The sequence below is a fragment of the Ochrobactrum vermis genome, from assembly GCF_002975205.1.
Taxonomy (GTDB): Bacteria; Pseudomonadota; Alphaproteobacteria; order Rhizobiales; family Rhizobiaceae; genus Brucella; species Brucella vermis.
On record NZ_PCOC01000001.1, the window covers coordinates 1538309 to 1593378 of the forward strand.

Sequence of the window (55070 nt, forward strand, 5' to 3'; positions counted from 1 at the left end):
ACGAATGCGAGCTTCAAGCCTGAAGAATGGCATTCTATCCAGAATTGCTAATCAACAGGCGACCACGTTAACGGCAAGACCGCCCTGACTGGTTTCCTTGTAGCGCTCGCTCATATCGTGACCAGTCTGGCGCATCGTCTCGATACAGGCGTCGAGCGGCACAAAATGCTTGCCATCGCCCTTTACGGCAAGTGACGCCGCTGTCACCGCCTTCACAGCACCAAGCGCATTGCGCTCGATACACGGCACCTGCACAAGCCCCGCAACCGGGTCGCAAGTCATGCCAAGATGATGTTCCAGTGCAATTTCAGCGGCATTTTCAATCTGCTCCGGCGAACCACCCAGAACAGCAGCAAGTCCGGCGGCAGCCATAGCCGATGCTGACCCCACTTCGCCCTGACAACCGACCTCGGCACCTGAAATCGATGCATTGTGCTTGACGATACCGCCAATAGCAGCAGACGTCAGAAGGAAATCGCGGATGCCTTTCTCATCGGCATCATCATGAAAATGCAGATAATAGCGCAGAACTGCCGGCACCACACCCGCAGCGCCATTCGTCGGCGCGGTCACAACCCTGCCACCGGAAGCATTTTCCTCATTGACGGCCATGGCATAGACAGACAGCCAGTCATTCGCAAGAAGCGGGTTGCTGCGATTGTTACGCCAATCGTCCTGAAGCTTATCATGAATCATCCGGGCGCGACGGCGAACACCCAAACCGCCGGGCATGACGCCATCACGGCTCAATCCGCGTTCGATACAGCCGCGCATGGCTCCCCAAATGCGATCAAGACCGCTATCCAGATCCTCGCGTGCCATATGCTTTTCTTCATTGGCCCGCTTCATTTCCGCAATTGACAGCCCGCTATCGTGAGCCATTTCAAGCATTTCGGCAGCACTGCGGAACGGAAACGGCACGTCAGCCTTGTCGTCCTGCTTCGCACCGCTGCGCTGCACGCGGCTCAGCTCTTCTTCGGTCACGACAAAGCCGCCACCGATTGAAAAATATGCCCGACGCAGCAGGAGGTTGTCATCAGCATCGAAAGCGGAAAAAGCCATACCGTTGGCATGTCCCGGCAAAGGCGTCTTCCGATCCAGTACAAGATCGACCTTCGGGTCGAAATGATAGGCTGGATGCCCGTCAGGATTCACCTTCTTCTCAGCAAAAACCCTCTCGACTTCAGCGTCCATGATATCAGGGTCGATCGTATCGGGCAGATAACCGCAGAGCCCCAGAATAACGGCCCGATCTGTCGCATGTCCAACGCCGGTATAAGCCAGCGAGCCATGCAGGCTTGCCTTCAAACGGTGAATTTTCGAATGCGCCGGCCTCGGCCAGTTTCCGCCGATAACTTCGTTGAGAAACATGCGCGCAGCCGTCATCGGGCCCATCGTATGCGAACTGGAAGGCCCAATGCCAATCTTGTAAAGATCGAAAACCGACAGAAACATTCCACACCTTCTACAGCCCGTCACGCGGCTGATTGATTCCTGATCGCAGCATCGCCCGCGATTTGCTCGATCGTCTATTTTAGACAAACTTCGGCAAAAAGTCGCTAACGCGCAAACTGCGCATCCCTATTAGATAATGTAGGAAAGGATCAACGCAAACGGAATGCCGAAATGCGGCATCAATTTTCCGGAATACGTAACTCCGTCTAACTTCTAAACGGAGAACAGATAGGCCATGAGAATGACAGCAGCGAGACCAACGACTGCCCAAAGCGTAACGCCCCAGCAGGATTTTTGAACGGTTTCGTCCATGGAGATTTTGGCAACCTTGTTGTGCAACTCTTTTACACAGCATTCTTCACAACGCTGTTACCAACCATATAGCTTCGTGATTACCAGAACGCAACGACGAAAAACGGCCGAATTGCGGCGACAGTTTTTCGAAGTCTAACACGCCATTCCAGAACCGATTATTTATCAATAAGTTACCGACAACTAACCTTAATAAAAGCTTTAAAGTGGCGGCAGAAATGCGGCATCAGGGTTGAGGCAGAAGCATATCTGTTTTTCCCGCCAACCAATAAGCGGTGAGCCCAACCCATTCACGCATGGCTACGCTGAACCGCGACAGCGCTTCATTTGGAGATTCAAGATAGAGGGCAAAACGTTCGCTGGCGCGCGTTTTATAATCTACAGGCCACGCAACAACATCGAAGTCCGCTTTGCGAAAACAACCAACGGATCGAGGCATATGATATGCCGAAGTGACCAGAAGCCAAGTTTCACCCGGCTTCGGCTGGGCCAATGCCTTCGAGAAAACCGCATTCTCCACAGTGTTGCGAGACTTGTTCTCATAAATATAGCGCTCGCCGGAAAAGCCGAGATCGATCAACATCTTCCGTGTGCTATCTGCTTCTTTGGCGGATTCTTCAAAAAAGGCACCGTCACCACCGGAGACAATGACTTTAGCGTTCGGATATAGCCTTGCCAGCCGCATTGCTTCAAAAATGCGGTCAGCAGCACTATTCAGCTCGAAACCTTTGCGCCCTGCATTGATCTCACCGTTCATATAGCCACCAAGCACGACTATTCCGTCCACGCGTTGCGGCATTTCATCGGGCTTTGCGAAACGGTCTTCCAATGGAGCAAGCAAGACAGCGCCCAGTGTCGTAAAGGCCGCAAAAAACAAAATGATCATCGACAACCCCAGCATACTCATACTGAATCGACGAAAGCCACGCCACATGGCGAGAAAAGCAAGCAGGACGAGAACGAAGATGATCGTGAGAGGTTGAAAAAACAGCCAAAAAATCTTCGAAAGACTATAAAACAACCAAGCTCTCCAATATGAGGCGCCCTGCCCGCATCTATGCCAGCACGAATCCGTGTGCGCCCGCATACTATAGTGTTGCAAAAGGCTGTGTTAGAGATTTGCCTGGAATCAAAACCGCCGGACATTGTTATCCAGCCGGAAGGAACCATGTCTAATATCACGACTCAGGGTACCGCAGCATCTTCCTCTCGTGTTCGCCTCGGGCGCATTGATATTGCACGTGGGATCGCGCTGATCGCTATGGCGATCTACCATTTCGGCTGGGACCTTGAGTTCTTCGGCTACATGGCTCCCGCCACGACCGCACAAGGGGGCTGGAAGCTTTTCGCTCGCTGTATCGCGTCAAGCTTCCTGTTTCTCGTCGGCTTCAGCCTAGTCCTAGCGCATGGCAACGGCATTCGCTGGAAGCCTATGGGGAAACGGCTTGCCCAGATCGTTGCCGCTGCTGCCGCGATTTCAGCCGTCACATGGTATATGTCGCCAGACAGCTTCATCTTCTTCGGCATCCTGCATCAAATCGCACTGGCAAGTGTGCTCGGTCTTCTTTTTGTACGCCTGCCCGCGCTTGTAACATTGGCCGTTGCGGCATTTGTCATCAGCGCTCCGCTCTATGCCCGCGCCGACATTTTCAACCATCCTGTATTGAGCTGGGTCGGTCTTTCAACCGTGATGCCGCGCTCGAATGATTACGTGCCGCTGTTTCCTTGGTTCGGGGCTGTTCTCATCGGCATAGCAGGTGCGCGCATTTTTCAGCGCTTCGGCTGGCTTCAACTATTGGCTGGTGGAATCAAACCACAGTTTCTGGAAAAGCCTCTGACATTCATAGGCAGGCACAGCCTGGCTTTCTATCTCATTCATCAGCCGGTGTTGATCGCACTGGTTTATGCGTTCTCGCAACTGATGCCGCCGGCACAGCCAGCGCCGCGTGAAGCTTTCACACAATCCTGCGTGGCCGCATGCTTGCAGAATGGCAGCGACCAGCTATGTCAGCAATTCTGCGGCTGCGTCGTGACCGAACTGGACAAGGCTAAACTGTTCGATGATGTCTTCAGCGGCAAGATCGACCAGGAGAACAACAGCACGGTCGAGGATATCGCACAGATATGCTCTCCGGTGCCCGACGCTCCGCAGAACTGATCAGGTATTGACGCCGAGTTCGGCAAGACGCTCGATGCAGGACTCTTCGATCTGATCGAGTTCGCCGAGCGTTTCATCAATATCGCGCCGCTTCTGACGAAGGTCTCCACGCTTTTCTTCGATGCGCTTCATGAGCAACTTCAACTGTCCGGTCTCGCCGGGCGGTTCACGATACATCTGGATGATCTCGTGAATTTCGGCGATGGAAAATCCGAGCCTCTTGCCCCGCAGAATCTGCTTCAGGAGATGACGGTCGGCAGGACGAAACAGCCGCGTGCGACCGCGTCTCACAGGGGCAATCAAGCCTTCATCTTCGTAGAAGCGCAAAGTACGAGTTGAAATACCGAACTCGCGTGTCAGCTCTGTAATCGTATAATATTCGCGCACCACAACATTCCTGCCTTGTATCGAGCGGACCGGACTCTAAACCGAATTAGTTTAGAGCCTAACGTTGTGGTCCTGCATTTACGTAAAAGTCAACATTAAACCGAACAAACTAAAATACACCTAGCTACAATCTGGTCAGAAACTGGGATGACCGGCTTCACGTATCAGCAGAAGCGATAATTGCTTTTCCTAGGAGCATTGGCCGGAGAACCCCGCATTTCCGTTAGTTTGCCGTTGATTACGACTTGCCATGATATTGCCGCTCATGCGTTATGAACTTGCGGAACCATTTACAAACGGCGATTCATGCGGCGCTCTATAAAATTTACTTTAATCGGACTTGTGATCATCGCAGTGATAGGTGCTGCACCTTTTGCCGTTGAACCAATCGTGGTCAAGATCGGGGAAGGCTCGATTCGTCAGCTCGCCAGAGACGGCAATTTCTGCAAGACAGACCAATGCGATGAGGGCATGAATTACGCATTAGGTTTTCTCGAAACCAATTATGGCCTGTCGCCTCACGACGTTAAATGGTGTATGGGCGTCGATGTTATTTCCCATTATGAGTTGCCATTCGGCAACCAGATTAAAACATCAATAACCGACCGTATGTACCAGCGTTGTGGCGATCCCAAACGAGACGAGCCACCTGGCGAATACACGGACGAATAAAGGCGCTCTCATGAAGCGATTTTTGCGCATTGGCGCCTGGATGATACTTCTGGCCATCCTTGCGGTAACGATCAGCCCGATAAAGTTCCGTCCGATAACAGGTGAACCTGCAGATCTGGAGCGCTTTGTTGCTTTCTTTCTGGTGGGGGCCTTATTTGCCCTCGCCTATCCTCGCCACTGGATGGGCGTGCTTCTGCTGACAGTCGGCTGCGCTGCACTTTTTGAATTAATGCAACGTCTCGCGCCAGGACGTCACGGTGAATTCATAGACTTTGTTTTCAAGGCTGCCGGAGCCATACTGGGCATCGCAGTCGGCTACAGCCTCAGCCTTATCCGCCCTTTTCGGCAGCAAAACTGATCAGGCTGCGGGAATAGTCTGCAGTCGATCCCGTGCCGTTTCCCGCATGAATTCCAGATGGATGGAACGCAATAATGCCGCCAGATCATCATTGGCAGCAGCAAACCGGCCACCCCCGACAGCCTCACACATAAGAGCCGATATTTCCGCAGCGTCCATCCGCTTTCGACCGGCAGCAACGGCCCGCCAGGCTTCTATGGCGACAATCAAGGGCGTGTGCGTGGCATCGCTCAATCCGGCAGAGCGTAGCAATGCTGCAAGAGCTGCCGGGCGACCGCCCGAAATAATCGCGCAAATCCGGGCATCATCAAGATCAGAAAGTGCGCCGATCAGGCTCGCAAAGAAGTCTATACGCCCCCCGGCAACGGCGCGGATAACGAAACTGGTCGTTATCTCGCCTCGAAGGCGCAGATGCTCAACCAGCGCCGGCAGCTCTTCATGCGAACAGTTTTCTGCCAGATGCATTGATGCACGGGTGGTTGCGTCGCCTATGACCTTATTGGCGCGGCGTTCACCCAGAAGCAACTTCACCAGCAGGAGAGATTGCAGGACTTCGCCTACCTTCACTGCCAAAAGATGACGACATTCGGCTGGCAGATGCGGATGGGCCAGCAGAGCCTCCCGCACGAGAGCGTCATGCCCACAGCGCTCACTCATGCGTCGAAATGAAACCGAAGCGATACGGGCGCAACTGTTAAACAGCATTTCAGCGACTGCCTCACTGTCTCCAATTTCTGCAATTGCTGCAGCGACTGCGAGCGAAACATGAGGACGTGCTGCAACAAGAACCTGCATCGACGGGGCGCCATACGCCACACGATCAATCAGATCGGCATCACTGAGAAGCGTCGAACGCGCAAGAATATATCCTGCTACTTCCGGCTGATCAGCAGCAAGCATTGTTATAATATGCAGAGGCGAATTCACACTGGTCGAAAGCACGTCAGCCATCGCCATGCGAACCTTTGGAGAAGGGTCATCGAGCAGGAGCGTCAAAGCAGCTTCCGCTTGTGCACGAACATGACCCGGCTGACGCTGGTCAATACATTGCCGAGCCAACTGGGCTGCACGGACAACGCGCGTAGCTACCGGCTCACAGCCCCCGACAAGCACATCTTGTTCGATATACATTCTGGCCCCGCTCCAGATCGTTCTTGTATTCGAAAAAGTTAAATTAAAATGGTTTACGAGCGGTTTATCATGTTTGTTAACCGCATTGTCGCAGCATGGAACCGAACGCGTTTTCACTCGTTTTATCGTTATCAATTCAACGGAGACTTCAAATGGCCGACGAAAAGATCACGAACGACATCCAGCAGGCTCTCGAAAAGCAGATCGCCGATATGCGCACCGAACTGAAGCGTCTCTCAAAATCGCTGGCATCAAATTCCAGCGAATTAAGGGAACGTGCGGAAGATGCCATGGATGATGCGTCCGGTCGTTTCCGTCATGCCGCTCAAGCCGTGCGTGAACGCGGTCAGGTGGTTGCCGAAACCGTTCGCGATAATCCGGGCACGGCCACGACGCTTTTCGGAACTGCGGGGATCCTTGGCATTCTTATCGGCGTAGCCATCGGTTGCGCCATTTCCGACCGACGCTAAACAGCAAGAATCTTCCGGAATTTATGCCCGCGCTCGATGCGCGGGCTTTTGTTTACGCTCTTTACGAGAAAGGCAGGGTCTGCTAGCTCCCCGTCACTGGCAATTTGCCACCGGTCGCAGCCTACCCGGACAAAACAAGGACAAGCGTGATAATGCGCTACAAGACTGCACCGTGGCTTTAAACAAAGGCACGCAAATGTCTGAAAAGACGATATATTCCGACCTAAAGCAGCTAGGCTCCAACGCTTCAATACCGCAAACTCCGGAAGATGCCATCCTTGAACGGGTTGCAAATCCTCAAGCTGGCACACCTTACTGTGTTCGCTTCACAGCGCCTGAATTCACTTCGCTCTGCCCGATGACAGGGCAACCTGATTTCGCGCATCTGGTGATCGATTATGTCCCCGGTCAATGGCTGGTGGAAAGCAAATCCCTAAAACTGTTCCTGTTTTCCTTCCGCAATCACGGGGCATTCCATGAAGATTGCACCGTAACCATCGGCAAGCGTCTCGTAGAGCTGTTGAAGCCGGAATGGCTCAGGATCGGTGGTTATTGGTATCCGCGTGGCGGCATTCCCATCGACGTTTTCTTCCAGACTGGAGCAACGCCGCAAAATGTCTGGATACCGGAACAAGGCGTACCTAACTATCGTGGCAGGGGTTGATCGGCGTGTAGCGGTTGCCGCTGAAGATTGTGATCCCTATTATAGAAACGGACAACATGGCGCCTGAAAGGATCCCCATGAAACACGTCGCTATTCTGATTTCTCTGGCCGTTCTTGCCGGATGCGGGGGGGCCAGCAAGGCAGCCATGGACACTGGCAAGAGCTTCGACCGATTCGCCTGCATGTCACGCAATTTCAAGGGTGAACCGCCCTGCCCGCAGCCGGAAGCTACAAACCAATCTGCACAATAAAACCAGGGGAGGTCTGTCATGGCTATCGAACCCAAAAACGTTCTCGATTTCTGGTTCTCGCCGAAGATGCGGGAAAACTGGTTCAGCAAAAGCGACGAGATCGACGCAGAAATTCGCGAGAAGTTTTTAGCGGCTTATGAAGATGCTCGTGCCGACAAGCTCGAACACTGGAAACAGCAGCCGGAAAACGCGCTTGCGCTCACCATTTTGTTCGATCAGTTTCCGCGCAACATGTTCCGCGGGTCGCCACGTTCCTTCGAAAGCGACGGGCTTGCCCGCGATGTGGCTGCACAGGCGCTTGATCATGATTTCGACCGGAAGTTATCGCCTGAGCAACGCCAATTCTTCTATCTGCCGTTCATGCATAGCGAGCATCTGAGCGACCAGAAACGCTGTGTCGATCTCTACGAAAGACTCGGTGACGAGTTTTCGCTCGGCTTTGCACGTCAGCATCACGATATCATCGAACGCTTTGGACGCTTCCCCCATCGCAACACGGTGCTTGGGCGCGACACGACACACGAAGAAGCCGATTTTCTCAAGGAACACGCTGGCTTCTGACTTTACAGCAACCGATAAGGCAAAATTCCGCGGCGGTCGTGATCGACCGCCAACCGGCTTTTAAGCGGCGGAACGGCACGCTGCACGCATTCAGCACGCTCGCAAATGCGGCACGAAACACCTATCGGGTCGAAGGCAGAGCGCACCGCGATGTCGAGCCCATCCGCATAGACAAAATCCTGCGCATAGGCCACCTCGCAGCCAAGGGCGATGGCATAGCGCCGCTGGGGCGCGTTGAAGCCCCCCTCGCTCTTGGTCAGTTCTGTTGCAATGCATAGGTAACGTGCACCGTCCGGCGTTTCGGCAAGCTGTCGGATGATTCGTCCGGGCATTTCGAAAGCCTGATGCACATTCCACAGCGGACAGGCGGCGCCGTAACGCGCAAATTGTAACTTGGCGGCGCTGTGTCGCTTTGTGATGTTTCCAGCCCTGTCTATGCGGGCAAAAAATACAGGCACACCGCGCTGGCCGGAACGCTGCAACGTGCTGAGACGGTGTGCGATCTGTTCCAGACTGGCACCGAAACGCGATGCCAACAGTTCGAGATCGTGGCGCAACTCCTTCGCAGATGAAAGAAATGTCTGGTAGGGCAGCATCAGCGCGCCCGCGAAATAATTGCGCAAGCCAATCTTGCAAATTTCAACAGCCTCGGCAGACCGAAAATCTGCCCGACGGGCAATCGTGCTTACCAGTTCTTCCATCTCCAGTTCGGCAATCTGGAACGCGATCTGGAAATTCCGGGTTGAAGCGGGTGAATAGGGATTGAGATACAGCACCCGTGCAGCCGGATCGAACCGACGCAGGACTGCTTCTTCCGGTCCAGCCCGTGCAATATGTACCCGGTGATGCTCCTCCATATATTGCGGCAAGGCCACACCAACGTCTCGACCTGGTATATTCAGCTCGGTAGCCAGCTTTTCTGCCGCAATATCAATCTCATGGACGTAATTGTCGATAAAATGAAAAAAGTCGCGGACTTCCTCATAGGGCGCAGGCTCGGCGGTGGAAGGAGCACGACCAAGCTGATTGTCCAGACTTGCCAGCTGTTCACTGTTGCGGCGATAGGCCTGATGGCAGGCAATCAACGCATGCGCCAATCCCGGCGCATTTTGCGTAATGAGCTTCAGTTCCTGCAAGTTCGGCTTGTAATTATCGAAGACGGGATCAGCCAGCGCTTCGGAAACAGCTGAAAGCAACCGATCGTCATCACCCAGTGAAATCGCACCTATATCGATCTGATAGTTTTCAGCCAGCGCCAGCAAGACGGCTGCGGAAACCGGCCGCTGATTGTTCTCGATCTGGTTGAGATAACTCGTTGAGATACCGAGGCGTTCAGCAAAGCCCGACTGGGTTGCCTTATGCTGCTCGCGTATTTCGCGGATCTTTCTGCCTATATAAAGTTTTCTGGGTGCCATTTTTGCAAATTCGCATTTCGCTATTTGCAAATTTATATCTTACACAATCGCACCTTTTCAAGCTTTTCCAGAACGTCTTCGGATTTTAAGCAGGAAGGAGAAAAAGACTATCTTTTCAGTTTCATAACTCGCCTTCCAAAGGCCGCCCAAAAGTGGGGACTTTATGCAGGAACTTCTTGAACAGCTCGAAGCCCGCCGTGCGGAAGCCCGCATTGGCGGCGGTCAGCGCCGTATCGATGCCCAGCATGCGAAGGGCAAGCTTACTGCCCGCGAAAGGATCGAAGTGCTTCTCGACGAAGGATCGTTCGAGGAGTTCGACATGTATGTCACTCATCGCTGCACCGATTTCGGCATGGAAAAGCAGAAAGTCGCCGGCGATGGTGTAGTAACGGGCTGGGGCACGATCAACGGCCGTCAGGTCTATGTGTTCAGCCAGGATTTCACTGTCCTGGGCGGCTCGCTGTCCGAAACGCACGCGCAGAAAATCTGCAAGATCATGGATATGGCCATGAAGAACGGCGCGCCTGTCATTGGCCTCAATGATTCCGGCGGCGCCCGCATTCAGGAAGGCGTCGCTTCGCTCGCGGGCTATGCCGACGTATTCAAGCGCAATGCCGATGCTTCCGGCGTCATCCCGCAGATTTCCGTCATCATGGGCCCCTGCGCGGGTGGTGCGGTCTATTCTCCCGCCATGACTGACTTCATCTTCATGGTGCGAGATAGCTCCTATATGTTCGTGACGGGACCCGACGTGGTGAAAACCGTCACTAACGAAATTGTCACCGCTGAAGAACTGGGCGGCGCGTCGACTCACACCAGAAAATCATCGGTCGCCGACGGCGCTTATGAGAACGATATTGAAGCGCTGGAACAGGTCCGCATCCTGTTCGACTTCCTGCCGCTCAACAATCGCGAAAAGCCACCTGTACGCCCGGTATTCGATGATCCGGCGCGACTTGAAATGCGGCTCGACACGCTGATCCCGGATAGCGCCACCAAGCCCTACGACATGAAGGAGCTGATTCACGCGCTGGCAGATGAAAGCGATTTCTTTGAAATTCAGGAATCGTTTGCGAAAAACATCATCACCGGCTTCATCCGTATGGATGGACAGACCATCGGTGTCGTTGCAAACCAACCCATGGTGCTGGCAGGCTGCCTCGACATCGATTCATCACGCAAGGCGGCGCGTTTCGTGCGTTTCTGCGATGCTTTCTCAATCCCGCTCCTGACCCTTGTGGACGTTCCGGGCTTCCTGCCAGGCACGGCGCAGGAATATGGCGGCGTCATCAAGCACGGCGCCAAGCTGCTCTTCGCCTATAGTCAGGCGACTGTTCCGATGGTCACGCTCATCACGCGCAAGGCCTATGGCGGCGCTTATGACGTGATGGCCTCCAAGCATATCGGCGCGGATATCAATTACGCATGGCCGACGGCGGAAATCGCCGTGATGGGTGCCAAAGGCGCAACGGAAATTCTCTATCGTTCCGAACTGGGCGACGCTGAAAAAATTGCCGGACGCACGAAGGAATATGAGGAGCGCTTTGCCAATCCTTTCGTGGCTGCGGAACGTGGTTTCATCGACGAAGTCATCATGCCGCATTCCTCGCGCCGCCGCATTGCCCGCGCTTTTGCCAGCCTGCGCAACAAGCAGCAAAGCACTCCGTGGAAAAAACACGACACCATTCCGTTGTGATCTGAATTCATTTGAGTAGACGCACATGATCAAGAAAATTCTCATTGCCAATCGCGGCGAGATCGCATGCCGGGTCATCAAAACGGCGAAGAAAATGGGCATCGCAACGGTTGCTGTTTATTCTGATGCCGACCGCAACGCCCTGCATGTCAAAATGGCCGACGAAGCAGTCCATATCGGACCAGCGCCGTCCAATCAGTCCTATATCGTCATCGACAAGATTCTGGCTGCGATCAAGGAAACCGGTGCCGATGCAGTGCATCCCGGCTATGGCTTTCTATCGGAAAACCCGCGTTTTGCCGAAGCACTGAAGGCCGCCAATATCACCTTCATCGGCCCGCCGGTGAACGCAATTGACGCCATGGGCGACAAGATCACCTCCAAGAAACTGGCAGCGGAAGCGGGCGTTTCCACCGTGCCCGGCCATATGGACCTGATTGAAAATGCCGACGAAGCCGTGAAAATCGCCAGCATGATCGGCTATCCGGTCATGATCAAGGCATCGGCTGGTGGTGGTGGCAAAGGCATGCGTATCGCTTGGAACGACGAGGAAGCCCGCGAAGGCTTTCAATTGTCGCGCAACGAAGCCAAAGCCTCCTTCGGCGATGACCGCATCTTCATTGAAAAATTCGTCACCCAGCCACGCCACATTGAAATTCAGGTACTGGGCGACCAACATGGCAACGTTGTCTATCTTGGCGAACGCGAATGCTCCATCCAGCGCCGAAACCAGAAGGTGATTGAGGAAGCGCCCTCACCTTTCCTCGATGAAGCGACCCGCAAGGCCATGGGCGAGCAGGCCGTCGCGCTTGCCAAGGCGGTTGGATATTATTCTGCCGGTACGGTTGAGTTCATTGTCGATGGCAGCCGCAATTTCTATTTCCTCGAAATGAATACGCGCTTGCAGGTAGAGCATCCGGTGACGGAGCTCATCACCGGTATCGACCTCGTGGAAGAAATGATCCGCGTTGCATCCGGCGAGAAGCTCCGTTTCGGCCAGACCGACGTGAAACTCAACGGCTGGGCCATGGAAAGCCGTCTCTATGCGGAGGACCCATACCGTAATTTCCTGCCCTCAATCGGCAGGTTGACCCGTTATCGCCCACCGGTCGAAGGCCGTAATTCGGATGGCACAATCGTACGCAACGACACCGGCGTGTTCGAAGGCGGCGAAATTTCGATGTATTATGATCCGATGATCGCAAAACTCTGCACCTGGGGACCGGACCGCGCCAGTGCCGTCAACGCAATGGGAGATGCCCTGGATGCATTCGAGGTTGAAGGCATTGGCCACAACCTGCCCTTCCTGTCAGCGGTAATGGATCATCCGCGCTTCCGCGAGGGTGCACTTACCACTGCATTCATTGCCGAAGAATATCCGGACGGCTTTGCCGGTGTGCCGGTTTCGGAAGATGATGCGCGGGTTCTTGCTGCGGTTGCCGCCCAGATCAATCTTGCGGTCGAACAGCGCAACATGCAGATTTCGGGACGAATTTCCAGCGAACAGCAATCTGTAGCAACCGACTGGGTGGCAACACTCGGCGGGTCCACTGTGCCGGTCCGCATTGCGGAAGGCGAAGGCGGAACGACAATCAATTTCATGGATGGTGGCAGTCTGCCTGTTGCCAGCGACTGGCATCCCGGTGGCCATCTGGGCTCGTTTACCGTTGGAGGCAAGCCCATTGCCATCAAGGTTTCACGCTCCGGCACTGGCTGGCGTTTGCGCTGGCGTGGCATGGATGTGGTCGCTCATGTGCGCAAGCCGCGCATTGCTGAACTGGCAAAGCTGATGCCGGTCAAGCTGCCTCCAGACACGTCGAAAATGTTGCTCTGCCCGATGCCGGGTGTCATCACCTCGATTCTGGCCGAGGAAGGCGCTACGGTAGAAGCCGGGCAGCCGCTTGCAACGGTCGAAGCCATGAAGATGGAAAACGTGTTGCGCGCCGAACGCCGCGCTACCGTCAAGCGCATTGCCGTCAAGGCCGGAGAAAGCCTTGCCGTGGATGAACTGATCATGGAATTCGAATGACCTTCGGCACAGTGCTTCGCACCGGCTCTGGGTAAGGATATTATGGGATGGAGAATAAGCCAATGACGCAGAAAACCCGTGCGGATTGGGAAGCGTTGGCCGAAAAGGAACTGAAACGACCGGCGGACAGCCTTGTCTGGCATACGCCGGAAGGCATCGACGTGAAGCCGCTCTACACGGCGAACGACCTGCAAAATGTCGGCCATCTCGACAGCCTGCCCGGCTTTGACCCGTTCGTGCGCGGGCCGCGGGCGACCATGTATGCGGGGCGTCCATGGACAATCCGACAGTATGCCGGATTTTCGACGGCTGAAGAGTCTAACGCATTCTATCGCAAGGCGTTGATAGCCGGCCAGCAAGGCGTTTCGGTTGCCTTCGACCTTGCTACCCATCGCGGCTATGACAGCGACCATCCTCGCGTCGAAGGCGACGTGGGCAAGGCTGGTGTTGCCATTGATTCCGTCGAGGACATGAAGATCCTTTTCGACGGTATCCCGCTTGAAAAAGTATCCGTCTCCATGACCATGAATGGCGCAGTGATCCCGATCCTCGCCAATTTCATCGTCGCGGGCGAAGAACAGGGCGTATCGCGCGATCTGCTTTCCGGTACCATCCAGAACGATATTCTCAAGGAGTTCATGGTCCGCAACACCTATATTTATCCGCCGGAACCTTCCATGCGGATCATTGCGGACATCATCGCCTATACCGCGACGGAAATGCCGAAGTTCAACTCGATTTCCATTTCCGGCTACCACATGCAGGAAGCCGGTGCGACGCTGGTGCAGGAACTGGCCTTTACGCTGGCCGATGGGCGCGAATATGTGCGTGCCGCGCTGCAAAAGGGCCTGAACGTTGACGACTTCGCCGGTCGCCTGTCGTTCTTCTTCGCCATCGGCATGAATTTCTTCATGGAAATCGCCAAACTACGCGCTGCGCGCCTGCTCTGGACGCGGATCATGAAGGAGTTTGAGCCAAAAAAGCCCGGTTCGCTGATGCTGCGCACGCATTGCCAGACTTCAGGCGTATCGCTTCAGGAACAGGACCCCTACAATAATATCGTCCGCACCGCGTTCGAGGCCATGTCAGCAGCGTTGGGCGGTACCCAGTCACTGCACACCAACTCCTTCGATGAAGCCATTGCCTTGCCGACAGAGTTTTCAGCTCGTATCGCCCGCAATACGCAGCTCATCCTCCAGAACGAAACAGGCGTGACCAAAGTGGTCGATCCGCTGGCAGGTTCTTATTACATTGAAAGCCTGACCAATGAACTGGCGGAAAAAGCCTGGGCATTGATCGAGGAGGTGGAAGAGCTGGGCGGCATGACCAAGGCCGTAGAAAGCGGCTTGCCGAAGCGTTTGATCGAAGAAGCCGCCACCAAACGGCAGGCTGCAGTTGATAAGGGCGAAGAAGTCATCGTTGGCGTCAACAAATTCCGCCTCGAACAGGAAGATGAAATCGACATTCTGGAGATCGACAATACCGCCGTTCGCCAGTCGCAGATTGCACGTCTCAACCGCATCAAGGAAACGCGCAACAAGGCAAAAGTTGAAGCAGCACTCAAAGAACTGGAAAAGGTAGCCAGGACCGGTGAAGGCAACCTTCTCGCCGCAGCCGTTGAAGCGTCCCGTGCCCGCGCCACTGTTGGCGAAATTTCCGACGCCATGCGCCACACGTTCGGAGATCATGCTGCGGTTCCGAAAGTCGTCAAGAAGGTCTACGGTACGGCCTACAAGGACGAGCCAGAGTATCAGACGCTGGTTGACCGCCTCGGCGACTTCTCGAAGCAGATCGGCGAAACGCCGAAAGTGATGGTGGCAAAGCTCGGCCAGGACGGACATGACCGCGGTGCCAAAATCATCGCTTCAGCATTTGGCGACATCGGTTTTGAAGTATTGACCGGACCGCTGTTTCAGACTCCGGACGAAGCCGCCGATATGGCGATCAAATCCAAGGTGCATGTTCTCGGCGTCTCGTCACTTGCAGCCGGTCACAAAACGCTCCTGCCTCAGCTCGTCGACACCCTTCGCAAGAAGGGCGCGGAAAATATCATCGTCGTCTGCGGTGGCGTCGTTCCACGTCAGGATTATCAATATCTGTTCGATCATGGTGTGGCGGCAGTTTTTGGACCCGGCTCGAATGTGCTCGACTGCGCCCGCGCCGTGCTTGATTTAATGGAAGGCAAGCGCCGCAATCTTTGAATATTATCAATAAGATACACCTCATACAGGACTCATTTTCTGAACAACTTCAGAAGCCGGACGAACAGTCCGGCTTCTTGCTTGCAACCATCATTCAGTTTTTGGGCCCGGCAAAACCGGCTATCGTGGAACTGGTAACCGAGACCGGATCACTGGCCGGAAACGTGTCCTCCAAGCCCTCTTCGAGCTGACGCTCCAGCTCAGCCCGATCGCCAGCGCGGCGGGCGCTTGGGCGTGTCAGCAGGCTCTCAGGTTGAATACCACACTCCATACATGCAACACCGAGTGCATTGCCGAGCTTGATTGCGGCACGGCGTATCACTTCATCACGTGCCAGCTCCGCTGCTGTCTCGTTCTCAACCTTGACCGTAATCTTCTCTTCACCCTCGGTGACAAATTCTACCATATAGAGCTTGAATCCCCCGACCGAACTAATGCGGGTTTCGACAATCTCCATCGCTTCACCTCCGCGTTATCAATGAAGATCAAACGTTGACCAGCGCCTGTAAGTTCCACCAGCACGGGCAATTACGGAACCGCGCCCCTCCATCAAGCGTTTCGAGTCTGCTGTTTGGAGGTTGCCATGTCACAGTTCTTCACAAAGCTCAGCGAAAAAACTGCCGAACTTGCCGGTCATTATCTGGCATTCGTGCTGGCTACCTTGTCCATTATCATATGGGGGTTCAGCGGGCCGTTCTTCAACTTCTCGGATACATGGCAACTGGTGGTGAATACATCGACCACCATCATCACCTTCCTGATGGTGTTTCTGATCCAAAACGCACAGGATCGAGAAGCAAGCGCAACGCAGGCCAAACTTGATGAAATCCTGAACATCGTCTCAACGACCAAAAGCGAAACCATTGGCGCGGAACATCTGCCGCTCAACGAATTGAAGGCTATTTTGAAACGTCTCGAAGCGAAAAGTGGAAAAACTTCGACCGAAGAACCAGAATGAGCAGCACATCTTCCCAGTGTAGCGTTCAGGCCTATATCTCCTCTGGAGAGATCTTGTCGTTAGCAGAAAGGATGACCCATGGCCGTCACCAAAAAGCAGGAAGCCCGCGCTCTCAATGCCGACGAAAAAGAGCTGGTGGAAAAGTCGCACCATCCTTTTTTGCAAGACGTTCCCGACGAAGAGCTTGCCCATCTGGCAAAGCTGATCCGCGAACGCCGTAAGAAGGCAAAAGACCAGGCCCATCAGCGCAGACGTGAAATGCGCGGAAAGGGAGCTGCTCGCGGCACGTCACCGTCCAAGGCGGATGAAGGTTCACATCTGAAAGTTTCCGTACTGGCCATGGCTGTGCGCCGCATCAACACCGAAGTTGAGCGCCGCCGTCGTATGTCTGCCAGCGCCCAACTGATTGCCAACGCTCGAAAAGCGCTTGCAACCAAGGAGGCAAATGAAAAGAAAGGGAAGGATTTCAACACGCGCCATGCACTTAACGGCATGCGCAATATCCCGAACGAAAAATACGACAGCCTTGTCCGTCCGGCAGAACGTGGACGGCTGCGCAAGGCCGCAAGCGTCGCTCAGGCGAAGAAGGATACTCGTCAGAAGGAAGCCGGTTAGAGCATTTCCAGCGCCGTCTTTCGAACAGGCGGTGCGAAAGCCAGATCCAGACGCTTCAATTGTTCTTCGGAGAGCCGCAACTCTGCGGCTTTTCTGTTGTCCCGCACATGATGCAGGTTGGAGGATTTTGGAATCGCGATGACATTGCCGCCATGCATCGCCCAGGCAAGCGCGACAGAAGCTGGTGTTCCTCCCGTCTCGCTTGCAACTTCTGCCAGTTCGGAACTGCCCAGCAATCGACCCTGTTCAATGGGTGAGTAAGCCATCAGCGGAATTTTGCGCTCAACACACCATGGCATGAGATCGAATTCCGGCCCGCGTCGCGTCAGATTGTAGAGTATCTGGTTTGTAGAGACAGCTTTACCACCCGCTACACCGACCAACTCTTTCATGTCATCCGTATCGAAATTGCTGACACCCCAGCTGACAATTTTTCCGGTACGCTGCAGTTCTTGAAATGCAGCGACAGTCTCTTCGAGAGGGTATCGCCCACGCCAGTGCAGCAGATACAGATCGATACGATCAGAACGAAGGCGCTGCAGGCTTCTCTCACAGGCCTCGATTGTTCCTTGCCGCGACGCATTGTACGGCAATACCTTACTGACGATAAACACGTCGTCGCGACGGCCTGTAATGGCTTCGCCGACAACGTCTTCCGCCTCACCGTCAGCATACATTTCCGCTGTATCGATCAGCGTCATCCCCAGATCGATGCCGATCCTTAATGCTTCGATTTCATAGCGGCGTTGCGTGCTGTCCTCGCCCATATACCAGGTGCCTTGCCCGAGCGCTGGGACCGTCTGGCCCGAAGGCAAAGTGATCTGTGGTATGGTACCGGTCATTGCATCTTCCCCTATAAAATGATCATCGCCATGATCGCTACATAGCCGGGAAATTCAAGGCCTTGAGGACAGCGGCTCAAGCGAAATGCAGACCAAAACCCTGCATGAGCCTGCGGATGGCATAGTCTGGATTCTGGGATGTAATAACCGCCTGATCGTTGTGATGATGCAGTTCTTCATCGACGCGGCGCGGTTTCAGCAGTGAAACGGTGCGCCGGGCGATCGCTTCTGCAGGGTCAAGCCAGTCTACCGGCCAGGGTGCCAGGCGGCGAAACACATTGGCAAGAAACGGATAGTGCGTGCAGGCCAGAACGATGATGTCGGTACGACTGCCATCCTGCTCAATGAAACAGGGGGCAATCTGTTCGACGACCAGCGCCTCATCGATCTTCTCGCCGCGAATATGGGCTTCCGCTACCGCTGCCAGTTGGTCGGCACCGACGAGACGAACATGGCACTGGGAAGCGAAAGACTGAATGAGATCACGCGTATAGGCGCGACGGACTGTGCCCGGCGTAGCGAGCACGGAAACAAGGCCCGACGACGTTCTTTCGGCAGCGGGCTTGATCGCCGGTACCGTACCGACAAACGGAACCGAAGGATAAGCTTGCCGCAAATCGTCCAACACCAGCGTGGAGGCCGTATTGCAGGCGATGACCGCGATTTCCGGATCATAGGCAGTAATGAGCTTGCCGAACAATTCGACAATCCTCGCCCTCAGCGCATCCTCTTCCCATGCGCCATAGGGAAACCCGGCATCGTCGGCAACGTAGACGAAGCGACGGTCCGGCATAAGCACCCGCGCTTCACGCAAAACCGTCAGACCTCCGATACCGCTGTCGAAAACCAGAATGGGTCTTTCAGCGTCGATGGAGGGAATAGCGGAAAAGCTCGCAGCGGGTGCGTTTTTCATTCGTCCTTGTCCTTTGTTGCCGGGCTTTCGGTCACGGGTTTGCGCGCGCGTCCTTCCGGGGCTCCGGAACCTCGTGGCTTCTTTGGCGTGAATACATCAAGCGAGGTGACAACACCGCGCAGGAGCTTCAGCTCGGCAGAGGCAAAACCGGCACGCGTCAGGACAGCACGCAGATTGTTGACCATGATTTCCTTGCGGGCTTCAGGGCGGAAATACCCTCTAACATCAAGGGCTTCTTCGAGATGATTGAAAAGCCCCTGCAATTCCTGTTTCGGCGCCAGCTCAAGCTCCGGGCCGCGAAAAACGGTCTCCGTCTGCGTCTCAAGGCCCGACTTCATCCATTCATAGGACATGAGCAGAACTGCCTGTGCAATATTGAGCGAGGCAAATGCAGGATTGACCGGAAACGTCACCAGTTCATCGGCCAGACCAACTTCCTCGTTGCTGAGACCGAATCGTTCTCGGCCAAACAGAATGCCGGTCTTCTCTCCGGTCCTGAAACGGCGGCGTAGTTCACCACCCGCTTCTACAGCGCTGCGAACCTGCTTGAAACCGTCACGTTCACGTGCCGTTGTGGCATAGACGAAATTGAGATCGGCGATAGCAGAAGGCAGGTCGTCATAGACCACCGCATTGTCGATCACATGATCGGCCTTGCTGGCTGCTGCCCTCGCCTTCTCACTCGGAAATTCCTCGCGCGGATTGACCAGACGCAATTCTGCCAGTCCGAAATTCGCCATGGCGCGCGCTACCATGCCGATATTTTCCGGCAATTGCGGCTCTACCAGAACGATTGCCGGTCCTTCCGCGATAAAGGGGCGCTGTTTATCTGTTCCTGCCATGATCTCTTCCGCATTAGCTATCGTATCGTGGCATTTCCCTTACATAATTGACGCCAAATCGCAAAGATTCCCCTTACGTGTTTGCGGGAAAAGCCTGTGTAGTAGCCCGATAACACCTATTTGCCGCCCATTCATGCCAGACTATTTCCACCAGATACAGGATCAAGGGAGGAAACCATGTCCGGTAAGAAGATACTCATGCTTTGCGGCGACTTTGGTGAGGACTATGAAACCATGGTCCCATTCCAGACATTGCTGACCGTCGGTCACACGGTTCATGCCGTCTGCCCCGGCAAGAAAGCTGGCGATCATATCGCGACAGCCATTCACGACTTCGAAGGCCACCAGACCTATACGGAAAAGCCGGGCCATAACTTCGCTCTCAACGCGACATTCGCCGACGTAAAGCCGGAGAGCTATGACGCTCTGGTCATTCCAGGTGGCCGGGCGCCAGAATATCTGCGTCTCGACGACAAGGTTATCGCGATGGTGAAGCATTTCTTCGAAGCGAAAAAGCCTGTTGCAGCGGTCTGCCATGGTGCACAGTTGCTAGCTGCAGCGCGTGTTCTGGAAGGTCGCACCTGTTCAGCCTATCCGGCGTGCCGCCCAGAAGTTGAACTTGCCGGAGGCACATATGCCGATATCCCGGTCGATCAGGCTGTGACAGACGGAAACCTTGTCACGTCGCCCGCATGGCCTGCCCATCCGGCATGGCTGTCGCAGTTCCTCGCCGTTCTCGGTACCAGGATCACGCATAGCTGATCACAACGCCTTGCCTGTTTTCCAACATGGTTGCAGGCAAGGCAAAACTGCGCGAAATTGGTTTGGGAGAGCAACCCGGAGGAAATCATGTGCAGGCTGTTCATCGGTGCCGATCCTGAACTCTGGTCAAGTGTGACGCGTTCGCTGCGTATCGGCGGCGTCGTGACAAGCGTTCGGCTTGAAAATTTTTTCTGGTGGGCTCTGGAAGATATCGCTGTGCGCGATGACCTTACGGTCAGCCGCCTTATCGGCAAACTTTACGATGAATCCCGGAATGAGGGGCATGACCTCGACAATTTCGCGTCGTTTCTGCGGGTCTGCTGCGGGCGCTATCTTTCCCTTCAACTGAACGGTCTGGTTCCTACAGAAAGATCAACTGCCATCTCCACGCTGGATGCTGATGCCATTCTTGTCAGGGAGCAGGCAAACTATCGCCAGCGGCAATCCTCGTGGGAGCAATCCCGCGAAGACGATCACGCAGAGCATCGTGCGGCGTGATTGATCCGATCCAAAAGCCGTCTCGCGCTTTTCGTAAATCTATCCCGAAATTTTGACCATCTAAACGCTGTGTAGGCCAAAGAATAAGCCTCTTAAGCTTTGCCTTATCCGTCGCGAGTGCTATACGGGCGCGACGCATTGAAAAAGAGGCTTCATCCATGGCAAAAATCAAGGTTGCGAACCCGGTCGTCGAACTCGACGGCGACGAGATGACCCGCATTATCTGGCAGTTCATCAAGGACAAGCTTATCCATCCTTACCTCGACATCGATCTGAAATATTACGATCTGTCGGTCGAACACCGCGATGCTACCAATGACCAGGTTACCATTGATGCTGCAAATGCCATCAAGGAACACGGCGTCGGCGTAAAATGCGCAACCATTACGCCGGACGAAGCCCGCGTTGAAGAATTCAAGCTCAAGAAGATGTGGAAGTCGCCAAACGGCACCATCCGTAACATCCTCGGCGGCGTGATCTTCCGTGAGCCGATCATCTGCAAGAACGTTCCGCGCCTGGTTCCGGGCTGGACCCAGCCGATCATCGTTGGCCGTCATGCTTTTGGCGACCAGTACCGCGCGACCGATTTCAAGTTCCCCGGCAAGGGCACCCTGTCGATCAAGTTCGTCGGTGAAGATGGTGAAACCATTGAGCACGAAGTCTATCAGGCTCCTGCTGCTGGCGTGGCAATGGCCATGTACAACCTCGACGAATCGATCCGTGAATTTGCGCGCGCCTCGCTGAACTACGGCCTGCAGCGCAATTACCCGGTCTACCTCTCGACCAAAAACACCATTCTCAAGGCCTATGACGGTCGCTTCAAGGACATCTTCGAAGAAGTCTATCAGGCTGAATTCGCAGACAAGTTCAAGGAAGCCAAGATCTGGTACGAACATCGCCTGATCGACGACATGGTTGCTTCGGCGCTGAAGTGGTCTGGTGGCTACGTCTGGGCTTGTAAGAATTACGACGGCGACGTTCAGTCGGATATCGTGGCTCAGGGCTTCGGTTCGCTCGGCCTGATGACCTCCGTTCTGATGACGCCGGATGGCAAGACCGTTGAAGCTGAAGCTGCACACGGCACTGTGACCCGTCACTACCGCCAGCATCAGAAGGGCGAGGAAACCTCGACCAACTCAATCGCTTCGATTTTTGCGTGGACCCGCGGTCTCGCTCACCGCGCCAAGCTCGACGACAACACCGAGCTGAAGCGTTTTGCCGATACGCTGGAAAAGGTCTGCGTGGACACCGTCGAAAGCGGCTTCATGACCAAGGATCTGGCGCTGCTAATCGGCCCGGATCAGCCTTGGCTCTCGACCACTGGCTTCCTCGACAAAATCGACGAGAACCTTCAGAAGGCGATGGCCGCCTGATAAAACATTCGACCTTATCGTCGTTATAGAAAACCCGGCAGCATCGCTGCCGGGTTTTTTCATTTCTTTTTCAAGGGAAAAAGCGCATCCTGACACCCCTTACAGGGAGGATGAAATGGCTGAGTTGAAGCTCTATACCAACCCGATGTCGCGCGGACGCATTGCGCGCTGGATGCTGGAAGAGATCGGCAAACCCTATGATGTGGAAATACTGGATTTCGGCCCGCCGATGAAGGGCCCCGACTACTGCACAATCAACCCGATGGGAAAAGTTCCCGCTCTGCGTCACGGCGATGCGGTCGTAACAGAAGTGGCTGCGATCTGCGCCTATCTGGCAACAACATTTCCTGAAGCTGGCCTGGCACCGCATCCCAACGAGCGTGCGGATTTCTTCCGCTGGCTGTTCTTTACGTCTGGTCCTGTGGAAGCCGCTTTGTCCAATCATGCCCTCGGTTTTGAAATACCCACAGACAAGCAGGGAATGGTCGGCTACGGCAATTACGATACAGTGGTGAACACGTTGGAGAAAGCGGTTTCGCATCATCCTTACATCACCGGTGACCGCTTCACCGCCGCTGACGTCTATGTCGGTTCGCACATTGGTTGGGGCCTTCGTTTCGGCACTTTGCCCGCCAGAGGAGCATTTGTCGCTTATTGGGACCGACTAAAGGATCGCCCCGCGATGAAACGGGCCACAGAGTTGGACGAAGCAGCCGCTGCCGCCACACAGCATTAAAACTGGCTGTTTCAGATCATGCTATCTGGCCCGCCAGCTGAAATGCGCGCGAGAATGCCTGCACACCTTTGGGTGAGAAGGCAATGACGCGCCCCTCATCCCGGCGCGCCCAGCCTTTAGAAATGAAGTGGTTCAACAGCGCCGCGCCAAGCGCTCCGCCCAAATGGTTGCGGCGCTCACTCCAGTCAAGACAGTGACGGCAGACCGGGCGCTTGCCCTGCTCCAGAGTCGTCACATCCACACCAAGGCAACTGAAGAACGATTTACCTTTTTCTGTCAGCATCGGCTCACCATCATCGACGATCAGCCCAAGCCTATGTGAGGCATCAAGCATCTCCACGCCACGTTCACCGGCCAGATGGTCGTAACAGATACGCGCCTTGCGCAGCGCCTGATCTTTCGGGCCAGTCCGCACCCGCACAGCACCAGTGCGTTGCGCAAGCCCCATGAGGCCCTCCAGAACCTGGGCCACATCCGTTCCTGACAGCCGGAAATAACGATGCCGCCCCTGCTTCTCGGCGACCAGCAGCTTCGCTGCATCAAGCTTTGCAAGATGGCCGCTCGCTGTTTGGAGCGTCACGCCCGCAGCCGATGCAAGTTCACTGACCGTCAGAGCGCGACCATCCATCAATGCTGTGAGCATATTTGCCCGTGCGGGATCTCCAAGGAGTGCGGCAACGGAAGCTATGATCGGACCATCTTTCATACTTCGATGGTAACCGAACTATGGGAAGATTTCAATTGCTACATTGTCACCATCGAAGCCGTGCATTGAAGGAGACACGCATGATTACCTGTTTCATCCGCTATCAGATCGACCCGTTCAAAGCAGACGCCTTTGCAGAATATGCACGTAACTGGGGACAGGCCATTCCACGCTGCGGCGCTAACCTTATTGGTTATTTCGGGCCGCATGAAGGGTCATCGACGACAGCATACGGCGTCTACTCAATCGACAGTCTGGCCACATACGAAGCATACCGGGCGCGGCTTGCCGCCGACCCCATGGGCCGCACCAATTATGAATTTGCGCGTCGGGAGCAGTTCATCCGATCCGAGGACCGCATCTTCCTCAAATTGCAATCCGCACCGCATGGGGAGTTCATCCAGCCATGATTGCTGTCATATTTGAAGTCTGGCCCGCCGATGACGACAGGCGCGGGCAATATCTCGATATTGCCGCGAGCCTGCGCGAAGACCTTTCCAAGATTGACGGCTTTTTGTCGATCGAGCGGTTTCAGAGCCTGGCCGATCCGGACAAGCTACTCTCACTCTCTTTCTGGCGCGACGAAGAAGCCGTACGCGAATGGCGCAATTTGCCCTCGCATCGGTTGGCACAGGAGCAGGGTCGGAGCGGAGTTTTCGAAAACTATCGTTTACGTGTGGCCAGCGTCATGCGTGACTATGGCCTGGACGAACGTATAGAAGCCCCAGACGATAGCCGCGCAGCACATGCCGCATAAGAAAAAGCCGGGCAAAACCCGGCTTTTTTTTATTTCTGTGTTCGGTATTAACCGAGAAGAGCTTTTACGGCAGCGATTGCGTCAGCTGCCTTTCCACCATCCGGGCCACCAGCCTGCGCCATGTCCGGACGACCGCCACCGCCTGCGCCGCCAAGGGCTGCGGAAGCAGCGCGAACCAGATCAACCGCGCTGAAGCGACCGACCAGATCTTCAGTAACCGCAGCTACAGCGCTCGCCTTGTCATCTTCACCTACACCGATAAACAGCACAACACCGGAACCAACCTGCTTCTTGCCTTCATCGGCAAGCGGCTTCAGGTCACGCGGAGAAACGCCGGTCACGATCTTGCCAAGGAAATTGACACCGTTCACGGCCTCGACGGCACTGCCGCCATCGGCTGAACCACCGCCAAGCGCAAGCTTCTTGCGGGCATCGGCAAGTTCACGCTCCAGCTTCTTGCGTTCATCAAGCAGCACATTGACGCGTTCCAGCGCTTCAGACGGTGTCGTCTTCAGTGCACCGGCGATTGCTTTTACGCGTTCATCTTGTTCTTCGAGGTATAGACGCGCTGCCTCACCGGTCAACGCTTCCATACGACGAACGCCTGCTGCAACCGCGCCTTCCGAAACGATACGAACGAGACCGATATCGCCGGTCTGGCGCACGTGTGTGCCACCACAAAGCTCAACCGAATAAATCTTGCCTTCCTTTGGACCGTGCTTGGCGGTCCCCATGGAAACAACACGAACTTCATCGCCGTATTTTTCACCGAACAGTGCCATCGCGCCTTCGGCAATGGCATCATCCACGGCCATCAGACGCGTGCTGACTGGAGCGTTCTGCAAAATAATTTCGTTGGCGAGGCTTTCAACCTGCGCCAGCTCTTCAGCCGAAATCGGTTTCGGATGCGAAAAGTCGAAACGCAGACGATCCGGTGCAACGAGCGAGCCCTTCTGGGCTACATGGTTGCCGAGCGTTTCGCGCAGGGCTTCATGCAGAAGATGCGTCGCCGAGTGGTTGGAGCGAATACGCGTGCGGCGCACCGAATTCACTTTTAGCTCAACGGCATCGCCGGTCTTCGCAGCGCCCTTGGTAACTTCGCCGATGTGAACGAAAACGCCCTCGCCCTTCTTCTGGGTATCCTTGATGGCGATATCAAAACCTTCACCAGAGATCGTCCCGGTATCGCCCTGCTGGCCGCCGGATTCTCCATAGAACGGGGTCTGGTTGACCACGACCGAAACAGCATCGCCTTCAGCAATGGACTGCACTTCCGCACCGTCGCGAATAAGCGCCGTGATAACGCCTTCGGCAATCTCCGTCTCATATCCAAGAAATTCAGTTGCCCCAACCTTGTCCTTGATACCGAACCAGATCGTTTCCGTAGCAGCTTCGCCGGAGCCAGCCCAGTTGGCGCGCGCTTCGGCCTTCTGGCGTTCCATAGCGGCACTGAAGCCCTCAGTATCGACGGCGATACCGCGTTGACGGAGCGCGTCCTGCGTCAGATCAAGAGGGAAGCCATAAGTATCGTAAAGCTTGAAAGCGGTTTCTCCGTCGAGACGGTCACCTTCAACCAGGCTTTCCGTTGCGTCCGACAGCAGACCAAGGCCACGATCCAGCGTCTTGCGGAAACGGGTTTCCTCGAGCTTGAGCGTTTCGGAGATCAGAGCGTCCGCACGGATCAGTTCCGGATAGGCCTGTCCCATTTCGCGGATCAGGGCCGGCAGCAGACGCCACATCAACGGCTCTTTCGCGCCCAAGAGCTGCGCATGACGCATTGCGCGGCGCATGATGCGGCGCAGCACATAACCACGACCTTCATTGGACGGCAGGACGCCATCGGCAATCAGGAAGCTCGAAGCACGCAGATGGTCGGCAATGACGCGATGGCTAGCGCGGAATTCACCATCGGCTTTTACCCCGGTTGCCTCTTCCGAAGCGCGGATCAATGCCTTGAAAAGATCTATATCGTAATTGTCATGTACGCCCTGCAGAACGGCAGCGACGCGCTCCAGCCCCATGCCGGTGTCAATGGATGGACGCGGCAGGTCGATGCGCTGTTCGGGCGTGATCTGCTCGAACTGCATGAAAACAAGATTCCAGATTTCAATGAAACGGTCACCGTCTTCGTCGGCCGATCCGGGAGGTCCGCCCCAGATGTGGTCGCCGTGGTCGAAGAAGATTTCGGAACATGGACCGCATGGCCCCGTGTCGCCCATGGCCCAGAAATTATCACTGGTGGCAATGCGGATAATGCGGTCGTCGGAAAGACCGGCGATCTTTTTCCAGTAATTCGCAGCATCGTCGTCCGTGTGATAAACGGTGACGAGCAGCTTGTCCTTCGGCAGGCCGAATTCCTTCGTGATCAGGTTCCAGGCGAAGCTGATAGCCTCTTCCTTGAAATAGTCACCAAACGAAAAATTGCCGAGCATTTCAAAGAAAGTATGATGACGGGCGGTGTAGCCGACATTGTCCAGATCGTTGTGCTTGCCACCGGCCCGAACACATTTCTGGGAAGTGGTGGCACGATTATAGGAGCGGTGTTCAAGACCAGTAAAAACATTCTTGAACTGCACCATGCCCGCATTGGTGAACATAAGCGTTGGATCGTTGCGCGGAACAAGCGGGCTCGATGAAACGACCTCATGCCCGTTCTTGCGATAATAATCGAGGAATGTGGACCTTATCTCGTTGACGCCAGCCATAAGTCACCCTTGGGCTTTTCTGCCCTGCACGGATACAGCATTGCAAAAAGCTGCATCAATTATCCTGTTCAAACTCCCACAGCCGTCAACGATCGTCGAAGACCCGAGGCGCTCCCGCACTACTAAGACGTGAAGTGGAGTTTTCGGTTGACCGCTTTTAACGGTGCCTTGCTTTTCTGTCCAGATAAGTACGCTGCGCCATAAAAGCAATTTCTGCTGGAAGACGATAAAATCGGCACTATTCGCTTCGCAAAAGTCTATCACCATGAAACAAAGCCCCATGCGATTTGCACGGGGCTTCGATAATTCATCAGATGTAGACGACCCTACATTTCCGCAGCATCGCCTGCATCATCCTCAGGTCCACCATCTTCCAGGAACTGTTCGGCAATCAGTCCGGCATTCTGACGAAGTGTCGTCTCGATCTCACGGGCTGTCTCCGGATTATCCCTGAGATACTGCTTGGCATTTTCACGGCCCTGTCCCAACCGCTGGGAGTTATACGAGAACCACGCACCGGATTTCTCGACAACACCGGCTTTCACGCCAAGATCGACCAATTCACCGGTCTTGGAAACACCAGCCCCATACATGATGTCGAATTCGACCTGTTTGAAAGGAGGTGCAAGCTTGTTTTTGACGACCTTCACGCGGGTCTGGTTGCCAACGACTTCATCACGCTCCTTGATCGAGCCGATACGGCGAATGTCGAGACGAACCGAAGCATAGAACTTGAGGGCATTACCGCCCGTCGTGGTTTCCGGCGACCCGAACATCACACCGATCTTCATGCGGATCTGGTTGATGAAGATCACCATGCAGTTCGAACGAGAGATCGACGCGGTAAGCTTACGAAGTGCCTGGCTCATGAGACGCGCCTGCAGACCAGGCAGGGAATCACCCATTTCACCTTCGATTTCCGCGCGCGGCGTCAAGGCTGCGACGGAGTCGATAACCAGAACGTCGATAGCGCCCGAGCGCACAAGCGTATCGGTGATTTCAAGCGCCTGCTCACCCGTATCTGGCTGCGAAATCAGCAGGTTCTCAAGATCGACCCCCAGCTTGCGTGCATAGACCGGATCAAGAGCATGTTCCGCGTCAACGAATGCACAGATACCGCCCTTCTTCTGCGCTTCCGCGATCGTATGCAATGCAAGTGTCGTCTTACCCGAGCTTTCCGGCCCATAAATCTCGACAATACGTCCCTTGGGCAAGCCACCAACGCCGAGCGCGATGTCCAGCGAGAGCGATCCGGTCGATACGGTTTCGATCTCGACTACCTGATCGTTCTGGCCAAGGCGCATGATCGAGCCTTTGCCGAACGCCCTTTCGATCTGCGACAATGCCGCATCGAGAGCCTTAGTCTTGTCCACTGAATTTTCCTCAACAAGTCGCAATGAATTCTGAGACATCTTACACCATCCTCTTGTCTCGCTAGAAGCCCGGCAGGCTCGTTGCCACGATCTATTTGTATCCGTTTTGTTCTTATTTGGCAATGATGCTAAATCATTGATTATAAACGGTTCCGTATTTTTGTTCCATGATCGTTCTCTAACATCAGCGATTGCGAAAATAAAAGAACTATCCACGAATTAACTTAATTCAAACCAAACTGCCGGTTTGACGATTCGGCTCGGCAAAGAAAAACGCAGCCCTTCTTTCGAAGGACTGCGTTGTTTGAAGGTTCTCAACCCGTGAAGGGAATCAGCTTGCGGCGCGAAGCGGCGAAATCTGGATTTCCACCCGACGGTTCTGCGCGCGCCCTTCCGGTGTTGCATTGGTCGCAACCGGCTGGCTCGCGCCATAGCCGATAATTGCAAAGCGGCGCGGGTCGATGCCCTGCGAACCGAGATAGCTTGCAACCGAGGCGGCACGACGCTGCGAGAGAGCCTGATTGTGGCTCGCGCTACCGGTCGAATCGGTGTGGCCATAAACGTCCACAAGCGTCTGGTTGAATTTGCGGAGCACAATCGCCACCGAATTAAGCGTCGGATAGAACTGGCTCTTCACCTGATCCTGATCGGTATCGAAAGTGATGCTGGAAGGCATATTCAGGATAATCTGATCGCCATTACGGGTCACAGACACGCCAGTGCCCTGCAACTGCGCGCGAAGCTCGTTTTCCTGACGATCCATGTAATTGCCGATTGCGCCGCCGCCGAGCGCACCGATACCGGCGCCGATCAGCACGGCATTACGCTGCGCGCGGCTGGAACCACCGACCATCAGGCCGCCTAAAGCACCGACAGCCGCGCCGAGCGCCGCGCCGCCTGCAGTGTTCGACATTTTCTGGTCCCCGGTATAGGGATCGGTGGTGCAGCCTGCCAGAAATGTGGCGGCGAAAAGGGCAATACCGGTCTTCTTCAGCATGAAATGGTTATCCTCAATTAGCGAATCCGCTCGCATGATAGTAGCGATTAAGGCCGGATGGTGTCTCAAATGCGAGTTTGAATCCGGCCTTTCGCTTTTTAACTGAAGCCCCCGCAACTGCGCAACTGCGCGGCATAGCGATTGGCCATCGACTGGGCACGTTTAGCGCCATTGAGTGCTGTCGCATTCCCGCGCCAGACACCCCGCGCGTAACCGCCGTGACCAGAATAGTAGGCGAGATAAAGGCTATAGGCATCGGCACGATTGATGCCGTTCTTCTGATAGCTTTGATGGTGATACCAGCCGATAAAATGGATCGCGTCCGCAAAATTGGTACGCGACGCAGTCCAGCGGCCTGTTTCCCGCTTATAGCGGTCCCAGGTACCGTTCAGTGCTTGCGAATAACCATAGGCGCTCGAAGCCCGTTTCCATGGAATAATCCAGAGAATCTTGGTGCGCGGAGGTCGCGCATAGGGCTGGAACCCGGATTCGGTATAGATCGTGGCCATCAGAACCGGAACCGGGACACCGAACTCCCGCGAAACCCGGGTTGCAGCTGTCTGCCAGTTATTGAACCAACCGTCGCGTTGATCGAAGACCGCACACACATTATTGACCTGCCGTGGGGCGGTCGCGCAGCCTCCTAGGATCACGAGCGCGACGAGAAACAAAACGCGCATCATGGTAAACCTCGTCTCTTTGCAAAGATTGATAAAATGTAAAGATTAAGAAGACCTTTCTAACGACAGGTTGCCTGTTCCCAATGCCATCAAACCCGCGTGAAGACGCAAAGCAAAAGCCGCTGACAGTGCGGCAGCGGCTCAAACTGTGGATGAATGTGGATAACTACGGGTATAAGCGTCAGCGCCGTCCCTGACGTTCCTGTCGCAAACGCGCCCAATACTCCAGGCGCTTGCGGATATCCCGCTCAAAACCTCGCTCCGGCGGATCATAGAATTTCTGCCTGCCCATGCTTTCCGGAAAATAGTCCTGCCCTGAAAAAGCGTCCGGCTGATCATGGTCATAGGCGTAGCCGTCGCCATAGCCCTCATTCTTCATGAGCTTGGTCGGAGCGTTGAGAATATGCTTGGGTGGCAGAAGTGAACCGTTTTCCTTGGCCGCGCGCATTGAAGCTTTATAGGCGACATAGACCGCGTTCGATTTTGGAGCAGTCGCAAGATAAACACAGGCCTGTGCCAACGCCAGCTCGCCTTCGGGCGAGCCTAGATAGTCATATGCATCCTTCGCAGCATTGCAGATGGCCAATGCCTGCGGATCGGCAAGGCCGATATCTTCCACCGCCATGCGCACAAGCCGTCGCCCGAGATATAATGGGTCTTCGCCCGCATCAAACATTCGGGAAAGATAGTAGAGCGCAGCATCGGGGTCAGATCCCCGCACCGATTTATGCAGTGCCGAAATCAGATTGTAGTGCCCGTCCTGCCCCTTGTCATAAACCGGAGCGCGGCGCTGCACCACGTCCTGCAACTTCTCCGCAGTAAACACTTCGTCGGGACGGACCGCACGCCAGACTTCCTCGGCAAGCGTCAGCGCGGCGCGCCCATCGCCATCGGCCATGCGAATAAGACTTGCCCGCGCTTCATCGTCCAGCGGCAAGGGGCGTTCTTCCTGTTCTTCGGCACGGTTCAGAAGCGTTGCTATGCTCTCGCCATCATGCGGATGAAAAGTCAGCACCCTCGCCCGGGACAGCAGAGCAGCATTGAGTTCGAAAGATGGATTTTCCGTCGTGGCACCGATCAGAATAACTGTGCCATCCTCCATGACCGGCAGAAACGAATCCTGCTGTGCACGATTGAAGCGATGAATTTCGTCCACGAAAAGCAGTGTCTGTCGCCCAGACATCCGCCGCGCACGGGCAGCTTCGAAAACCTTCTTGAGATCGGCAACGCCGGAGAAGATCGCCGAAATCTGTTCGAAAGCGAGGTCGGTTTCTCCGGCAAGCAGGCGGGCAACGGTCGTCTTGCCGGTACCGGGCGGCCCCCAGAAGATCATGGAACCGAGCGAACCAGATGCAATCATGCGCGTCAGCACGCCTTCAGGACCGGTCAAATGCTCCTGGCCTGTCACTTCCGACAAATGCTTTGGGCGCAGGCGATCAGCAAGCGGCCGGTTGCGGTCCGCATTGGGATCAGCCGCTGCTGAAAAAAGGTCGCTCATTTCATCCGCTCGATCGATAAATTAAATGCCGCTTCAGGCATAATGCTACCCGAAGCGGCATGCAACTTTTGGCGATATATCAGCAGCAGTTTTAACGCACGAACTGGCGCAACAACGTTCCGTTGCGTTCCACCTCAAGCCGCCAGGCAAGACCACGCCCTGCATCCAGAATCGCAGTCAAATCGTTCACGGTGCGGATAGGGTTCCCGTTGATGCTGCGAACAATGTCACCAGGACGCAATCCAAGCCGCGCTGCTGGCGAACCGGAATAGACGTCGACAACCGCCACCCCTCGGCTATCGCGCTTGAGACGCAGTTTTGCGGCCGTCGAAGGCGTCAACTCAAGCACAGAAGCACCGGCGAAAGGATTATCCCCCTTGATGACTTGCGGCGCGGTCTCCTTGACTTCAGGCGCTTTGGAGAGCTTCACGGGAACGGTTAGATTTTTTCCATCCCTCATGATTTCAACCGAGACGGTGTTACCAATGCCGGCCGTCGACAGACGGTAACCAAGCACATCCTGATTATCGACGCGAACGTCCTGAACGGACAGAACCACATCGCCAATCTTCAAGCCTGCCGCCTCTGCGGGGCCGCCCTTTGCAATTGCTGTAATCAAAGCCCCATAGGGCTTTTCCATACCAAGACCTTCGGCCAGATCGGCGGTCACGCCCTGGAACGTCGCGCCGATATAAGGCCGCTCGAAACTTTTGCTGCCATTCTGTGCAGCTTCGACAACGGCACGAACCATATTGGATGGAATAGCAAAACCAATCCCTACGGAGCCACCGGAGCGCGAATAGATCGCCGTGTTGATACCGATCAGGCGCCCGCGCATGTCGATCAACGCACCACCGGAGTTACCCGGATTGATGGCCGCATCCGTCTGTATGAAGAAATCGAAATCGGAAATGCCAACCTGTGTACGTGATTGCGCGGACACAATACCGCTCGTCACCGTCTGTCCGACCCCAAACGGATTGCCGATCGCGAGCACCAGATCGCCGACTTCGACTTCATCGGAATTACCGAGACCCAGAACTGGAAACTTGTCCTTCGCTTCGATTTTGAGGACTGCTAGATCTGTGGTTTCGTCACGGAGAAGCAGCTTGCTTTCAAACTCGCGCCCGTCCGACAAGGCAACCTTGATTTCATCCGCATCCTTGATGACATGATTGTTTGTCACGACGATGCCTGAACTGCCGACAATCACACCGGAGCCAAGCGACTGCTGGATACGTGGCTTACTTTCCCCAAACTGCCGTCCGAAAAACTGCTCAAAGAACGGATCACCGGCGAACGGCGAACGTGCCTGAACCTGACGCGCGGCATAAACATTCACGACGGCCGGTATTGTCTCCTTCACAAGCGGAGCGAAGGACAACTGCATATCGGCACGGCTGAGTGGTATCTGCTTCAGAGGCGTCACGGGGGCGTCCTGCGCCATAGTTTGCGGCACTGCTGTTCCGACAATTGCCAGCACAAGACCAAAAACACCTAAACGTCGCCAATTCATGCACATACTCCGCGCTGTCCGAGGTCACTCGCATCTTCCGAAGAAAGATACGAGATTCGTTGTCCATATGTAGTCAACTGAGGACTAGGATAAAGGGCAACATTGTGACCTTAGAGTGCATCCCGAAAAGTGTGCAACGGTTTTCGGAGAAGTTGCGCGTTAAAACGAGCAGTTGGAGCCCGTGCAAATTTCAGTCAATCGAATTTTGCCAGACAGAAATTGGGCAAACAAAAAGGGCCGCACAAGGCGGCCCTTTTTCAAAAAATCAGAAACCAGCAGATTATGCTGCTTCTGCTTCAGCAGCTTGTTCGGCTTCGACGCGGGCGCGGTCAGCCTTGCCCTTTGCATCGACGTCGCGTTCCACGAATTCAACAACCGCCAGAGGCGCATTGTCGCCAGCGCGGAAGCCAGCCTTCATGATGCGGATATAGCCGCCGTTGCGGGTCGCATAACGAGCAGCCAGTGTATCAAACAGCTTTGCAACGAGCTTAACGTCGCGAATAGCCGAGATAGCCTGACGGCGGGCATGCAGATCGCCGCGCTTGCCGAGCGTGACAAGCTTTTCAACGATCGGGCGAATTTCCTTAGCTTTCGGAAGCGTCGTCACAATCTGCTCGTGTTCGATAAGCGAAGCAGCCATGTTGGCGAACATCGCCTTGCGGTGCGAGGCAGTGCGGTTCAGCTTACGGTATCCGTTACCGTGACGCATGAGCCTTCTCCTTAATTAGTTCTAGCCGGGATATTACCGGTCTTAATATTGGTCTTCGTAGCGCTTTGCGAGATCTTCGATGTTCTCTGGCGGCCAGGACGGGATTTCCATACCGAGATGGAGACCCATCGACGCCAGAACTTCCTTGATCTCGTTGAGCGACTTTCGGCCGAAATTCGGAGTCCGCAGCATCTCGGCTTCCGTCTTCTGGATCAGATCGCCGATGTAGACGATGTTGTCGTTCTTCAGGCAGTTTGCCGAACGGACAGACAGTTCGAGTTCGTCCACCTTCTTGAGCAGAGCCGGATTGAAAGCCAGTTCCGCAACCTGTTCCTGCGGGGCTTCCTTCTGAGGCTCTTCGAAGTTGACGAAGATCGCCAGCTGGTCCTGGAGAATACGAGCGGCATATGCCACTGCGTCTTCACCCGTAACCGAGCCGTTTGTCTCGATGTTCAGCGTCAGCTTGTCATAATCAAGAACCTGACCTTCACGGGTGTTCTCGATCTTGTACGACACCTTGCGAACCGGAGAGTAGAGGCTGTCAACCGGGATAAGACCGATTGGTGCATCTTCTGCGCGGTTGCGGTCGGCAGGCACATAGCCCTTACCGGTGTTGACGGTGAATTCCATGCGGATTTCAGCGCCTTCATCCAGCGTGCAGATGACGTGATCCGGATTGAGGATCTCGACATCGCCGACAGTCTGAATGTCGCCAGCCGTAACGACGCCTGGGCCTTCCTTGCGGACGACCATGCGCTTCGGGCCCTCGCCTTCCATACGGATGGCGATTTCCTTGACGTTCAGAACGATATCCGTGGTGTCTTCGCGGACGCCAGGGATCGAAGAGAATTCATGTAGAACGCCATCGATCTGAATGGCGGTCACGGCAGCGCCGCGAAGCGACGACAGAAGTACGCGACGCAGAGCATTGCCGAGCGTCAGACCGAAGCCGCGTTCCAGCGGTTCAGCAACGACGGTTGCATGCGTGCGGGAGCCGTTGGTGATGAAATCCACCTTGTTCGGCTTGATGAGTTCCTGCCAGTTCTTCTGGATCATGTAAGTATCCCTCTATCATTCGTCGCTACCATCCTATCGTAGCGATCAAGTGAAGAAACCGCAGAGGAGCCCCGAACTTGAAAAGCCCGAGGCTCATACGGCATGTGAACGAGGATTAGACCCGGCGCTTCTTGCGCGGACGGCAGCCGTTGTGCGGGATCGGCGTAACATCGCGGATCGACGTGATCACAAAGCCGGCAGCCTGAAGGGCGCGCAGCGCGGATTCACGACCAGAACCCGGTCCGCAAACCTCGACTTCGAGGGAGCGCATGCCGTGTTCCTGAGCCTTCTTGGCGCAATCTTCGGCAGCGATCTGAGCGGCAAACGGGGTCGACTTACGCGAACCCTTGAAACCCTGGGCACCGGCAGACGACCAGGCAATCGCATTGCCCTGAGCATCCGTGATGGTGATCATGGTGTTGTTGAACGTCGAATTTACGTGGGCTACGCCCGACGAGATGTTTTTACGCTCGCGACGGCGAACGCGCGTGGCTTCCTTGGCCATGACAGTCCTTTCAATCGATCTCTACACCGCCGTAATTCCAGCGGCTACACCGGTCCTCAAGAAAGGACCAGCATCAAACCCAACCGGCGTACCGGAAAGGTCCGACGGAACATTCGCTCCGTCGAGGTTACTTCTTCTTGCCTGCGATTGCCTTCGCCGGGCCCTTGCGGGTACGTGCGTTGGTGTGCGTGCGCTGGCCGCGAACCGGCAGCGAACGACGATGACGCAGACCGCGGTAGCAGCCAAGGTCCATCAGGCGCTTGATGTTCATCGAAACTTCACGACGCAGGTCACCTTCGACCCGGTACTCAGCATCGATTGCTTCGCGGATCTGAAGGACTTCAGCATCCGACAGCTGGTTAACGCGGCGATCGTCAGCAATGCCGACTTTCGTTACGATTTCCCGAGCAAATTTCGGTCCAATCCCGTGGATGTACTGAAGCGCAATAACAACGCGCTTGTTCGTCGGGATGTTGACGCCAGCGATACGTGCCACGTCTGTTCTCCTTGAGTTATAAAAAATTCCATCTGGCAGATGCGATCAACCAGACAGCAATAAACGACCGGTACCGGCCTCTTTCGATTTCCGCCGTTACCTGCCATTCAAAACCAGTTGAAGTGGCGCAGTCTTTGACGGAATCGCCCGAAAAAGTCAACTCTTAACTGTCCGTAAAGCCATCAAAGCGACCTTACAGACAATTCAATCAACTTCTGGAAGCAATAAACGGGCAGAAAACGCTTCACGCTTTCCCTGCCCGTATCAGAATGAGACTTTTTCAAGCCCCTTCATTTCTCATGCCGGAACGAGAATTCTCTCGATTTCGGCAGTGACTTCTTCAACCGGCGCCATACCATTGATGACGCGGAGTTCACCGGTCCCGGCATAATAGCTGGAAAGCGGCGCGGTCTTTTCGCGGTATTCCACGAGACGCTTGCGGAAAGCTTCAGGATTGTCGTCCGAACGGACCTGACCACCCTTGGCAATCGTTTCGGCCACGCGGCTTTCCATCCGCTTGACCAGGGCATTCTCATCGACCTTCAGCTCGATGACTGCATCGAGCTTCAGACCCTTCCCCGCCAACATCGTTCCCAGAGCCTGGGCTTGCGGCACCGTGCGCGGGTAGCCGTCGAGGATGAAACCGTTCGAGCAATCCGGAGCATCGATACGCTCCGATACGATCTGGTTTACAATCTCGTCGGAAACCAGCTGCCCCGCATCCATCACGGCCTTGGCGCGCTTCCCGATCTCGCTCTGCTGGGCGACTGCTGCACGCAGCATGTCACCGGTCGAGAGCTGAGGAATTCCATGCTTCTTGGTAAGAAGTCCAGCCTGCGTCCCCTTACCTGCTCCGGGCGGCCCAAGAAGTATCAGTCTCATTTATTGCGTTTCCCACCTCTGAGTTTGGACTTCTTGATCAGCCCTTCATACTGATGGGCGATCAGATGTCCCTGAATTTGCGCAACCGTATCAAGCGTCACGCTCACAACGATCAGCAGCGAGGTGCCACCAAGATAGAACGGTACACCGGTTGCGGAAATCAGGAATTCCGGCAGGAGACAGACAAGCACGATATAGATGGCGCCGACAACAGTGATACGTGTCAGCACATAGTCTATGTATTCGGCGGTACGCTCACCCGGACGAATGCCCGGAATAAAGCCGGAATGCTTCTTGAGCTGGTCAGCGGTATCCTTGGGATTGAACACGATGGCCGTATAAAAGAAGCAGAAAAATGCCATCAACCCGGCATAGAACAGCATATAAAGCGGCTGACCATGACCGAGAGCATTGAGAATGGTCGTACCCCAGGCCGGCATTTCAGCCGTATTTGCGAAACCTGCAACAGTCGCCGGCAAAAGCAGGAGCGACGAAGCAAAGATCGGAGGGATAACACCAGCAGTGTTCAGCTTGAGCGGCAGATGAGAGGTATCGCCCTGGAACATGCGGTTGCCGACCTGACGCTTCGGATACTGGATCAGAAGGCGGCGCTGTGCACGCTCCACGAAAACAATGACCGCAATCAGCACGATGGCAAGAATGATAACGCCCAGGATCAAGCCCGTCGACAGAGCACCGGTACGACCAAGTTCCAGCGTTCCGGAAATGGCATGCGGCAGGTTAGCCACGATGCCAGAGAAGATAATCAGCGAAATGCCGTTACCGATACCACGTGCCGTGATCTGTTCGCCGAGCCACATCAGGAACATCGTGCCGCCAACGAGGGTGATCACCGACGAAACGACGAAGAACGGCCCCGGATTGGTGACGATTCCATTACCAGACTGCAAACCGACAGAAATCGCGTAGGCTTGGACAAGCGCCAGAAGCACCGTGCCATAACGCGTGTACTGATTGATGATCTTGCGACCCGCCTCGCCTTCCTTCTTCAGCGCTTCAAGCGACGGAACAACCGACGTCATGAGCTGCACGATAATGGAAGCAGAGATGTAGGGCATGATGCCGAGCGCAAAAATGGCCATACGACCGACAGCGCCACCGGCAAACATGTTGAAAAGTCCGAGCACACCCTGGCTATGCTGCTGGAAAGCCTGCGCAAGCGCGTCAGGATTGATGCCGGGAAGCGGAATATAGGTGCCGAACCGGTATACGAGCAAAGCACCTAGTGTGAACCAGATGCGCTTCTTGAGTTCTTCTGCCTTCGAAAAAGCCGAAAAATTGAGATTGGAAACTAGCTGTTCAGCAGCCGATGCCATTAAATTTCTCCGGTGAAAAGTCTCCGGTCCTCCGCCCTCGTTTACGCAATCCTCACCGGTCACGCCCCGAGACTAAAAAGACCCTACCCAGATATGCGCATTGGCATAAATGTGCAAGCGGCGGCACTAAGGCCGCCGCTTTTTATTTTTGTATCGAAGCCTTATTCGGCAGCAGCTTCAGGAAGCTTGATGCTACCGCCAGCCTTTTCGATCTTTTCGACCGCAGTCTTGGAAGCACCGGCTACCTCAAAGGCAACCTTTGCCTTCAGTTCGCCGTCCGAAAGGATACGAACACCGTCCTTGGCGCGGCGAATCACGCCGGCAGCCTTTAGCGAATCGAGGTTCACAACAGCCTTGGCGTCGAGCTTGCCTGCATCGATAGCGGCCTGAACACGGCCGAGCGACACTACATTGAAGCTCTTTGCGAAGATGTTGGTGAAGCCGCGCTTCGGCAGACGGCGGTAGATTGGCATCTGGCCGCCTTCGAAGCCATTGATCGCGACGCCCGAACGGGACTTCTGACCCTTGACGCCGCGGCCAGCGGTCTTGCCGGTGCCCGAGCCGATACCACGGCCAACGCGCTTGCGTTCTTTGACCGAACCTGGCTTGTCACGCAGATCGTTGAGTTTCATGTCTCTATCCCCTGCGTTATCAGGCCTCGTCCACGATGCGGACGAGATGCTGAACCTTGGCGATCATACCGCGAACCGAAGGAGTATCCTCCAGCGTGCGGCGGCGGTGCATTTTGTTAAGTCCGAGTCCGATCAGCGTTGCACGCTGTTCGGCTGGACGACGGATAGGGCTTCCGATCTGCTCGACCGTAACCGTCTTACCCTTCTTCTCAGCCATCACTCAAATCCCTTGTCTATGGCGTATCCGGTGCCATTGCACCGGACTGGCACAAACTATCGGCTATTCTTCCGAACCGACCACATCATGGCGGCGAGCCTGAAGGGTCGAGTACTTGATGCCGCGCTGTGCAGCGATATCCTTCGGATGCATCTGATGCTTCAGAGCATCGAACGTCGCACGAACCATGTTGTATGGGTTCGACGAGCCGAGAGACTTGGCAACAACGTCCTGAACGCCGAGCGTTTCGAACACTGCACGCATCGGACCACCGGCGATGATACCCTTACCGGCAGGAGCTGCACGAAGCAGAACCTTGCCAGCGCCGTGACGACCCTGCACATCGTGATGCAGAGTACGACCCGAACGCAGCGGTACGAAAATCATATCGCGCTTGGCAGCTTCTGTAGCCTTGCGGATGGCTTCAGGCACTTCACGAGCCTTGCCATGACCGAAGCCTACGCGACCCTTCTGGTCTCCAACTACGACGAGCGCAGCGAAACCGAAGCGACGGCCACCCTTAACAACCTTAGCAACGCGATTGATGTGAACGAGCTTGTCAACGAATTCGCTGTCACGCTCCTCACGACCGCGGTCCTCGCGGTTACGTTCTCTCTGTGCCATATCCTATTCCTTTATTATTTTCCGGAAGCACAAAATAATTAGAAGCTCAGACCGCCTTCGCGGGCAGCTTCGGCGAGAGCCTTCACGCGACCGTGGTAAATGAATGCACCACGGTCGAACACTACTTCGCTGACGCCTGCTTTAACGGCACGCTCAGCAACCAGCTTGCCAACAGCAGCAGCTGCTGCAGAGTCGGCGCCGGTCTTGAGCTTGCCCTTCAGGTCGCCATCCAGGGTCGAAGCAGCTGCGATGGTAACACCGCGAACGTCGTCGATAACCTGAACGTAGATGTTCTTGGAAGAGCGGTGCACGCTGAGACGCGGACGGCCGTTTGCGACAGCCTTGACCTGACGGCGTACACGAGCAGCGCGACGCTGCAAAGTTTCTTTTGGCGATGCCATGACGCGCTTCCCTTACTTCTTCTTGCCTTCTTTGCGGACGATCTTCTCGCCAGCATACTTGACGCCCTTGCCCTTGTAAGGCTCGGGGCCGCGATATTCGCGGATCTCAGCCGCGACCTGACCGACCTGCTGCTTGTCGATGCCGGTGACGACGATTTCCGTCGGCTTCGGAACAGCAACAGTAATACCAGCAGGCACGTCGTAGACCACTTCGTGGCTGAAGCCGAGCGAAAGCTGCAGGTTCTTGCCCTGCATGGCAGCGCGGTAACCGACGCCGCTGATTTCGAGCTTCTTTTCAAAGCCGTCCTTCACGCCAACAAAAATGTTGGAGATCATCGTGCGGGACATGCCCCACTTCGAACGAGCTTCTTTCGACTGGTCGCGTGGATCGACGCTGATAGCGCCTTCTTCCATCTTGACCAGAACTTCATCGTGCACGACGAAGGAGAGTTCACCCTTCGCGCCCTTAGCCTTGACGATCTGCCCATCAACACTGGCGGTCACGCCCGCCGGGACCGGCACGGGTTTTTTACCGATACGAGACATTTTAATACCTGTCTTTTATCTGTTCGCTGTCAACCGCATCAGAAGATGCGGCAGAGCAGCTCACCACCAACGTTTTGTTCACGGGCTTCATGATCCGCCATAACGCCCTTCGGCGTGGAGAGGATCGAGATGCCGAGGCCGTTCGCGACCTGCGGGATCGACTTGACCGACACGTAAACGCGACGGCCAGGCTTCGATACGCGGCTGATCTCACGGATAACCGGAACACCTTCATAGTACTTCAGCTCGATTTCGATCTCGGCCTTGCCGTTCACGAATTCGCTCTGCGAGTAACCGCGGATGTAACCTTCAGACTGAAGAACATCGAGAACGCGAGCGCGCAGCTTCGAAGCCGGGGTCGAAACCTTGGTCTTCTTGCGGCCTACTGCGTTGCGGATACGGGTCAGCATATCGCCGAGAGGATCTGACACAGACATATGCTACTCCTTACCAGCTCGACTTGACGATGCCCGGGATCTGACCGAGCGAACCCAACTGACGAAGCGCAATACGCGACATCTTCAGTTTACGGTAATAACCACGCGGACGGCCCGAAACTTCGCAACGATTGCGAATACGAACCTTCGATGAATTGCGCGGCAGTTCGGCAAGCCGGATAGTGGCGCGGAAGCGCTCCTCCAGCGGAAGGCCCTGATCCATTACGATCGCCTTCAGGCGTGCACGCTTGCCAGCGTGACGCTTAACCAACTTTTCGCGGCGCTTGTTTTTTTCGACTGCGCTAGTCTTGGCCATATTAATATACCTCGCTACGCTTGCCGTTACTGCCGGAAGGGGAAGTTGAATGCACGCAGAAGAGCGCGCGCTTCATCATCCGACTTGGCGGTCGTGCAAACGATGATGTCCATGCCCCAGATTTGATCAACCTTATCGTAGTTGATTTCCGGAAACACGATGTGCTCCTTGATGCCCATGGCATAGTTGCCACGTCCGTCAAAGCTCTTCGGGTTCAGGCCGCGAAAGTCGCGGACGCGCGGAAGAGCAATCGTGATGAAACGATCAAGGAATTCGTACATGCGGTCCTGGCGAAGAGTGACCTTCGTACCGATTGGCATGCCTTCACGCAACTTGAATGTTGCGATCGAGTTACGAGCGCGGGTGATAACAGCCTTTTGACCAGCAATCAAGCCAAGGTCTTCAGCGGCAATCGCCGGCTTCTTGGAGTCGCCAGTGGCTTCGCCAACGCCCATGTTGAGGACAACTTTGCTGATGCGCGGAATCTGCATCTCGTTGTCGTATTTGAATTCTTCAAGCAGAGCCTTACGAATATTTTCGTTGTAAAGCTTCTTGAAGCGGGGAAGTGCCTTAACTTCAGCCATCGATCAGCGCTCCAGAACGTTTTGCGACACGAACCTTCTTGCCGTCCTCAACGCGGAAACCGACGCGAGTCGGCTTACCGTCCTTGGGATCAGCAATTGCCAGGTTGGACAGGTGAATCGGCGCTTCCTTAGAGATAATGCCGGCTTCCTGGGTCTGGGTCTGACGCTGATGACGCTTCACAATATTGATACCACGAACGAGCGCCTGCTCGTCTTTAGGCATAACCTTGAGAACCTCGCCCTTACGGCCCTTGTCCTTACCGGACAGCACGACAACGCTGTCGCCTTTGCGAATCTTCTGCATCGTCTTGCTTCCTTACAGAACTTCCGGGGCCAGCGAGATGATCTTCATGTGGTTCTTTGCGCGAAGTTCGCGCGGAACCGGTCCGAAGATACGCGTGCCGATCGGCTCTTTCTTGTTATCGATGAGAACGGCTGCATTGTTATCGAAACGAATAACGCTGCCGTCCGGACGACGGATGTCCTTGGCGGTGCGTACAACAACCGCCTTCATCACGTCACCCTTTTTGACGCGGCCGCGCGGAATAGCTTCCTTGATCGACACCACAATGATGTCGCCAACGGAAGCGTAACGCCGCTTCGAGCCGCCCAGCACCTTGATGCACATGACACGACGTGCGCCGGAGTTATCCGCCACGTCGAGGTTTGTTTGCATCTGAATCATGACTGGCCGCCTTCTTTCCTCTCAGCTGGTTAAGGGCTCCTGCCCTACCTAAGCTGCGTGTTTATAATTTAGCCTGCTGCTTCGTTCGTCAGAACGACCCAGCGTTTGTCCTTCGAGATTGGAGCCGATTCCTGAATGGAAACGAGATCACCAACCTTGAACTGGTTGTTTTCGTCATGCGCCTTGTATTTCTTAGACTGACGCACGGTCTTCTGGAGGAGCGGATGCGAATAGCGGCGCTCAACCTTGACCACAACAGTCTTATCATTCTTGTCGCTGACGACAACGCCCTGCAGAACGCGTTTAGGCATTATATTCTTCCTTATGCCTTGCTTGCGGCCGCCTTCTGGCGGGCAATAGTCTTAATACGCGCGATGTCGCGGCGAACCTGCTTCACGCGCGCGGTTTTTTCGAGCTGGCCGGTGGCCTTCTGAAAGCGCAGATTGAACTGCTCTTTCTTCAGGGTGCCCAGCTCGTCATTCATCTGATCGAGGCTTTTCGCCCGAACGTCTGCGGCTTTCATAGTTGCCTCTCTCTTATTCAGCAATGCGCTGGATAAAGCGCGTCTTGATCGGCAACTTTGCGGCGCCGAGTCTGAGGGCTTCGCGTGCCACATCTTCGGGTACGCCGTCAAGCTCAAACATCACGCGACCTGGTGCCACACGGCACGCCCAGTAGTCAACCGAACCCTTACCTTTACCCATACGGACTTCAGTAGGCTTCGAAGTTACCGGCAGGTCAGGGAAGATGCGGATCCATACACGACCGGCACGCTTCATGTGACGGGTGATCGCGCGGCGGGCCGCTTCGATCTGACGTGCAGTGACGCGTTCCGGCTCAACGGCCTTCAAACCGAATGCACCGAAATTCAGATCCGTGCCGCCCTTCGAGTTACCGTGAATACGGCCCTTGAACTGCTTGCGGAACTTGGTGCGCTTAGGCTGCATCATTGTTCTCTACTCCAAATTTCTCGCCCGCGGCCCGCTTTTTAAGCGTTTTCGCGGCGGCGGTTCGACGAGGAACCCTGATTGTCACCCTCGACCGCACGACGCTCGGAAGCCATCGGATCGTGTTCAAGGATTTCGCCCTTGAAGACCCAGACCTTCACGCCGCAGATACCATAAGCGGTCTTCGCTTCTGCCGTGCCGTAGTCAATATCGGCGCGAAGCGTATGAAGCGGAACGCGACCTTCACGGTACCATTCCATGCGAGCGATTTCCGCGCCACCCAGACGACCCGAGCAGTTGATACGGATACCTTCGGCACCAAGACGCATTGCCGACTGAACGGCACGCTTCATGGCGCGACGGAATGCCACACGGCGTTCGAGCTGCTGAGCGATCGACTGAGCGATCAGCGTAGCGTCGACTTCCGGCTTGCGAACTTCAACGATGTTGAGCGACGTATCGGCATTGGTCATCTCGGAAAGCTTCTTGCGGAGCTTTTCGATGTCTGCACCCTTCTTGCCGATGATGATGCCAGGACGAGCCGAGTGGATCGTCACGCGGCACTTCTTGTGCGGACGCTCAATCACGATCTTGGAGATCGCAGCCTGCTTGAGTTCTTCGGTGAGGAACTCGCGGATCTTGACATCTTCATGCAGCAGTTTGCCGTACTCACCGGTATTCGCGTACCAACGCGAATCCCAGGTGCGGTTGATGCCGAGACGAAGACCGATCGGATTAATCTTCTGACCCATTATGCGGCCTCCCCTTTTTCCGCGACTTCGCGGACAACAATGGTGAGATGCGAAAACGGCTTCTCGATGCGGCTAGCCTTACCACGTCCGCGGACATGGAAGCGCTTCATGACGATCGACTTGCCGACATAGGCTTCGGCGACGATCAGAGCATCGACGTCGAGGTCGTGATTGTTTTCAGCGTTTGCAATCGCCGACTCAAGCGTCTTCTTAACCGTATCGGCGATCCGCTTGCGCGAGAACGTCAGATCGGCAAGTGCCGCATTCACTTTCTTGCCGCGAATCATGCTCGCGACAAGATTAAGCTTCTGCGGGCTGACGCGGAGCGTACGGGCGACGGCTTTCGCCTCGTTATCCTTAAGCTGGCGGGGAGCCTTGGCCTTGCCCATCGTTACTTCCTCTTTGACTTCTTGTCCGCGCCATGACCGTAGTAGGTACGTGTAGGCGCGAATTCACCGAACTTGTGTCCGACCATTTCTTCCGAAATCGACACCGGCACATGCTTATTACCGTTGTAGACGCCGAAAGTCAGACCGACAAACTGCGGCAGGATGGTGGAGCGGCGGCTCCACATCTTGATAACTTCATTACGACCGCCTTCGCGTACCTTCTCAGCCTTCTTGAGAAGATAGCCGTCGATAAACGGACCTTTCCAAACTGAACGAGCCACTTCAGACTACCTCTCTTACTTCTTGCGCTGATGGCGCGAACGCATGATGAACTTGTCAGTCGCCTTGTTCGAGCGCGTCTTCTTGCCCTTCGTAGGTTTGCCCCACGGAGTAACAGGGTGACGACCACCCGAGGTACGACCTTCACCACCACCATGCGGGTGATCGACCGGGTTCATTGCAACGCCGCGAACGTGCGGACGCTTGCCACGCCATACCGAACGACCGGCCTTGCCGTCGTTGATATTGCCGTGATCCGGGTTGGACACTGCACCGACCGAAGCGAAACAGGCACCTGGTACCAGACGCTGTTCACCGGAATTGAGGCGCAGAATGGCCATGCCCTGATCGCGACCGACGAGCTGAGCATAGGTGCCAGCCGAACGAGCGATCTGACCGCCCTTGCCTGGCTTCAGCTCAACGTTGTGAACGATCGTGCCGACAGGCATGGAAGCGAGCGGCATTGCATTGCCCGGCTTCACGTCGACGGAGTTGCCTGCAACAACCTTGTCGCCAACAGCCAGACGCTGCGGAGCCAGGATGTATGCCAGTTCACCGTCTTCGTAACGGATCAGCGCGATGAACGCGGTGCGGTTCGGATCGTATTCCAGACGCTCGACAGTGCCGACGACATCAAGCTTGCGACGCTTGAAGTCGATGAAACGGTACGAACGCTTGTGACCGCCGCCCTGAAAGCGAACAGTGATACGACCGGTGTTGTTACGGCCACCCTTCTTGGACAGACCTTCGGTCAGGGACTTGACCGGCTTGCCCTTGTAGAGTTCCGAACGGTCCACGATGACCAGCTGACGCTGGCCTGGTGTGATCGGATTAAAATGCTTGAGTGCCATTGTCTCTTACTCCATGGCCTCTCAGAGACCGGTCGAAACGTCGATGCTCTGGCCTTCGGCCAAAGTAACGATCGCTTTCTTGACGTCGCTCTGGCGCCCGGTAATGCCGCGGAAACGCTTGACCTTACCCTTGCGCACTGCAGTGTTGACTGCGGTAACCTTGACGCCGAACAGCGCTTCGACTGCAGCCTTGATTTCCGGCTTCGTTGCCTTGCGGGCTACGTTGAAGACAACCTGGTTATGTTCGGAAACCATGGTGGACTTCTCGGTGATAACCGGGCTGACGATCACGTCGTAATGGCGAAGATCAGTCATTTGAAACGCTCCCCATGAAACGAGCTTCCAGGGCTTCGACAGCCGCCTTGGAAAGCACGAGCTTGCCACGGCGAAGAATGTCGTAAACATTGATGCCCTGCACTGGCAGAACGTCGATGTTCGGGATGTTCGAAGCCGCACGCTGGAAGTTCACGTCGATCTCTGCACCGCCGATAAGCAGCGCATTTTCGAGACCGAGCTTGGCGAACTGCGAAACAAGCTGCTTCGTCTTGGCTTCCGTTGCAGCCAGATCATCAATGATGATCAGGTCGGATGCCTTAGCCTTTGCAGACAGGGCATGACGCAGGCCAAGAGCACGAACCTTCTTCGGCAGATCGTGGTCGTGCGAACGGATAACTGGTCCGTGAGCCTGACCACCGCCGCGGAACTGCGGTGCACGAGCCGAATGGTGACGAGCGCGGCCCGTACCCTTCTGCTTGTACATCTTGGCGCCGGTGCGGCTTACGTCGCCACGGCCCTGTGCCTTATGGGAGCCCTGCTGGCGGCGAGCCAGCTGCCAGCGCACGACGCGCTGGAGAATGTCGTCACGCGGGTCGAGGCCGAAGATTTCTTCGTTCAGCTTGACCTTGCCGGCATCCTTGCCTTCAAGAGTGGTAATCGTGAGATCCATTATTCGGCTCCCTCAGTCGCGACAGCTTCAGCTTTCGCAGCACCTGCACGCAGAGCGGCCGGCTTCGGCGCGTTCTCAGGCAGCGAGACCTTGACCGCGTCGCGCACGATGATCCAGGCACCCTTGGAGCCCGGAACCGCACCGCGAACCAGAATGAGGCCGCGATCAGTGTCCGTCGAGACAACTTCAATATTCTGCGTGGTTACGCGGGTCTGGCCCATGTGACCAGCCATCTTCTTGCCCTTGAACACCTTACCCGGGTCCTGACGCTGACCGGTCGAGCCGTGAGCGCGGTGGGTAACGGAGTTACCATGGGAAGCGCGATGACCGGCGAAGTTATGACGCTTCATAACACCGGCAAAGCCTTTACCGATCGAAGTACCCGTCACGTCGACCTTCTGGCCGGCGACGAAGTGTTCGGCGGTGATTTCAGCGCCGACTTCGAGGAGGTTGTCCGGCGAAACGCGGAATTCCGCGACCTTCGCCTTCGGCTCGACCTCGGCCTTCGCGAAATGACCGCGCATAGCCTTGGACGTGTTCTTTACCTTGGCAATACCAACGCCAAGCTGAACAGCCGTGTAACCGTTCTTTTCAACTGTACGCTGAGCTACCACGTGGCAATTCTCCATGCGGAGAACCGTCACCGGCACATGCTCGCCGGCGTCGTTATAGACGCGGGTCATGCCCAGCTTCTGTGCAATAACACCTGAACGCATCGGGTTCGTTCCTTCCGTCCTCAAGCCGATTAAAGCTTGATTTCGACATCAACACCTGCAGACAGATCGAGCTTCATCAAAGCATCTACAGTCTGCGGGGTTGGGTCTACGATATCGAGAAGACGCTTGTGCGTACGCATCTCAAACTGTTCGCGGCTCTTCTTGTCGATGTGCGGCGACCGGTTAACCGTGAACTTCTCGATCCGCGTAGGAAGCGGGATCGGTCCGCGCACATTTGCACCGGTACGCTTGGCAGTCGACACGATTTCCCGCGTCGAAGCGTCAAGGATCCGATGATCAAACGCCTTAAGGCGAATGCGGATGTTTTGACCGTTCATTTCATCTGTTCCTTGTTACGCGGAAACGCTCGCTCTGGAGCGAGCGTTCCTGCACAAACCTTCATTACTCGATGATCGAAGCGACGATGCCTGCACCGACGGTGCGGCCACCTTCACGGATAGCGAAGCGGAGCTTCTCTTCCATGGCGATCGGAACGATCAGGGTGACGTCAACGGTGACGTTGTCGCCAGGCATAACCATTTCCGTACCTTCAGGCAGCGTGACAACACCGGTCACGTCCGTCGTGCGGAAGTAGAACTGCGGACGGTAGTTCGTGAAGAACGGCGTATGACGGCCACCTTCGTCCTTGGTCAGAATATAGGCTTCTGCCTTGAACTTGGTGTGCGGCTTAACCGAACCCGGCTTGCAGAGAACCTGGCCGCGCTCAACGTCTTCACGGCCAACGCCGCGGATCAGCGCGCCAATGTTGTCGCCAGCCTGGCCCTGATCGAGCAGCTTGCGGAACATTTCAACGCCGGTCACCGTCGTCTTCGTCGTCGCCTTGATGCCGACGATTTCAACTTCTTCACCAACCTTGACGATACCGCGCTCAACGCGACCCGTCACAACCGTACCACGGCCCGAGATCGAGAAAACGTCTTCGATTGGCATCAGGAACGGCTGGTCGATCGGACGTTCCGGGGTCGGAATGTAATCGTCAACAGCGGCCATCAGCGAACGAACGGCGTCTTCGCCCAGTTCCTTCGAGGAATCTTCCAGTGCAGCAAGAGCCGAGCCCTTGATGATCGGAACTTCGTCGCCCGGGAAGTCGTACTTCGACAGAAGTTCGCGAACTTCCAGTTCAACCAGTTCGAGCAGTTCTGCATCGTCAACCTGGTCGCACTTGTTCAGGAACACCACGATTGCCGGAACGCCAACCTGACGAGCAAGCAGGATGTGCTCGCGGGTCTGTGGCATCGGGCCGTCAGCAGCCGAAACGACCAGGATCGCGCCGTCCATCTGCGCAGCACCGGTGATCATGTTCTTCACATAGTCAGCGTGACCTGGGCAGTCGACGTGTGCATAGTGACGGTTTGCGGTTTCGTACTCGACGTGTGCCGTCGAGATCGTGATGCCGCGAGCGCGTTCTTCTGGTGCAGCATCGATCTGGTCGTATGCCTTGAATTCACCGAAAAACTTCGTGATCGCTGCCGTCAGCGACGTCTTGCCATGGTCAACGTGACCAATCGTGCCGATGTTAACGTGGGGTTTATTACGTTCAAACTTACTCTTTGCCATTTGAGCTCTCCGTAAATTTAGCCTGCTCAGGCATTCTTTTGATTGGGAGCGTGACCCTTAGATCACGCAAACTTCTTCTGGATTTCCTGTGCGACCGCCGTCGGAACCGGCTCATAATGGTCGAACTGCATCGTGTACTGTGCACGGCCCTGGGACATCGAGCGCAAGCTATTCACGTAGCCAAACATGTTGGCGAGTGGAACGTTTGCGTTGACGACCGTGGCGATGCCGCGGGCTTCGGTGCCGGAAATCTGACCGCGACGCGAGTTCAGATCGCCGATAACGTCACCAACGTAATCTTCCGGCGTAACAACCTCGACCTTCATGATCGGCTCGAGGAGCTGGGCGCCAGCCTTCTGCGCACCTTCACGGAACGCTGCACGGGACGCGATTTCGAAGGCGAGAACAGACGAGTCAACGTCATGATATGCGCCGTCGATCAGAGTGGCCTTCACGCCGAGCATCGGGAAGCCTGCCAGCGGGCCTGCACCCATGACGCTTTCGATACCCTTCTGGACACCCGGAATGTATTCCTTCGGAACCGAGCCGCCGACGATCTTCGATTCGAAGATGAAATCGTCGCCGTCATGCGGTTCGAAGATGATCTTCACGCGAGCGAACTGACCCGAACCACCCGACTGCTTCTTGTGGGTGTAATCGATTTCAGCCTTACGGGTGATCGATTCACGGTAAGCAACCTGCGGAGCACCGATGTTGGCTTCAACCTTGAATTCGCGCTTCATGCGATCAACGAGAATGTCGAGGTGAAGTTCGCCCATGCCAGCGATGATGGTCTGACCGGATTCTTCGTCCGACTTGACGCGGAACGAAGGATCTTCGGCAGCCAGACGATTGAGCGCGATGCCCATCTTTTCCTGGTCAGCCTTGGTCTTCGGCTCGATAGCGATTTCGATAACCGGATCCGGGAATTCCATGCGTTCAAGGATAACCGGCTTCAGCGGATCGCAGAGCGTATCGCCAGTTGTCGTTTCCTTGAGGCCAGCCAAAGCAACGATGTCGCCTGCGTAAGCTTCTTCGATGTCTTCACGGCTGTTCGAGTGCATCTGCAGCATACGGCCGATGCGCTCACGCTTGCCCTTGACGGTGTTTTCGAGCGAAATACCCTTGGTCATCTTGCCCGAGTAGATACGGGCAAAAGTAAGCGAACCAACGAATGGATCGTTCATGATCTTGAATGCAAGCATCGAAAGCGGTGCTTCATCCGAAGATTCGCGGGTGGTTTCGGTTTCCGTCTTGACGTCAATGCCCTTGATAGCAGGCACGTCGGTCGGAGCCGGGAGGAATTCCACAACAGCGTCGAGAAGTGGCTGAATGCCACGGTTCTTGAACGCAGTACCGCAAAGAACCGGATGGAACTTAACGTCGATGGTGCCCTTACGGATCAACGCACAGAGCTGTTCATTCGTAGGCATGGTGCCTTCGAGATAAGCTTCCATGGCAGCTTCGTCGATTTCCACGGCCAGCTCGATGAGCTTTTCACGGTATTCTTCAGCCTGATCCTTGAGGTGCTCAGGAATTTCACCAACCGTCGCCGCTGCGCCGATCGTGCCATCCCAGGTAAGAGCCTTCATCTCAATCAGATCAATAACGCCTTCGAACTCGTTTTCAGCGCCGATTGGCAACTGAACCGGAAGTGCGATAGCGCCAAGACGCGAGCCGACCATTTCTACGCAACGGTAGAAATCGGCACCGATCTTATCCATCTTGTTGACAAAGACCATACGCGGGACGTGGTACTTTTCAGCCTGACGCCATACGGTTTCCGTCTGAGGCTCAACGCCAGCGTTGGCGTCGAGCAGTGCAATAGCGCCGTCGAGAACGCGGAGCGAACGCTCAACTTCAATGGTGAAGTCGACGTGGCCCGGCGTGTCGATGATGTTGAAACGACGCTTCTTGCCATCCTGACCCTGCCAGAACGTGGTCGTGGCAGCAGACGTGATGGTGATACCGCGTTCCTGCTCCTGCTCCATCCAGTCCATGGTCGACGCACCATCGTGGGTTTCGCCGATCTTATGGTTCTTACCGGTATAGAACAGGATGCGCTCGGTCATCGTCGTCTTACCGGCGTCGATGTGAGCCATGATACCGAAATTGCGGTAGTCTTCGATTTTGTATTCGCGGGCCATGATAGTCGCTCTTTGAATAGGTTTCGACGATTACCAGCGGTAATGCGAGAAGGCGCGGTTGGCTTCAGCCATGCGGTGCGTGTCTTCACGCTTCTTCACAGCAGAACCACGGTTGTTAGCAGCGTCAAGCAGCTCGCCGGAAAGACGATCGATCATTGTCGTCTCGTTACGACCACGAGCAGCGTTGATGAGCCAGCGAATGGCAAGTGCCTGGCGGCGTTCTGGACGCACATCGACCGGAACCTGATAGGTTGCACCACCAACGCGGCGCGAACGGACTTCGACGTGCGGAGCTACGTTGTCGAGCGCCTGATGGAACAGCGCGACCGGCTCGGACTTTGCCTTGGCTTCGATTGAATCGAGCGCACCGTAAACGATGCTTTCAGCAACCGACTTCTTGCCATGCAGCATGACTGCATTCATGAACTTCGTGATAACGAGATCGCCGAACTTTGGATCCGGATTGATCTCACGCTTCTCAGCTTTATGACGTCTAGACATTTCGTCTTTTCTTTCAATTACATCGGGCTCAGCTCACCTTGCGGCAGCCGGTATCCCCGGAAAATCTTACTTCGGACGTTTTGCACCGTACTTCGAACGGCGCTGCTTGCGGTTCTTGACACCCTGGGTATCGAGAACGCCGCGGATGATGTGGTAACGCACACCCGGCAAGTCCTTTACGCGACCGCCGCGGATCATGACGACCGAGTGCTCCTGCAGGTTATGCCCTTCGCCAGGGATATAACCGATAACTTCGAAGCCGTTCGTCAGACGAACCTTGGCAACCTTACGGAGAGCCGAGTTCGGCTTCTTCGGGGTCGTCGTGTACACGCGGGTGCAAACGCCGCGCTTCTGAGGGTTTGCCTGCAGTGCAGGAACCTTATTGCGCTTTACCGGCGCAGTGCGCGGCTTGCGGATAAGCTGGTTTACGGTTGGCATACAACCTTCCTCTATAAAAAATCTCGTATCCACGCCCAAACGGGCCGTTTCACCGCCATGCTGATGCACGAATTCGGGACAAGTCACGACAACCGGTGACTACCCCGAACAAAAGCAGAGGAAGCTGACGCTTCATGCGAACGGCAAGTTGCATTTCGATCGTAAAACGAACCCTGTTTGAGACGAACTTCAGGACGCGTCGTCCCGAACAAGCCTGTCTCACATCGGCTCAGATGAGCTGCTGATACGTCTTTAGCAGCGTTACGTCAAGGGAGGAGAGCCAAGTTTCTTCGGCAATGGGCCGGAAACCGGCGTTTTGACCTTCGCCGGACAGGTTATTGCGCTGTAATCGGCGCGTAATCGCACATATTTCGCGATCAGAACCGTCATTTTCATGTGGCAGCATAGCGTTGGCGCCCCGGAGCCGTTATTGAAACACATCCGAGTCGAAACGCAACCCAATATTAAGGGATTCTCAATGTCTTCCACTACCGCATCCACCGGCGACGATTCGCCTACCGTCCACCTGATCATCGCAGATGTCTGGAATGAAGGTGAAGAATCCCCGGTCGAAGTGCATCTGCTTATGAAGACGGACGAAGATGAAGATCTCGTTCAGACCGTACTCGCCATTCTCGCCGAAGAAGGCTATCACGAAGCCGAACTTCTCGAGATGGGCACCCTCACCGAAGAGCCTGCAGAAGAGCCGCACAAAAGTGCATGGGCGACCGCATTGAGCGGTGAAGTCGCGCTGATCGAATTCGACGGCGACGACGAAGAAGAAGAGTAAGATTTAGAGAAAGCTTTTCCGGTACGGGTGCGAAGCACTCTGCGGAAATTGCTTCAGAGAACAAGGCGCATTCCGAAAACCGGATGCGCCTTTTTCTTTTGCTTTAATAGTGCGCCTTCCCCGCTCATAGGGACAAACAAAAAGGCCGCCTCAAAGGGCGGCCTTTTTCAGTTTTCTATCTACCGATTACTCGGCAGCGTTGTTGGTCATGTCCACCAGCATCGCGTTAGCTTCCTTGGAACCGGAAGACTTGCGACGCTCATCGATGATCAGTTCGTCGCGAGCCGTTGCAATACGACGGATCTGGTTGGTCATGCCGCCAGTACCGGCCGGGATAAGACGGCCGACGATGACGTTTTCCTTGAGACCCTGCAACGTGTCCATCTTGCCGGCAACCGCAGCTTCGGTAAGCACGCGGGTCGTTTCCTGGAACGACGCAGCCGAGATGAAGGACGGCGTCTGCAACGAAGCCTTGGTGATACCGAGGAGGACAGGATTGCCGTAACCCGGCTTCTTGCCTTCTTCGACCAGACGTTCGTTGATCTCGTCGAGTTCGATACGATCCACGTGATCGCCGGTGATATAACCGGTATCGCCGGAGTCGGTGATCTCGACCTTCTGCAGCATCTGACGGACAATAACTTCGATGTGCTTGTCGTTGATCAAAACGCCCTGCAAACGATAGACTTCCTGGATTTCGTTCACGAGGTACGAAGCCAGAGCTTCGACGCCCTTGATCGCCAGAATGTCATGCGGTGCCGGGTTACCGTCGAGGATGTACTCACCCTTTTCGATGACGTCGCCGTCCTGAAGGTGGAACGGCTTGCCCTTCGGAATGAGGTACTCGACCGGCTCGATCGTGTCGTCGTTAGGCTCGATGATGATGCGACGCTTGTTCTTGTAATCGCGACCGAAACGAACGGTACCATCGATCTCTGCGATGACGGCATGATCCTTCGGACGACGGGCTTCGAACAGTTCGGCCACGCGCGGCAGACCACCGGTGATGTCCTTGGTCTTGGCGCTTTCCATCGGCAGACGGGCGATAACGTCACCAGCCTTCACATGGCCGCCCGGTTCAACCGAAAGGATCGATTCCACCGAGAGCATGAAGCGAGCATCGCCACCCTTGGACAGTTTCAGGATCTTCCCGGCCTTGTCCTTAATGACCATGGCAGGCTTGAGGTCCGAACCGCGTGGGGTCGAACGCCAGTCGATAACGACGCGCTTGGTGATACCAGTCGACTCGTCAGCCGATTCCGAAACCGAAAGACCATCGACGAGATCTTCGAACTCAACGTAGCCTTCAACTTCGGTCATGATCGGACGGGTGTACGGATCCCACTCGGCAATACGCTGACCGCGCTTGACCGTGTCGGCCTCGTCAACGAACAGGCGCGAACCGTAGGTCACGCGATGGACCGCACGTTCCTTGCCCGTATTGTCGAGGATCAGCACAGCCATGTTACGGCCCATCACCACGAGGTTGCCATCGGAGTTGCGAACCACATTGCGGTTACGCAGCTTGACGGTGCCTTCATACGAAGCTTCGAGATACGAGCTATCGACAACCTGTGCCGTGCCGCCCAAGTGGAAGGTACGCATGGTGAGCTGGGTGCCCGGCTCGCCGATCGACTGAGCAGCGATAACGCCGACAGCTTCGCCCTGGTTGACCGGAGTACCGCGTGCGAGGTCGCGACCATAGCACTTGGCGCAAACGCCGTTGCGGGTTTCGCAGGTCAGTGCAGAACGGATGCGGATCGACTGGATCGCAGCCT

The 55070-nt window shown here is 55.4% G+C and carries 67 protein-coding genes (1 of these 67 cut by a window edge); 19 read left to right on the plus strand and 48 right to left on the minus strand.

Going from position 1 to position 55070, the window contains the following annotated elements; genetic code table 11:
* Window positions 1–51: 51 nt before the first annotated feature.
* Together CQZ93_RS07595 and CQZ93_RS07600 are read right to left on the minus strand one after the other, a co-directional pair.
* On the minus strand, window positions 52–1455 hold the full coding sequence (locus CQZ93_RS07595; protein ID WP_105542040.1) for an L-serine ammonia-lyase: 1404 nt from the start codon (window positions 1453–1455) through the stop codon (window positions 52–54).
* A 538-nt stretch (window positions 1456–1993) separates the two neighbouring features.
* A complete protein-coding gene (locus CQZ93_RS07600) occupies window positions 1994–2788 on the minus strand; it encodes a YdcF family protein (RefSeq protein ID WP_105542041.1) in 795 nt (264 codons plus the stop codon).
* A gap of 147 nt (window positions 2789–2935) precedes the next feature.
* On the opposite strand from CQZ93_RS07600, the gene CQZ93_RS07605 reads away from it, so the two are divergent.
* Window positions 2936–3925: a heparan-alpha-glucosaminide N-acetyltransferase gene (locus tag CQZ93_RS07605; protein ID WP_105542042.1), complete on the plus strand. Its 990-nt coding sequence runs from the start codon at window positions 2936–2938 to the stop codon at window positions 3923–3925.
* On the opposite strand, the gene CQZ93_RS07610 is transcribed toward CQZ93_RS07605, so the two are convergent.
* A complete protein-coding gene (locus CQZ93_RS07610) occupies window positions 3926–4312 on the minus strand; it encodes a MerR family transcriptional regulator (RefSeq protein ID WP_105542043.1) in 387 nt (128 codons plus the stop codon). It lies immediately after the preceding gene.
* 306 nt (window positions 4313–4618) lie between these two features.
* Here CQZ93_RS07610 and CQZ93_RS07615 point away from each other — a divergent pair, with 306 nt between their 5' ends.
* Together CQZ93_RS07615 and CQZ93_RS07620 are read left to right on the plus strand one after the other, a co-directional pair.
* On the plus strand, window positions 4619–4984 hold the full coding sequence (locus tag CQZ93_RS07615; RefSeq protein ID WP_105542044.1) for a hypothetical protein: 366 nt from the start codon (window positions 4619–4621) through the stop codon (window positions 4982–4984).
* Between the two features lie 10 nt (window positions 4985–4994).
* Window positions 4995–5342: a VanZ family protein gene (locus CQZ93_RS07620; RefSeq protein ID WP_105542045.1), complete on the plus strand. Its 348-nt coding sequence runs from the start codon at window positions 4995–4997 to the stop codon at window positions 5340–5342.
* On the opposite strand, the gene CQZ93_RS07625 is transcribed toward CQZ93_RS07620, so the two are convergent.
* Window positions 5343–6473: a DUF2336 domain-containing protein gene (locus CQZ93_RS07625; RefSeq protein WP_105542046.1), complete on the minus strand. Its 1131-nt coding sequence runs from the start codon at window positions 6471–6473 to the stop codon at window positions 5343–5345.
* Between the two features lie 152 nt (window positions 6474–6625).
* On the opposite strand from CQZ93_RS07625, the gene CQZ93_RS07630 reads away from it, so the two are divergent.
* From CQZ93_RS07630 to CQZ93_RS07640, 4 genes are all read left to right on the plus strand, one after another.
* Window positions 6626–6943: an ElaB/YgaM/YqjD family protein gene (locus tag CQZ93_RS07630; RefSeq protein ID WP_105542047.1), complete on the plus strand. Its 318-nt coding sequence runs from the start codon at window positions 6626–6628 to the stop codon at window positions 6941–6943.
* Between the two features lie 196 nt (window positions 6944–7139).
* Complete coding sequence (gene queF / locus CQZ93_RS07635; RefSeq protein WP_105542048.1) at window positions 7140–7607, plus strand: preQ(1) synthase; 468 nt, start codon at window positions 7140–7142, stop codon at window positions 7605–7607.
* A gap of 77 nt (window positions 7608–7684) precedes the next feature.
* Window positions 7685–7858 (plus strand): hypothetical protein, encoded by a 174-nt coding sequence (locus CQZ93_RS26600; RefSeq protein WP_181153328.1) that lies wholly within the window; start codon window positions 7685–7687, stop codon window positions 7856–7858.
* A gap of 18 nt (window positions 7859–7876) precedes the next feature.
* Window positions 7877–8419 carry a DUF924 family protein gene (locus tag CQZ93_RS07640; RefSeq protein ID WP_105542049.1) on the plus strand — a complete coding sequence of 181 codons (543 nt, stop codon included), beginning with the start codon at window positions 7877–7879 and terminating at the stop codon, window positions 8417–8419.
* Window positions 8420–8421: 2 nt separating this feature from the next.
* On the opposite strand, the gene CQZ93_RS07645 is transcribed toward CQZ93_RS07640, so the two are convergent.
* Window positions 8422–9834 carry a helix-turn-helix domain-containing protein gene (locus tag CQZ93_RS07645; RefSeq protein WP_105543220.1) on the minus strand — a complete coding sequence of 471 codons (1413 nt, stop codon included), beginning with the start codon at window positions 9832–9834 and terminating at the stop codon, window positions 8422–8424.
* A 163-nt stretch (window positions 9835–9997) separates the two neighbouring features.
* Here CQZ93_RS07645 and CQZ93_RS07650 point away from each other — a divergent pair, with 163 nt between their 5' ends.
* From CQZ93_RS07650 to scpA, 3 genes are all read left to right on the plus strand, one after another.
* A complete protein-coding gene (locus CQZ93_RS07650; RefSeq protein ID WP_105542050.1) occupies window positions 9998–11530 on the plus strand; it encodes an acyl-CoA carboxylase subunit beta in 1533 nt (510 codons plus the stop codon).
* Window positions 11531–11555: 25 nt separating this feature from the next.
* Window positions 11556–13559 carry an acetyl-CoA carboxylase biotin carboxylase subunit gene (locus CQZ93_RS07655; RefSeq protein WP_105542051.1) on the plus strand — a complete coding sequence of 668 codons (2004 nt, stop codon included), beginning with the start codon at window positions 11556–11558 and terminating at the stop codon, window positions 13557–13559.
* Window positions 13560–13621: 62 nt separating this feature from the next.
* Window positions 13622–15760: a methylmalonyl-CoA mutase gene (gene scpA, locus CQZ93_RS07660; protein WP_105542052.1), complete on the plus strand. Its 2139-nt coding sequence runs from the start codon at window positions 13622–13624 to the stop codon at window positions 15758–15760.
* A 94-nt stretch (window positions 15761–15854) separates the two neighbouring features.
* Here the strand turns inward: scpA and CQZ93_RS07665 are convergent, their stop codons facing one another.
* Window positions 15855–16217 (minus strand): hypothetical protein, encoded by a 363-nt coding sequence (locus CQZ93_RS07665; RefSeq protein WP_105542053.1) that lies wholly within the window; start codon window positions 16215–16217, stop codon window positions 15855–15857.
* Between the two features lie 126 nt (window positions 16218–16343).
* On the opposite strand from CQZ93_RS07665, the gene CQZ93_RS07670 reads away from it, so the two are divergent.
* Both CQZ93_RS07670 and CQZ93_RS07675 read left to right on the plus strand, forming a co-directional pair.
* Entirely contained in the window at window positions 16344–16718 is a 375-nt protein-coding gene (locus CQZ93_RS07670) for a low affinity iron permease family protein (protein WP_105542054.1), read from the plus strand.
* 78 nt (window positions 16719–16796) lie between these two features.
* On the plus strand, window positions 16797–17333 hold the full coding sequence (locus tag CQZ93_RS07675) for a hypothetical protein (protein ID WP_105542055.1): 537 nt from the start codon (window positions 16797–16799) through the stop codon (window positions 17331–17333).
* On the opposite strand, the gene CQZ93_RS07680 is transcribed toward CQZ93_RS07675, so the two are convergent.
* The 3 genes from CQZ93_RS07680 to CQZ93_RS07690 form a co-directional block, all read right to left on the minus strand.
* Window positions 17330–18175: an aldo/keto reductase gene (locus tag CQZ93_RS07680; protein WP_105542056.1), complete on the minus strand. Its 846-nt coding sequence runs from the start codon at window positions 18173–18175 to the stop codon at window positions 17330–17332. The genes CQZ93_RS07675 and CQZ93_RS07680 overlap by 4 nt on opposite strands.
* Before the next feature lie 76 nt (window positions 18176–18251).
* Window positions 18252–19088, minus strand: coding sequence for a glutamate racemase (gene murI, locus CQZ93_RS07685; protein ID WP_105542057.1), 837 nt, complete (start codon window positions 19086–19088; stop codon window positions 18252–18254).
* A complete protein-coding gene (locus CQZ93_RS07690; RefSeq protein WP_105542058.1) occupies window positions 19085–19930 on the minus strand; it encodes an RNA methyltransferase in 846 nt (281 codons plus the stop codon). Before CQZ93_RS07690 ends, murI begins: the two co-directional genes overlap by 4 nt.
* A 177-nt stretch (window positions 19931–20107) precedes the next feature.
* On the opposite strand from CQZ93_RS07690, the gene CQZ93_RS07695 reads away from it, so the two are divergent.
* From CQZ93_RS07695 to CQZ93_RS07710, 4 genes are all read left to right on the plus strand, one after another.
* The gene (locus CQZ93_RS07695) at window positions 20108–20692 is read left to right on the plus strand and encodes a DJ-1/PfpI family protein (protein WP_105542059.1); all 585 of its coding nucleotides are present in this window, start codon (window positions 20108–20110) and stop codon (window positions 20690–20692) included.
* A gap of 87 nt (window positions 20693–20779) precedes the next feature.
* Complete coding sequence (locus CQZ93_RS07700) at window positions 20780–21190, plus strand: ribbon-helix-helix domain-containing protein (RefSeq protein WP_105542060.1); 411 nt, start codon at window positions 20780–20782, stop codon at window positions 21188–21190.
* Window positions 21191–21348: 158 nt separating this feature from the next.
* The gene (locus tag CQZ93_RS07705; RefSeq protein ID WP_105542061.1) at window positions 21349–22563 is read left to right on the plus strand and encodes an NADP-dependent isocitrate dehydrogenase; all 1215 of its coding nucleotides are present in this window, start codon (window positions 21349–21351) and stop codon (window positions 22561–22563) included.
* Between the two features lie 115 nt (window positions 22564–22678).
* Window positions 22679–23299 carry a glutathione S-transferase family protein gene (locus CQZ93_RS07710; RefSeq protein ID WP_105542062.1) on the plus strand — a complete coding sequence of 207 codons (621 nt, stop codon included), beginning with the start codon at window positions 22679–22681 and terminating at the stop codon, window positions 23297–23299.
* 16 nt (window positions 23300–23315) lie between these two features.
* On the opposite strand, the gene CQZ93_RS07715 is transcribed toward CQZ93_RS07710, so the two are convergent.
* Window positions 23316–24005, minus strand: coding sequence for an ArsR/SmtB family transcription factor (locus tag CQZ93_RS07715; RefSeq protein WP_105542063.1), 690 nt, complete (start codon window positions 24003–24005; stop codon window positions 23316–23318).
* Between the two features lie 80 nt (window positions 24006–24085).
* On the opposite strand from CQZ93_RS07715, the gene CQZ93_RS07720 reads away from it, so the two are divergent.
* Both CQZ93_RS07720 and CQZ93_RS07725 read left to right on the plus strand, forming a co-directional pair.
* Window positions 24086–24415 (plus strand): NIPSNAP family protein, encoded by a 330-nt coding sequence (locus tag CQZ93_RS07720; protein ID WP_105542064.1) that lies wholly within the window; start codon window positions 24086–24088, stop codon window positions 24413–24415.
* Complete coding sequence (locus CQZ93_RS07725; RefSeq protein WP_105542065.1) at window positions 24412–24762, plus strand: antibiotic biosynthesis monooxygenase family protein; 351 nt, start codon at window positions 24412–24414, stop codon at window positions 24760–24762. The genes CQZ93_RS07720 and CQZ93_RS07725 overlap by 4 nt, the downstream gene beginning before the upstream one ends.
* Window positions 24763–24809: 47 nt before the next feature.
* On the opposite strand, the gene alaS is transcribed toward CQZ93_RS07725, so the two are convergent.
* From alaS to rpsL, 37 genes are all read right to left on the minus strand, one after another.
* A complete protein-coding gene (gene alaS, locus CQZ93_RS07730) occupies window positions 24810–27467 on the minus strand; it encodes an alanine--tRNA ligase (RefSeq protein WP_105542066.1) in 2658 nt (885 codons plus the stop codon).
* Window positions 27468–27793: 326 nt separating this feature from the next.
* Window positions 27794–28879 (minus strand): recombinase RecA, encoded by a 1086-nt coding sequence (gene recA / locus CQZ93_RS07740; protein ID WP_105542068.1) that lies wholly within the window; start codon window positions 28877–28879, stop codon window positions 27794–27796.
* A gap of 292 nt (window positions 28880–29171) precedes the next feature.
* Window positions 29172–29837: a YiaD family glycine zipper/OmpA-like lipoprotein gene (locus CQZ93_RS07745; protein WP_105542069.1), complete on the minus strand. Its 666-nt coding sequence runs from the start codon at window positions 29835–29837 to the stop codon at window positions 29172–29174.
* 98 nt (window positions 29838–29935) lie between these two features.
* On the minus strand, window positions 29936–30520 hold the full coding sequence (locus CQZ93_RS07750; RefSeq protein ID WP_105542070.1) for a transglycosylase SLT domain-containing protein: 585 nt from the start codon (window positions 30518–30520) through the stop codon (window positions 29936–29938).
* A 178-nt stretch (window positions 30521–30698) separates the two neighbouring features.
* Window positions 30699–32015, minus strand: coding sequence for a replication-associated recombination protein A (locus tag CQZ93_RS07755; protein ID WP_105542071.1), 1317 nt, complete (start codon window positions 32013–32015; stop codon window positions 30699–30701).
* Window positions 32016–32106: 91 nt separating this feature from the next.
* Window positions 32107–33531: a DegQ family serine endoprotease gene (locus CQZ93_RS07760; RefSeq protein ID WP_105542072.1), complete on the minus strand. Its 1425-nt coding sequence runs from the start codon at window positions 33529–33531 to the stop codon at window positions 32107–32109.
* Between the two features lie 280 nt (window positions 33532–33811).
* The gene (rplQ, locus tag CQZ93_RS07765; RefSeq protein WP_105542073.1) at window positions 33812–34240 is read right to left on the minus strand and encodes a 50S ribosomal protein L17; all 429 of its coding nucleotides are present in this window, start codon (window positions 34238–34240) and stop codon (window positions 33812–33814) included.
* 42 nt (window positions 34241–34282) lie between these two features.
* Complete coding sequence (locus CQZ93_RS07770; RefSeq protein ID WP_105542074.1) at window positions 34283–35296, minus strand: DNA-directed RNA polymerase subunit alpha; 1014 nt, start codon at window positions 35294–35296, stop codon at window positions 34283–34285.
* A gap of 115 nt (window positions 35297–35411) precedes the next feature.
* On the minus strand, window positions 35412–35801 hold the full coding sequence (rpsK, locus tag CQZ93_RS07775; protein ID WP_002964339.1) for a 30S ribosomal protein S11: 390 nt from the start codon (window positions 35799–35801) through the stop codon (window positions 35412–35414).
* Between the two features lie 127 nt (window positions 35802–35928).
* Complete coding sequence (gene rpsM, locus CQZ93_RS07780; RefSeq protein ID WP_105542075.1) at window positions 35929–36297, minus strand: 30S ribosomal protein S13; 369 nt, start codon at window positions 36295–36297, stop codon at window positions 35929–35931.
* Between the two features lie 297 nt (window positions 36298–36594).
* The gene (locus tag CQZ93_RS07785; RefSeq protein WP_105542076.1) at window positions 36595–37179 is read right to left on the minus strand and encodes an adenylate kinase; all 585 of its coding nucleotides are present in this window, start codon (window positions 37177–37179) and stop codon (window positions 36595–36597) included.
* Window positions 37176–38516 (minus strand): preprotein translocase subunit SecY, encoded by a 1341-nt coding sequence (gene secY, locus CQZ93_RS07790; protein WP_105542077.1) that lies wholly within the window; start codon window positions 38514–38516, stop codon window positions 37176–37178. Before secY ends, CQZ93_RS07785 begins: the two co-directional genes overlap by 4 nt.
* A 161-nt stretch (window positions 38517–38677) precedes the next feature.
* Window positions 38678–39148 (minus strand): 50S ribosomal protein L15, encoded by a 471-nt coding sequence (gene rplO, locus CQZ93_RS07795; protein WP_105542078.1) that lies wholly within the window; start codon window positions 39146–39148, stop codon window positions 38678–38680.
* 19 nt (window positions 39149–39167) lie between these two features.
* Window positions 39168–39365, minus strand: coding sequence for a 50S ribosomal protein L30 (gene rpmD, locus CQZ93_RS07800; RefSeq protein ID WP_078340784.1), 198 nt, complete (start codon window positions 39363–39365; stop codon window positions 39168–39170).
* A 63-nt stretch (window positions 39366–39428) separates the two neighbouring features.
* Window positions 39429–39989 carry a 30S ribosomal protein S5 gene (rpsE, locus tag CQZ93_RS07805; protein WP_024897023.1) on the minus strand — a complete coding sequence of 187 codons (561 nt, stop codon included), beginning with the start codon at window positions 39987–39989 and terminating at the stop codon, window positions 39429–39431.
* A 38-nt stretch (window positions 39990–40027) separates the two neighbouring features.
* Window positions 40028–40390: a 50S ribosomal protein L18 gene (gene rplR, locus CQZ93_RS07810; RefSeq protein ID WP_010659924.1), complete on the minus strand. Its 363-nt coding sequence runs from the start codon at window positions 40388–40390 to the stop codon at window positions 40028–40030.
* A gap of 12 nt (window positions 40391–40402) precedes the next feature.
* Complete coding sequence (gene rplF / locus CQZ93_RS07815) at window positions 40403–40936, minus strand: 50S ribosomal protein L6 (RefSeq protein WP_105542079.1); 534 nt, start codon at window positions 40934–40936, stop codon at window positions 40403–40405.
* 38 nt (window positions 40937–40974) lie between these two features.
* The gene (gene rpsH / locus CQZ93_RS07820) at window positions 40975–41373 is read right to left on the minus strand and encodes a 30S ribosomal protein S8 (RefSeq protein ID WP_105542080.1); all 399 of its coding nucleotides are present in this window, start codon (window positions 41371–41373) and stop codon (window positions 40975–40977) included.
* 10 nt (window positions 41374–41383) lie between these two features.
* Entirely contained in the window at window positions 41384–41689 is a 306-nt protein-coding gene (gene rpsN / locus CQZ93_RS07825; RefSeq protein ID WP_104756407.1) for a 30S ribosomal protein S14, read from the minus strand.
* A gap of 26 nt (window positions 41690–41715) precedes the next feature.
* On the minus strand, window positions 41716–42273 hold the full coding sequence (rplE, locus tag CQZ93_RS07830) for a 50S ribosomal protein L5 (RefSeq protein ID WP_105542081.1): 558 nt from the start codon (window positions 42271–42273) through the stop codon (window positions 41716–41718).
* Window positions 42266–42577: a 50S ribosomal protein L24 gene (rplX, locus tag CQZ93_RS07835; protein WP_006467020.1), complete on the minus strand. Its 312-nt coding sequence runs from the start codon at window positions 42575–42577 to the stop codon at window positions 42266–42268. Before rplX ends, rplE begins: the two co-directional genes overlap by 8 nt.
* A gap of 12 nt (window positions 42578–42589) precedes the next feature.
* Window positions 42590–42958, minus strand: a complete 369-nt coding sequence (gene rplN, locus CQZ93_RS07840; protein WP_004683923.1) for a 50S ribosomal protein L14 — start codon at window positions 42956–42958, stop codon at window positions 42590–42592.
* 68 nt (window positions 42959–43026) lie between these two features.
* Window positions 43027–43269 (minus strand): 30S ribosomal protein S17, encoded by a 243-nt coding sequence (rpsQ, locus tag CQZ93_RS07845; RefSeq protein ID WP_010659919.1) that lies wholly within the window; start codon window positions 43267–43269, stop codon window positions 43027–43029.
* A gap of 11 nt (window positions 43270–43280) precedes the next feature.
* Window positions 43281–43481 carry a 50S ribosomal protein L29 gene (gene rpmC / locus CQZ93_RS07850; protein ID WP_105542082.1) on the minus strand — a complete coding sequence of 67 codons (201 nt, stop codon included), beginning with the start codon at window positions 43479–43481 and terminating at the stop codon, window positions 43281–43283.
* Between the two features lie 13 nt (window positions 43482–43494).
* Complete coding sequence (gene rplP / locus CQZ93_RS07855; protein WP_006467023.1) at window positions 43495–43908, minus strand: 50S ribosomal protein L16; 414 nt, start codon at window positions 43906–43908, stop codon at window positions 43495–43497.
* A gap of 38 nt (window positions 43909–43946) precedes the next feature.
* Window positions 43947–44657, minus strand: coding sequence for a 30S ribosomal protein S3 (gene rpsC, locus CQZ93_RS07860; RefSeq protein ID WP_002964356.1), 711 nt, complete (start codon window positions 44655–44657; stop codon window positions 43947–43949).
* On the minus strand, window positions 44657–45046 hold the full coding sequence (gene rplV / locus CQZ93_RS07865) for a 50S ribosomal protein L22 (RefSeq protein ID WP_078340774.1): 390 nt from the start codon (window positions 45044–45046) through the stop codon (window positions 44657–44659). Before rplV ends, rpsC begins: the two co-directional genes overlap by 1 nt.
* 2 nt (window positions 45047–45048) lie before the next feature.
* Window positions 45049–45327 carry a 30S ribosomal protein S19 gene (gene rpsS, locus CQZ93_RS07870; RefSeq protein ID WP_105542083.1) on the minus strand — a complete coding sequence of 93 codons (279 nt, stop codon included), beginning with the start codon at window positions 45325–45327 and terminating at the stop codon, window positions 45049–45051.
* 15 nt (window positions 45328–45342) lie between these two features.
* A complete protein-coding gene (gene rplB, locus CQZ93_RS07875) occupies window positions 45343–46176 on the minus strand; it encodes a 50S ribosomal protein L2 (protein WP_105542084.1) in 834 nt (277 codons plus the stop codon).
* Between the two features lie 21 nt (window positions 46177–46197).
* Window positions 46198–46491, minus strand: a complete 294-nt coding sequence (locus CQZ93_RS07880; RefSeq protein ID WP_105542085.1) for a 50S ribosomal protein L23 — start codon at window positions 46489–46491, stop codon at window positions 46198–46200.
* Window positions 46484–47122, minus strand: a complete 639-nt coding sequence (gene rplD / locus CQZ93_RS07885) for a 50S ribosomal protein L4 (protein WP_105542086.1) — start codon at window positions 47120–47122, stop codon at window positions 46484–46486. The genes CQZ93_RS07880 and rplD overlap by 8 nt, the downstream gene beginning before the upstream one ends.
* Window positions 47122–47838 (minus strand): 50S ribosomal protein L3, encoded by a 717-nt coding sequence (gene rplC / locus CQZ93_RS07890; protein WP_105542087.1) that lies wholly within the window; start codon window positions 47836–47838, stop codon window positions 47122–47124. Before rplC ends, rplD begins: the two co-directional genes overlap by 1 nt.
* Window positions 47839–47867: 29 nt before the next feature.
* A complete protein-coding gene (gene rpsJ / locus CQZ93_RS07895; RefSeq protein WP_002964363.1) occupies window positions 47868–48176 on the minus strand; it encodes a 30S ribosomal protein S10 in 309 nt (102 codons plus the stop codon).
* Between the two features lie 64 nt (window positions 48177–48240).
* Window positions 48241–49416: an elongation factor Tu gene (gene tuf / locus CQZ93_RS07900; protein WP_105542088.1), complete on the minus strand. Its 1176-nt coding sequence runs from the start codon at window positions 49414–49416 to the stop codon at window positions 48241–48243.
* Between the two features lie 62 nt (window positions 49417–49478).
* Window positions 49479–51563, minus strand: coding sequence for an elongation factor G (gene fusA / locus CQZ93_RS07905; RefSeq protein ID WP_105542089.1), 2085 nt, complete (start codon window positions 51561–51563; stop codon window positions 49479–49481).
* A 30-nt stretch (window positions 51564–51593) separates the two neighbouring features.
* A complete protein-coding gene (rpsG, locus tag CQZ93_RS07910) occupies window positions 51594–52064 on the minus strand; it encodes a 30S ribosomal protein S7 (protein ID WP_105542090.1) in 471 nt (156 codons plus the stop codon).
* 66 nt (window positions 52065–52130) lie between these two features.
* Window positions 52131–52502, minus strand: coding sequence for a 30S ribosomal protein S12 (gene rpsL, locus CQZ93_RS07915; RefSeq protein WP_002964366.1), 372 nt, complete (start codon window positions 52500–52502; stop codon window positions 52131–52133).
* Between the two features lie 478 nt (window positions 52503–52980).
* Here rpsL and CQZ93_RS07925 point away from each other — a divergent pair, with 478 nt between their 5' ends.
* The gene (locus tag CQZ93_RS07925; protein WP_105542092.1) at window positions 52981–53292 is read left to right on the plus strand and encodes a hypothetical protein; all 312 of its coding nucleotides are present in this window, start codon (window positions 52981–52983) and stop codon (window positions 53290–53292) included.
* Window positions 53293–53478: 186 nt separating this feature from the next.
* Here CQZ93_RS07925 and rpoC read toward each other — a convergent pair whose 3' ends face one another.
* Window positions 53479–55070 carry the end of a DNA-directed RNA polymerase subunit beta' gene (gene rpoC / locus CQZ93_RS07930; RefSeq protein ID WP_105542093.1) on the minus strand. The gene runs 2611 nt beyond the window's last position, so only the last 1592 of its 4203 coding nucleotides appear in the window; its start codon lies off the right edge, out of view — the gene reads right to left on this strand; it ends in the stop codon at window positions 53479–53481.

Coding starts and splice junctions, on each gene's coding strand:
- CQZ93_RS07670 (WP_105542054.1), top strand. CDS start 16,344: ATGTCACAGTTCTTCACAAAGCTCAGCGAAAAAACTGCCGAACTTGCC.
- rpsN (WP_104756407.1), bottom strand. CDS start 41,689: ATGGCCAAGACTAGCGCAGTCGAAAAAAACAAGCGCCGCGAAAAGTTG.
- murI (WP_105542057.1), bottom strand. CDS start 19,088: ATGAAAAACGCACCCGCTGCGAGCTTTTCCGCTATTCCCTCCATCGAC.
- CQZ93_RS07745 (WP_105542069.1), bottom strand. CDS start 29,837: ATGCTGAAGAAGACCGGTATTGCCCTTTTCGCCGCCACATTTCTGGCA.
- rpsE (WP_024897023.1), bottom strand. CDS start 39,989: ATGGCACAGAGAGAACGTAACCGCGAGGACCGCGGTCGTGAGGAGCGT.
- CQZ93_RS07880 (WP_105542085.1), bottom strand. CDS start 46,491: ATGACTGATCTTCGCCATTACGACGTGATCGTCAGCCCGGTTATCACC.
- CQZ93_RS07665 (WP_105542053.1), bottom strand. CDS start 16,217: ATGGAGATTGTCGAAACCCGCATTAGTTCGGTCGGGGGATTCAAGCTC.
- CQZ93_RS07720 (WP_105542064.1), top strand. CDS start 24,086: ATGATTACCTGTTTCATCCGCTATCAGATCGACCCGTTCAAAGCAGAC.
- CQZ93_RS26600 (WP_181153328.1), top strand. CDS start 7,685: ATGAAACACGTCGCTATTCTGATTTCTCTGGCCGTTCTTGCCGGATGC.
- CQZ93_RS07695 (WP_105542059.1), top strand. CDS start 20,108: ATGTCCGGTAAGAAGATACTCATGCTTTGCGGCGACTTTGGTGAGGAC.
- CQZ93_RS07725 (WP_105542065.1), top strand. CDS start 24,412: ATGATTGCTGTCATATTTGAAGTCTGGCCCGCCGATGACGACAGGCGC.
- CQZ93_RS07755 (WP_105542071.1), bottom strand. CDS start 32,015: ATGAGCGACCTTTTTTCAGCAGCGGCTGATCCCAATGCGGACCGCAAC.
- rpsL (WP_002964366.1), bottom strand. CDS start 52,502: ATGCCAACCGTAAACCAGCTTATCCGCAAGCCGCGCACTGCGCCGGTA.
- CQZ93_RS07715 (WP_105542063.1), bottom strand. CDS start 24,005: ATGAAAGATGGTCCGATCATAGCTTCCGTTGCCGCACTCCTTGGAGAT.
- rplV (WP_078340774.1), bottom strand. CDS start 45,046: ATGGGCAAGGCCAAGGCTCCCCGCCAGCTTAAGGATAACGAGGCGAAA.
- CQZ93_RS07770 (WP_105542074.1), bottom strand. CDS start 35,296: ATGATCCAGAAGAACTGGCAGGAACTCATCAAGCCGAACAAGGTGGAT.
- fusA (WP_105542089.1), bottom strand. CDS start 51,563: ATGGCCCGCGAATACAAAATCGAAGACTACCGCAATTTCGGTATCATG.
- CQZ93_RS07785 (WP_105542076.1), bottom strand. CDS start 37,179: ATGAGACTGATACTTCTTGGGCCGCCCGGAGCAGGTAAGGGGACGCAG.
- CQZ93_RS07675 (WP_105542055.1), top strand. CDS start 16,797: ATGGCCGTCACCAAAAAGCAGGAAGCCCGCGCTCTCAATGCCGACGAA.
- tuf (WP_105542088.1), bottom strand. CDS start 49,416: ATGGCAAAGAGTAAGTTTGAACGTAATAAACCCCACGTTAACATCGGC.
- CQZ93_RS07650 (WP_105542050.1), top strand. CDS start 9,998: ATGCAGGAACTTCTTGAACAGCTCGAAGCCCGCCGTGCGGAAGCCCGC.
- CQZ93_RS07655 (WP_105542051.1), top strand. CDS start 11,556: ATGATCAAGAAAATTCTCATTGCCAATCGCGGCGAGATCGCATGCCGG.
- secY (WP_105542077.1), bottom strand. CDS start 38,516: ATGGCATCGGCTGCTGAACAGCTAGTTTCCAATCTCAATTTTTCGGCT.
- CQZ93_RS07630 (WP_105542047.1), top strand. CDS start 6,626: ATGGCCGACGAAAAGATCACGAACGACATCCAGCAGGCTCTCGAAAAG.
- CQZ93_RS07615 (WP_105542044.1), top strand. CDS start 4,619: ATGCGGCGCTCTATAAAATTTACTTTAATCGGACTTGTGATCATCGCA.
- rplC (WP_105542087.1), bottom strand. CDS start 47,838: ATGCGTTCAGGTGTTATTGCACAGAAGCTGGGCATGACCCGCGTCTAT.
- CQZ93_RS07700 (WP_105542060.1), top strand. CDS start 20,780: ATGTGCAGGCTGTTCATCGGTGCCGATCCTGAACTCTGGTCAAGTGTG.
- CQZ93_RS07680 (WP_105542056.1), bottom strand. CDS start 18,175: ATGACCGGTACCATACCACAGATCACTTTGCCTTCGGGCCAGACGGTC.
- rplR (WP_010659924.1), bottom strand. CDS start 40,390: ATGGCATCGCCAAAAGAAACTTTGCAGCGTCGCGCTGCTCGTGTACGC.
- CQZ93_RS07640 (WP_105542049.1), top strand. CDS start 7,877: ATGGCTATCGAACCCAAAAACGTTCTCGATTTCTGGTTCTCGCCGAAG.
- rpmC (WP_105542082.1), bottom strand. CDS start 43,481: ATGAAAGCCGCAGACGTTCGGGCGAAAAGCCTCGATCAGATGAATGAC.
- CQZ93_RS07750 (WP_105542070.1), bottom strand. CDS start 30,520: ATGATGCGCGTTTTGTTTCTCGTCGCGCTCGTGATCCTAGGAGGCTGC.
- rpsC (WP_002964356.1), bottom strand. CDS start 44,657: ATGGGTCAGAAGATTAATCCGATCGGTCTTCGTCTCGGCATCAACCGC.
- rpsK (WP_002964339.1), bottom strand. CDS start 35,801: ATGGCCAAGGAAGCCACGCGCGTTCGCCGTCGCGAGCGTAAAAACATC.
- rplN (WP_004683923.1), bottom strand. CDS start 42,958: ATGATTCAGATGCAAACAAACCTCGACGTGGCGGATAACTCCGGCGCA.
- scpA (WP_105542052.1), top strand. CDS start 13,622: ATGACGCAGAAAACCCGTGCGGATTGGGAAGCGTTGGCCGAAAAGGAA.
- alaS (WP_105542066.1), bottom strand. CDS start 27,467: ATGGCTGGCGTCAACGAGATAAGGTCCACATTCCTCGATTATTATCGC.
- CQZ93_RS07710 (WP_105542062.1), top strand. CDS start 22,679: ATGGCTGAGTTGAAGCTCTATACCAACCCGATGTCGCGCGGACGCATT.
- rpmD (WP_078340784.1), bottom strand. CDS start 39,365: ATGGCTGAGAAGAAGGGTAAGACGGTTACGGTCGAGCAGATCGGAAGC.
- CQZ93_RS07605 (WP_105542042.1), top strand. CDS start 2,936: ATGTCTAATATCACGACTCAGGGTACCGCAGCATCTTCCTCTCGTGTT.
- queF (WP_105542048.1), top strand. CDS start 7,140: ATGTCTGAAAAGACGATATATTCCGACCTAAAGCAGCTAGGCTCCAAC.
- rplP (WP_006467023.1), bottom strand. CDS start 43,908: ATGATGCAGCCTAAGCGCACCAAGTTCCGCAAGCAGTTCAAGGGCCGT.
- recA (WP_105542068.1), bottom strand. CDS start 28,879: ATGTCTCAGAATTCATTGCGACTTGTTGAGGAAAATTCAGTGGACAAG.
- CQZ93_RS07625 (WP_105542046.1), bottom strand. CDS start 6,473: ATGTATATCGAACAAGATGTGCTTGTCGGGGGCTGTGAGCCGGTAGCT.
- rplE (WP_105542081.1), bottom strand. CDS start 42,273: ATGGCTGAAGTTAAGGCACTTCCCCGCTTCAAGAAGCTTTACAACGAA.
- CQZ93_RS07760 (WP_105542072.1), bottom strand. CDS start 33,531: ATGAATTGGCGACGTTTAGGTGTTTTTGGTCTTGTGCTGGCAATTGTC.
- CQZ93_RS07595 (WP_105542040.1), bottom strand. CDS start 1,455: ATGTTTCTGTCGGTTTTCGATCTTTACAAGATTGGCATTGGGCCTTCC.
- rplO (WP_105542078.1), bottom strand. CDS start 39,148: ATGAAACTCAACGATCTGCGTGACAAGCCAGGTTCGGTCAAAGAACGC.
- rpsQ (WP_010659919.1), bottom strand. CDS start 43,269: ATGCCTAAACGCGTTCTGCAGGGCGTTGTCGTCAGCGACAAGAATGAT.
- CQZ93_RS07705 (WP_105542061.1), top strand. CDS start 21,349: ATGGCAAAAATCAAGGTTGCGAACCCGGTCGTCGAACTCGACGGCGAC.
- rpsJ (WP_002964363.1), bottom strand. CDS start 48,176: ATGAACGGTCAAAACATCCGCATTCGCCTTAAGGCGTTTGATCATCGG.
- rplX (WP_006467020.1), bottom strand. CDS start 42,577: ATGCAGAAGATTCGCAAAGGCGACAGCGTTGTCGTGCTGTCCGGTAAG.
- rpsH (WP_105542080.1), bottom strand. CDS start 41,373: ATGTCTGTGTCAGATCCTCTCGGCGATATGCTGACCCGTATCCGCAAC.
- rplB (WP_105542084.1), bottom strand. CDS start 46,176: ATGGCACTCAAGCATTTTAATCCGATCACACCAGGCCAGCGTCAGCTG.
- CQZ93_RS07620 (WP_105542045.1), top strand. CDS start 4,995: ATGAAGCGATTTTTGCGCATTGGCGCCTGGATGATACTTCTGGCCATC.
- rplF (WP_105542079.1), bottom strand. CDS start 40,936: ATGTCTCGTATCGGTAAAAAACCCGTGCCGGTCCCGGCGGGCGTGACC.
- rpsG (WP_105542090.1), bottom strand. CDS start 52,064: ATGTCTAGACGTCATAAAGCTGAGAAGCGTGAGATCAATCCGGATCCA.
- CQZ93_RS07690 (WP_105542058.1), bottom strand. CDS start 19,930: ATGGCAGGAACAGATAAACAGCGCCCCTTTATCGCGGAAGGACCGGCA.
- rplD (WP_105542086.1), bottom strand. CDS start 47,122: ATGGATCTCACGATTACCACTCTTGAAGGCAAGGATGCCGGCAAGGTC.
- CQZ93_RS07645 (WP_105543220.1), bottom strand. CDS start 9,834: ATGGCACCCAGAAAACTTTATATAGGCAGAAAGATCCGCGAAATACGC.
- CQZ93_RS07925 (WP_105542092.1), top strand. CDS start 52,981: ATGTCTTCCACTACCGCATCCACCGGCGACGATTCGCCTACCGTCCAC.
- rplQ (WP_105542073.1), bottom strand. CDS start 34,240: ATGCGTCACGGTAACGGATACCGTAAGCTGAACCGCACTGCCTCGCAC.